Raw genomic sequence first — 57,671 nt, 5'->3', positions numbered from 1 at the left:
GAAGACCCGCCGCATCTACGGCATCCTCGAGAAGCAGTTCCGCAACTACTACGAGGAAGCCAACCGCAAGACCGGTAAGACCGGCGAGAACCTGCTCCAGATCCTGGAGAGCCGTCTCGACAACGTCGTCTTCCGCGCCGGCCTCGCCGTCTCGCGCGACGCCGCCCGCCAGCAGGTCCGTCACGGACATATCCTGGTGAACGGTAAGAAGGTCGACATCCCGTCCTACCGCGTGCGTGAGCACGACATCATCGAGGTCCGCGAGAAGTCCCGTAACCTCATGCCGTACGAGGTGGCCCGCGCCACCGTCGGCGACAGGACCGTCCCGGCCTGGCTCGGCGTCGTGCCGGACAAGCTGCGCGTCCTCGTGCACCAGCTCCCGGTCCGCCAGCAGATCGACACGCAGGTCCAGGAGCAGCTGATCGTCGAGCTCTACTCCAAGTAAGAGCTCGCAGGCCGTCCGAAGGGCGTGTCTCCTCCGATCCGGAGGTGGCACGCCCTGGGTGGTCGGAAGAACCGTCGCGGTGGTCAAATAGCGGGCCCCGCGGAACCAGGGGAGAACCCATATGCTGATCGCACAGCGTCCCTCCCTCCTCGAAGAGTCCATCGAGGAGACCAGGTCGCGGTTCGTCATCGAGCCGCTGGAGCCGGGCTTCGGCTACACCATCGGCAACTCGCTGCGGCGCACGCTGCTGTCCTCCATCCCGGGGGCGGCGGTCACGAGCATCCGCATCGAGGGCGTGCTGCACGAGTTCTCGACCGTGCCCGGGGTCAAGGAAGACGTCACCGACATCATCCTCAACCTCAAGGCGCTGGTCGTCTCCTCGGAGCACGACGAGCCGGTCGTGATGTACCTGCGCAAGCAGGGCCCCGGCGAGGTCACCGCCGCCGACATCGCGCCGCCCGCCGGTGTCGAGGTGCACAACCCCGACCTGCACATCGCCACGCTGAACGGCAAGGCGAAGCTGGAGATGGAGCTGACCGTCGAGCGCGGTCGCGGCTACGTCTCCGCCGCCCAGAACAAGCAGCCCGGCCAGGAGATCGGCCGCGTTCCCGTCGACTCCATCTACTCGCCGGTCCTCAAGGTCACCTACAAGGTCGAGGCCACCCGAGTCGAGCAGCGCACCGACTTCGACCGCCTCATCCTCGACGTCGAGACCAAGCCGTCGATGAAGCCCCGCGACGCGGTGGCCTCCGCCGGCAAGACGCTGGTCGAGCTGTTCGGCCTGGCGCGCGAGCTCAACGTCGAGGCCGAGGGCATCGACATCGGCCCGTCGCCGACGGACGCGGCGCTCGCCGCCGACCTGGCGCTGCCGATCGAGGAGCTGAACCTCACGGTCCGCTCCTACAACTGCCTCAAGCGCGAGGGCATCCACACCGTGGGCGAGCTCGTCGCCCGCAGCGAGCAGGACCTTCTCGACATCCGGAACTTCGGTGCCAAGTCGATCGAAGAGGTCAAGCAGAAGCTGCACGAGATGACGCTGGCCCTCAAGGACTCCCCGCCCGGGTTCGACCCGACGGCCGTCGCCGGCGGCGACTACGACGACGACGACGCCCGTTACGTCGAGACCGAGCAGTACTGAGCCTTCGGGCGCCCGGCTTCATCGCGTACCCGAAGCCTCGAAGTTCCACGTCAGCGGGAGCCCCGGAGCACCGACTCCGAGGCTCCCTGCCCGACTCCGGTACCTGGCACGGCCGGAGCGGGGCATCCGAGAACGGGAGTCCTGGGGGACCGCCTCCAAGACTCCCGGCCCGACCCCGGTACCTCGTACGGCCGGAGCGGGTGATCCCAAAGGAGATAGACCATGCCCAAGCCTCCCAAGGGCGCACGTCTCGGCGGCAGCCCGGCCCACGAGCGGCTGATCCTGGCGAACCTCGCCACCCAGCTGTTCCAGCACGGCCGCATCCGCACCACCGAGACCAAGGCCAAGCGCCTCCGGCCGCTGGCCGAGCGTCTGATCACCAAGGCCAAGAAGGGCGACATCCACAACCGCCGCCAGGTCCTGACCGTGGTGAAGGACAAGGGCGTCGTCCACCACCTGTTCACCGAGATCGCTCCGACCTTCGCCGAGCGTCCCGGTGGCTACACCCGCATCACCAAGCTCGGCGCCCGCAAGGGCGACAACGCCCCCATGGCGCTGATCGAGCTGGTGAGCGAGCCGCTGAACGCCGCCACGGTCACCACTCGTACGGCTCCCGCCGCCGCTGCGCCCGCCGAGGAGATCGTCGAGCTTCCCGAGAACGACGTCCCCGCCGACGCCTCCTCTGAGGCTCCGGCCGACGCCGCGCCCGCGGACGAGACCCCCGCCGCGGACGAGAAGACCGAGTCCAAGAAGGACGAGGCCTGATCGGGCAGTGGTGATGCCGGGGTCTTCGGTCCCGGCCGATGATCGATCGCGACACGGGCCCAGCGCACTCGACCGGTGCGCTGGGCCCGTGTCGTTCCCAGGCTCTCCGCCGTTTCCAGACCCTCCGCCGTTCGCCGATCCTTCCGAGAGGAGGAACCGTGACTTCCGGAACCCCTGACGACGCCCCCGAGGCTGCGGCGACGTCCCTGCCGGCGTCGTCCACGTCATCCATGTCCGCTCCGGCCAGGTCGGAGATCGCCTCCGAGACGACCGCGCCCGAGCCCGGCACCGTATCCGAGAGCATGCCCGAGCCGGTGTCCGACCTCGCGCCCGTGCCGGGGACGGTGGCCGGGCTCGCGCCGGGGACAGGGGCGGACGCGGGGGAGCCGACCGTCCGCCTGCGGCTCGATCTGGGCTACGAGGGGACGGACTTCTCGGGATGGGCCCGGCAGCCAGGGCTGCGCACCGTCCAGGGGGAGCTGGAGCAGGCGCTCGGCCGCATCCTCCGCCTGGACCCGCCTCCCTCCCTGACCGTCGCCGGCCGTACGGACGCCGGCGTGCACGCCCGGGGACAGGTGACCCACGTCGACATCCCCGTCGCCTCGCTCAGGGCCACCGAGGGACGCCGGAGCGACCCCGTGGCGCCCATGACCATGGCTGAGCGGCTCGCTGCGCTCCTGCGGCGCCTCGCGGGCGCTCTGCCCCTGGACGTCCGGGTGAACGCCGTCACAGAGGCTCCTGAGGGCTTCGACGCCCGGTTCTCCGCCCTGTCCCGCCGGTACGCGTACCGCGTGTGCGACGCGCCCGGGGGCGTGGACCCGCTGCGCAGGGCCGAGGTCCTCTGGTACCCGCGCCCCCTCGACCTCGGCGGTATGAACGCCGCCGCCGCCCGGCTCATCGGCGAGCACGACTTCGCCGCGTTCTGCAAGCGCCGCGACGGTGCCACGACCATCCGGGAGCTCCAGCGGCTGGAATGGGAGCGCGAGGGGGACGGGCTGCTCGTCGCCACCGTGGTCGCCGACGCGTTCTGCCATTCCATGGTCCGCGCGCTCGTCGGCTCGCTGCTCGCCGTCGGCGAGGGCAACCGGCCGGTCGAATGGCCGGGAACCGTCCTCATCAACGCCGTACGCGACTCCGGGGTCAACGTGGCCCCCGCCCATGGCCTGTGCCTGGAAGAGGTCCGTTACCCCGGCCCCGAGGAACTGATCAGCCGCGCCCGGCAGACCCGCCGCGTCCGTACGCTGAGCCGCTGATCCGTCCTCGGCCTATTCGACGGTCGGCGTGCGAGGCGGCGTCCGGCGCGGGCCGACGCTCGCACGTCCGTACCAGGGGCCGGACCGCAGGCCGCGCTGGGGGCCGGACCGGAGGCACTCTGGCGAGGGGACCCACGGCACTTCCGGGTCGTCCCCTCGGCTCCCGGTCGGGGCCGGGGCCGAGGGGTGGGTCGTCCGCCGATTGCTTAGGACATTTCGGACCGGTCAGCCTATGACGCGTTTTTGTATGACCTGGGCGGTGTAGTCCCGGAACGCGCCGCTGACCGGGCCGAGATCCTTCTCCTGGGCCGTCGGAGTGTGCCCGTCGCTGTAGGTGGCGAAGCTGAAGATGATGTACCGGCCCCACACCAGCCCGGACGCGTAGCCGCCCGAGATGTCGACCTTGTCCGCGCCGCTCCCCGCCGCTCCGGCAAGCCCCCGGAACCACAGGGTCTTCGCCAGATCCTTCTTCTTGTCCACCGCGACGGCGGCCTCCTTGGTCGGGAACACCGCGATGCCCGTGGTGACGGCGTACCGCCGCTTCCCGTCCACGTACGTCGCCCGGAGGATCCGGCTGCACCCGGCCTTCTTCAGCGCCTTGGCGAACGCCCCCACGGCGGCCTTCTCCCACTGGGCGGTGATGTTCACCTTCGTCCGGACGAACGTGCGCCCGCCGACCGTCACCTTCTGCCGGGCGAACGCCTCCTTCAGGGTCAGCTTCCTCGGATCGGTCTTCTCCGAGTTGAGGACCGTCGTGATGGCCGGGGACGGCTCGGCCGACGGCAGATCCGTGGGCTCGGGGATCACGACGTCCACGGACGGGATCGGGTCGGGCATGGTCACCGGCGTGCCGCCGCCCCGGTTGAAGGCCTGGTACCCGAAGACGGCGGCGGTGCCGATCGCGGCGACCGCCACCACGGCCCCACCGACCAGCAGGAGCCGCTTCCGCGAGGACGACGCGGGCGGCGTGGAACTCGGCCCTGCCGGAAGCTCCGGAACCGCACCCGGAGGGACGAACGGCGGGCGTTCGACCACAGGCCCGGACGACGGCCGGTCGGCCCCCAGCCCGAAGCCGGTCGCGGACGAGCCCGCGAGGGACCGCGCCGGGACGATCTCCTTGCTCGTGGACAGAGGCGAGGCAGGGGGCGCCGAGGCGGAGGTGACCGCGGGCGAGGTGCTCGACAGACCACCCGACGCGGGGAAGGCCGCGGCGGGGGGCGTGGCCGCCACCCCCAGGGCGGACGGCGTGCCCAAAGTCTCCGGAGGCGTGCCCGCCGGGCGCCCGGGCGACCTGAGGGGGAGGGCGTCGCTGGTCAGCGGTGCGGGAGGGAGCGGTGTCCCCGGCACGGGCGGGCCTGCCGCGAGACCGCCCCCACGGGACGCCGCCGTGCCCGGCGCCGGCGAGTCGGGCGTGGGCGAAGCGGCCGGGGACGGCCACGGAGGCAGCGACACCGGCGCCGGGGGGAGCGGCGTACCCGGGCGGCGTCCGGGAGGAGCCGCGGGCTTCGGCGGTGGGCCTGCCTGCGAACGGGGAAAGGGCATACCCCTCCGGCCCGTGGAAGGCTCGCCACCAGGGGACTCCTGCGCCGGAGGAGGCGGCGTCTCGGGAGACGGAACCGATGCGGGCGCGGCGGGCCGTGGCGCAGGGATGGTCGGCGCCGGCGCAGGGGTCGGCGGGGCAGGCGGGGGAGAGGGCGCGGGCACCGTCGGCGCCGGTACGGGTCCGGGGGACGGGATCGGCGGCGCGGGCTTGGGACCGGGGCCGGGCGTCAGGGGCGCGGGCCCCTCCGTACCGGTGGCCTCCGATGTCGGGCCGGGCGCGTCCTGAGCGGGTGTGGGCGCGTCGGCGGGCGGCGTCTGGGGCGCGGTGACCGAACTCGGCGCGCCCAGCGTGCCCGCGGCGACGGCCGGAGAGTCCAGAAGGTCCCCGGTGGCAGCGGAGCCACCACCGGCCGGACTCGTTGAGCCCGGACTGGGTGAGCCCGGACTGGGTGAGCCCGGACTGGGTGAGGCCGGCGAAGTCATGCCGCCGAGCGGCGTCCCACCAGACGACGAAGGCGCACCCCCGGCGCTCGCGTCACCGGAGGGCTGAGCGGTGACGCCAGGGCTCCCGTAACCAGCGGCCGGACCCGTGGCCCCCGGATTCGTGTCGCCCAGGGTGGGAGCGGTGCTGCTTGGGGTTGTCCCGCTAAGGGGCGGCGTGGTGCCGCCGGGAGTTGTGTCACTGAAGCTCGGAGTGGCGCCGCCGAAGGCTGGAGCACCGAGGGTGGGAGCGGTGCCGGGAGTTGCGCCGCTGAGGGTCGGAGCGGTGCCGCCGAGGGTTGGGGTACCGAGGGGGGCACTGGCGTCGCTGGGGGTTGGGTGAACGGCTGGCGGAGCGGCGTCGGCGGCGGGGGCGTCCGCCGGTGACGGAGTGATGCCGCCCGGGTTCGCACCCGCGGGGGACGGGGAGGCGCCGGCTGCGTTGTCCGGCTGTGTCCCCGTGGCGGGGGATGGCGTCCTCGGGACGCGGATGGTGGACTCTCCTGGGAGGAGCGGCGCCTGGCCTCCGGCCGGGATGGTGGTCTCGCCCACCAGGGCGCCGCCTTCCGCCGCCAGTGCTCCGGAACGCTCCCCTTGACCGGGCAAGGGGGTCAGCGGCCATACGGGTACGTCTCCCGGCTCACCCGGGCGTACGGACCCCGTCCGCTCGGCCGGCGACGCGCCGGGGACGCCGGGCGTGCCGGACACTCCCGAGACGATCTGGCCGGCGGCGGCCTGCGGAGCGGACGAGCCGGGCATGGACCCGACGTCCTGCGGCGCCGACGCCGGGCGCGCGCTGGGTGCTCCCAGAACCGGCGGCACGGTTCCCGGCGGCGTCCAGGGCGCGTCCTGCGGCACGCTCGTGGCCTCGGTGCCCCTCCGGGCTGCGTCCTGCGGGAAGCTTGCCGGCCCCGCCCACGCGCCCGGAGACGCGGGCGGGTCGGCCGGAGGCGCATCGGCGGGCAGCAGCACGGGGGCCGGCCACATCGGTACTTCACCTGCCCGTGCGTGCCCCGAACCGGCGGGACCCTGCGCGGACGAACCACCGGGCAGGGCGGAGGACGAGGTCTGCCAGGTCGTCGGGTCGGACGGGCCTGTGGTGGCGTGCGGGGGAGCGGGCGGGTCCGCCGGGAGGGCTGAAGTGGGGGGCTGCCAGTTGGAGGGGGTTGGGTTGGGGCTTCCTGGCCAGGGTTCCATGACCGGCTCGGCGCGTCGCGTGTCCGATCCCGCCGCGTCGTTGGGGGGCGTGGGGGAACCCGGGGTGGTCGAGGGCATGGGGTGGCCGGGCTGGGTGGATGGCCACGGGGGTGTGTTGGGAGTGCGGGACGTGGGGGCGGGCTGGAGCGGCTGGCCGAACCAGTCGTACTCGGTGGGGAAGCGTTCCTCGGCGGGCCAGGGCTGGGCATCGTTGCGGCCCCACGACTCGGGCCTGCCCCAGGAGCCCGGGGCACTGGAGGTCGTCGTACCGCCTGGGCCCGTCGTTCCGCCTGGGCCCGCCGGGCTGCTCGGGCTCGTCGTACCGCCTGGGCTCATCGGGCCGCCAGGGACGCCTGGGTTCCCCAGAACGCCCGTGCCGCCGGGAGCGCCGGGGCCGGTGGGAGGGGGCGGGGGTGGTGTAGTGCCAGGTCCGCTCGGAGCTGGGGGGTACGGCGAGGGGGTGGCCGAGCGGGACTGGGGGTGGTCAGGAGGCAGAAGGTGAGGGGGCGCCAGAGGGCTTGGGGTGTGTTCGGGCATGGGCACGGCGGGGAAAGCCTGGCCGAAGCTGGGGGGTGGCATTGCCGGAGCCCCCGAACTCTCGGTCTCTCGCTCGTGCTCGGGTCCGGAATCCTGGCCACGCATACGCGGAAGCGTATCCACAGTCGGAGATCGGCATACCGTTATGGGCGTTTCCGGGTCTAGCTCGCGGCCCAATATGTGTGCTTATCTCCCCCTCTAGGGGAATCCGACCCGCTTCCGTGAGGCTCCACGTCCGCTCCTGACGAGTTCCGGGGTCAGTTTCGTGCTCCTGTGAGCGCCCGGGTGTCCAGCGCCGCGAAGACGGTCGCCTCGGTGATGTCGATGGCCGCCCGGTTGAGACGCTTCATCTCCGCCTTCGACGGCTTGTGCCCGTCCTTGTACTGGAACCACAACATGACCAGGTAGTGCCCCTGGGGCCACGCCGTCGCGAAGGACTCCCCGGGGCCGCCGAGCAGCTTGGTCGCGGTGTCCTTGCCCGGCAGCGGCGTGACGTAGTCCGCGAGCTGGTCGCCCGAGCCCGGCTTCGCGGCCTTCTTCGACGCCGCCGCGTTCTTCAGGTTCGCGATTCCGACCGTCCCGATGAGGTTGCCCGGCTTGTCGCGGAAGCTGGCGCGCAGGAACTGGGTGCAGCCCGCGGCCGTCAGCAACTTCTGGATCTTCGTCCCGTGCACGGCGTCCTTGCACTTCTTGTCGGTTCGCCGGACCGTCATGGTGTACGACCGGCCGTGCGCGCTCACCGTCTTGTGGCCGAAGATCTCGTTGAGCGTGAGCGGCTGCGGGTCCGTCTTGCGGGAGGCCGCGAAGCCGTACTTGCCGGCGTTGTCCGCCGCGAGGGGCACCTGCGCGGTGGGACCCGTGGTCGGGGCGGCGGTCGGCGGCGGGGCGTCGTCGAGGTTGTTCAGGAACAGGATGCCCCCGACCACCGCGGCGATCAGCACGACGACGCCGCCCACGACGAACAGCGGGCCCTTGGAGCGGCCTCCAGGGTCCGGCTCGCTCCTGCGCGTCTCCTTCGGCGGACGGGGCGACTTCCCGCCGTTCTCGGCCGCGCCGACGTCGTCCGTACGTCCGAAAGCCCCGCCGGCCTGGCGGGAGAACGCCTCGAACGGACGCTCCTCGGCGCGGGCCCCCTCGGACGTGCCGCCCGGCGGCTGCGACGGCTCGAAAGGACTCACGGGCGTGCGGCCGGTCCCGAACGGGTCCGCCTCGGGGCGCGACGGCTCGAACGGGTGGCTCGGAGCGCGGGGCGGCTCGAACGGGTTGCCGCCTGGCTGGTCGGCGAAGGGACGGGAGGCGGGCTGGCGCGTCTCGAACGGATTGCGGGCCTCCTGCGGCCCGGGTTGCTCGAAGGGACGCGACTCGGGCTTCTCGAAGGCACGCTGGAAGGGCTGGTCGAAGGGGTGACCGGCAGAGGGATCGGACGGCCGGCCGAAGGGATTCGGGCCCTCGGGGTCCTGGAAGACGCTTCCGCGTCCCCGGGGCGACTCGAAGGCGCTGCCCCCGCCGACCCCTCCGAACGCGGATCCGAATCCATGCGCGGAGTCGCCTCTCGCGCCTGGATCCCCGAACGCCGAGCCGGCGCCGTTGGCCGCGCCTGGATCCCCGAAGCCCGAGCCGGAGCCGGTGGCGGTGCCTGGTTGTCCGAGGCCCGAGCCGGAGCCGTTGGCGGCGCCTGGTTGTCCGAAGCCGTTCGACGTGTGGGGGTTCGCGCCGAAGTCGAAGCCGGGCGCCGACGGGTTCGCCGACGCGCCGCCGAAGTTCGCGCCGCTCGGGCTACCCGGATTCGCGCCGAAGTTCGTCCCGGACGGGGGAGTCTGATCGCCTCCGAAGCCCGCGCCGGGCAGAGAGGGCGGGGAGGGCCGGGAGGGCGGGGTCCCGCCGAAGCCGGGGGCGGCGGAGGGCGACGGGGCCGCGCCGAAAGAGGGGGCGCCGGGCAGGCCACCTGGTCCGCCCAGGCCCGGGTCCGTGCGGAGGGCCGGGTTGTCGACGGACCCCCGGTCGTGACCGGCGGGACCCAGGCTCAGCCCGGGGTCGGTCGTGGGCTCGGATCTCGTCCCGTACCCGGACGCCGGATCCATGCCGTATGTGGACGTGGACTCCGTGCCGTACGGAGAGCCGGTGCCGAACGCGGACGCGGGCCCCGTGCCGAACGTCGAGGTGGACCCGGTGCCGTACGTGGACGTGGACTCCGTGCCATACGTGGAGGTGCCGAAGAGCGAGCCACCCGGAGGGCTCTGCTCGCGCGAGTCGCCGGAGTCGCCGAGGTCGAGGGGGCCGAACAAGGGGTCGCCGACCGGGCCCTCGGCGCGCCTGCGGCGTTCCTCCACGCGCGACATCGGGTGACGCGCGGGCTCGCGCTCCTCCTCCGGGGGCAGTGTGGGCCACGCCGCGGACTCCCTGGCCCGCTCGTCCGTTCGCTCCTCCGGCCTGGGCGAACCGGTCGGCGCGGGCGGCTCGTACGGACGGTAAGGCTGACGGCGTGGTGGCTGGTCCCCGGGGTAACCCATGCGCCGAGAGTAGCCCGGCGACGCGACATAACAGGTCAGGAATAGCCGAAGTCCTGGGTCCACCAGATGTCGCCCGAGCCGTAGGCGACTCCGACGCCAACGGTCTTGATCTGGCAGTTCAGGATGTTGCGGCGGTGTCCGCTGTTGGCCATCCAGCTGCGGACGGTCTCCTCCGCGGTCTCGTAGCCGCGGGCGATGTTCTCCGCCGCGCTGTTGCTGTAGCCGGCGCGGGCCATGCGGTCCCAGGGGCTCGTGCCGTCGGGCGAGGTGTGGCCGAAGTAGTCGCCCCTGGCCATGTCCCGGCTGTGGGCGCGGGCGGCTCGGGCCAGGCGCGGGTCGAGCCGCAGCGGCGCGCATCCCTTGCGCGTGCGCTCCTCGTTGGTGAGCGTGACGGCGTTTGCTTCGAGCTGGGAGACGGGCGTGGCGTCGTCGGGGGGCGCGGTCAGGCCGTTGCCGCTGGCGGTGCCCACGTTGGCGTTGCCGCCGGGGGTCTGGGACCCGCTCCCGTCGATCGCGTTGTCGTTCTTGGTGGTGGTGGCGGTGGGGCTCGGGACGGCGCGCGGCTCGGCGGTGGGACGGCGGGCGCTCGGGCGGGCGACACGGCCGAGGGGCGGCATGTGCGTGGTGGCGACCTCGGGGGCGGCGAGGACGCGCCCGGGGGTGGCCGTGGGCACGCCGGTCTGCAGGTAGACCTCGTCCAGGGCGGTCTTGGGAGGGTCGAGCCGGGAGACGACGATGCCGGCGACCAGGGCGGCGGTCAGGCATGCCAACAGACCCACGTGGGTCCGCCTAGGGGGGAACCTCCGGGGAGCTCTGGGGGTGAGGCGCTGACTCATGCCGCTGCCAAATATAGAGAGGTCGGCTCATGTTACAGAAGAGACGCGGTGGACGGGTTTTTGTTCCGGAAAGGTGTCCGAATCTCGGTTCGCAGGACAGGTTTCGGACGGCCAGGCCGGGTGGTGCGCCGAATCCGGGGTTTTCCGCGGTCGTCCGTGCTCGTGTCCCCCGGAGTGCGCGGCCGTGACCGGTAGACTGTACGGCGCGGACCCGGTGTGACACCTCTGCGTCGGTCCTCTCGTTTTGACCCATGCTCGTCGCAGCCGGTAGTCTGCTAGTTCGTTGTGTGTGGATCGGTCTGTCGTGACCGATGCGCGGCGCGTCCGGCGTCATCTCCCTGTTCGTGGAGACGGAAGGTCTGGGCCGTGTCGTGCGCCCGCCCATGACCTACTCCAGAGATGCCCACCCGACAGAAGGCTTACCACCGTGCGCACGTTCACCCCTAAGGCCACCGACGTACAGCGTCAGTGGTACGTCATCGACGCCACCGACGTCGTGCTGGGTCGGCTGGCTGCCCAGGTCGCGACGCTGCTCCGCGGTAAGCACAAGCCGATCTTCGCGCCGCACGTCGACACCGGTGACTTCGTCATCATCATCAACGCCGACAAGGTGGCCCTGACCGGCAACAAGCTGGAGCAGAAGAAGGCGTACCGCCACTCCGGCTACCCGGGCGGTCTGCGCTCGGTGTCCTACAGCGAGCTGCTGGAGAAGCGGCCGGACCGCGCCATCGAGAAGGCCGTGAAGGGCATGCTTCCCAAGAACTCCCTCGGCCGGAAGATGGTCAAGAAGCTCAAGGTGTACGCCGGCGGCGAGCACCCGCACCAGGCGCAGCAGCCGGTCCCCTACGAGCTCACCCAGATCGCCCAGTAGTCGCACACCGTTGGCCGACGGCTGACGCCAAGATCGAAAGTTAGAGGAGAACCGTGGCCGAGCCCACCGGTGTCGAAACGCCCTACGAAGGCGAGCCGGACTTTGCGGACCCCTCCGGCGAGGAGTTCCCGTCCGAGTACACCAGCGAGTCCGCTCCGAGCAGCGACGTCGCCGCGCGTAAGCCCATCACGACGGGCAACTCGTACGGCACCGGCCGTCGCAAGGAAGCGATCGCCCGGGTGCGCATCGCGCCGGGCACCGGCAAGTGGACCATCAACGGTCGCTCGCTGGACAACTACTTCCCGAACAAGGTGCATCAGCAGATCGTCAACGAGCCGTTCGTGACGCTCGGCGCCGAAGAGCAGTTCGACGTCTTCGTCCGCATCGACGGCGGCGGCGTGACCGGCCAGGCCGGCGCTCTGCGCATGGGCCTCGCCCGCGCCCTGACCGCGCTGGACACCGAGACCAACCGCCCGCCGCTGAAGAAGGCCGGCTTCCTCACCCGTGACGCGCGGGAGAAGGAGCGCAAGAAGTACGGCCTCAAGAAGGCCCGTAAGGCTCCTCAGTACAGCAAGCGTTGACGGGCCGGTTGTTCGGCACCGACGGAGTCCGTGGGGTCGCGGGCCGCGACCTCACGGCGGAGCTCGCCATGGACCTGTCGGTCGCGGCGGCTCATGTCCTCGGCGACGCCGGAGCGTTCGAGTCGAGCGTCGGGCGGCGCGGCCGCCCGGTCGCCGTCGTGGGCCGGGATCCTCGCGCTTCGGGGGAGTTCCTCGAAGCCGCGGTGGTCGCCGGCCTCGCGTCGTCCGGTGTGGACGTGCTGCGCCTCGGCGTGCTGCCCACCCCGGCCGTCGCCTACCTGACCTCGGCCCTCGGGGCCGATCTCGGGGTCATGCTGTCCGCCTCGCACAACCCGGCGCCGGACAACGGCATAAAGTTCTTCGCCCGGGGCGGCTTCAAGCTGCCGGACGCGGTCGAGAACGACATCGAGCGGCGGCTCGGCGAGAAGTGGAACCGCCCGGTGGGCGCCGCCGTCGGCCGGGTGCGCGACGCGTACGGCGAGGCCGACCGGTACGTCTCGCACGTCCTGACGACGGTCGACGGCCGTCTCGAGGGCCTGCGGCTGGTGGTCGACTGCGCGCACGGCGCGGCGCACATGGTGGCCCCGGAGGCGCTGCTGCGCGCGGGCGCGACCGTCGAGACGATCGGCGCATCGCCGGACGGTCTCAACATCAACGAGGGCGTCGGGTCCACGCACCTGGACACGCTGCGCGAGGCCGTCGCCGAGCGCGGCGCGGACGCGGGCATCGCCTATGACGGCGACGCCGACCGCTGCCTGGCCGTGACGGCCACGGGCGAGGTGGTGGACGGCGACCAGATCATGGCGATCCTGGCGCTGGCCATGCACGAGGCGGGCACCCTGGCGAAGGACACCGTCGTCGCGACGATCATGTCCAACCTCGGCTTCAAGATCGCCTTGCGGAAGGCCGGCCTGACCATGGTGGAGACCGCGGTCGGCGACCGGTACGTCCTGGAGGCGATGAAGGCCGGGGGGTACAACTTCGGCGGCGAACAGTCGGGTCACGTCGTGATGCTCGACCACGCCACGACCGGGGACGGGCTCCTGACGTCGCTTCACCTGCTCGCGGAGGTCTCCCGGTCGGGCCGGTCGCTGGAGGAGCTGGCGTCGGTCATGACGCGGCTGCCCCAGGTGCTGGTGAACGTCCGGGACGTCTCCAAGGCCAAGGCCGCGACGTCCAAGGAGCTCGCCTCGGCGGTGGCAGAGGCCGAGAGCTCGCTCGGGGACACCGGCCGGGTGGTCATCCGGCCGAGCGGCACCGAGCCGATGGTCCGGGTGATGGTGGAGGCCGAGTCGCAGGACGAGGCCGAGCTCATCGCCGGGAAGCTGGCCGAGGTCGTGCGCACCACCTGCGCCTGATCCCAGGCGCGTAGAGCGGTACCGAAAGGCGGGGTCCTCCTGGAGAGGGCCCCGCCTTTCGTGGTCCAGGACTCGTGGCGCCTCAGGCCTGGGTGCGCAGGGCCTCGATCAGCCACTCGAACGCCGGGACGCCGGTCGGGAAGGGCTGCCGGTCGTTGAGGACGCCGGTCAGCTCCCAGAACCGCTCCACCCGCCGGTCGGTGAAGGTCTCCACCTGGTCGGCCAGGCGGCGGCGCTCCTCGGCGGGGGTGTCCTCCGGGACGATCCTGCCGAGGACCTCCCGCCCCTCGGGCGAGCCGGGGGCGATGCCCGCCGCCACCGCGGCGCCCGCGTGCTCAAGGACCGGCTGCGAATCGAACGGCTGCTCCTGGCCGGCCTGGGCGCCGTTGACCGCCATCTGGCGCACGCGCTGCCGGAACGCGGGGTCGGCGACCAGCGTCGCCAGCTCGTCCCAGGCCTGGGCCTTGGCGGCGTCCAGCTCGTCTGGGGCGTCGGCGGGCAGCTGCCGCATGCCCTCGGCGATGCGCGCGCCGGGCGCGCCGGGGTCGACGCCGGCGAACGCCTCGCTCACGAACGCGTCGATGATCTGCTGTCGCTCTCGCGCGGTCGGCCGATCCGCCATGATGGTCATCTCCTCATATATCCGTACTCGGTGCTTACCGCGGCACTACGGATGTGCCTTCGAGGAACAACCTTCCAGTCTCCAGCAGGTGGAGACTCAAGCCGGATTACGGGACGGTTCCCGGCGCGGACGGGCCGGCCGCGCGACGGCACGCGGCTGCATTGTCATTTAGGGTGATTGTTCGTGGTCAATCGGTACAGGTATCAGATGATCGCCGTCGTCTCGTTCCTCGCGGGGGCGATCGTCACCTGGATCCTCGCCTCGACCGGCACCGACGGCTACTTCTTCCGCTCCTTGCTGTACCCGTGGACGTACGCCGTGGTGCTGATCGGCGGGCTGGTCCTCGGCGTGACCGTGACGGTCAAGAGCGCGGTGGCGACGCTGGTGCCCTTCGCGGTGCCGCAACCGCTGGCGGCCCTGTGGCAGGGCATCGGCCCACGCCCGGAGACCGGCGGCCTGTGGGTCGTGGGCTTCGTCTCCTCGACGCTCCTGCTGGTCTTCGCGGTCGGCTGCATCGCCATCGGCGTCTGCGTCCGCCTGATGTTCCGCCGCTGACGGCGAAACCCAGACATCAGCGTCACAGGAGCGACGAGCATCCTCATCGTTTCTGACGCGGCACCGGCGCGCGCCCGCTTCTGACGTCAAACGGCCGTATCAGGCGGCTCTACGCAGGCGACACCGAAGAGGCTCCCTGTCGCAGGTCAAGTCAGCCCCACAGGGTGGCAACTTTACATACGCAGTTGCTTTTTTTTTACAGCTTATGATCAAATCCGTCCGTCAGCAGCTGCGGACGCCGGTCCCGCGAAGAATCAACGCCCGCAGCGCATCAACGATGCACGAGGAGGATACACCTCAATGAGCCTCACGTCGGGTTTTAAGCGAGCCGGAATAGGCCTCGCTCTGGGCTCAATCCTGGTGGCAGGTGGTGTGGCGGGACTCTCGTCCGCCGCAAGTGCCGCTGGCACGTCCCCCGCCACCAACGGTTGCTATGCGCAGTGGTGGAACACCGCCTTCGCTGGTAAGTGTTCGTCCGCCACCAAGGCCATGTGGCCTGTCTACGTCTATGGCGACTGCTCGGCCGAACTGGACTGGGAGGACGGGCCTTTCTCGATTAGCAAGGGGTACTCGGGAACGTTTCACAGCAACGAGTGCACGTTCTCTGTAAACAAGGCCTACCTGCTGTTCAGCTGACGTAGCCTTCATGCGGGTTCGCCAGTGAACGAAAGCCGCCCGCCAGTCAGCGGACGACCATAAGAACTACACGGCCAGCGGGTGCCCACGGGAGTGGGCACCCGCGTTGATGAGTGAGGTGGGAGAGGTTGGAGCCGGTCGTGGAACTGCGCGGCGTCGGGCAGGGCTACGGCGCCCGGGAGGTGATCAGCGGACTGGACCTCGACGTGCGGCCCGGTGTGCTTGGGCTGCTGGGGCCGAACGGCGCGGGCAAGACGACCCTGCTGAGGACGCTGGCAACGGTCGCCCCGCCCACTCGAGGCGCCATCAGCGTCTGCGGAACACCGGTGGTCTCGCAGCGGGCGGCCCGGCGGGTACGGCGGCACATCGGCTACCTCCCTCAGCACTTCGGTTTCTATCCAGGCTTCACCGTTTATGACTTCGTCCGGTACTGCGCGTGGCTGCGCGGGGTTCCGGCGGCCACCATCGATGCCTCCACCCGTGAGGCCATCGACTTCGTGGACCTGTCGCAACGGTCAGGGGCCAAGCTCAGGTCGCTGTCCGGGGGGATGATCCGCCGATGTGGCATCGCCTCGGCGATCGTGGGCCGGCCGAGGCTCGTGCTGCTGGACGAACCCACGGTGGGTCTCGACCCGGCGCAGCGGCTGGAATTCCGCGCGGTGCTGCGCAGGCTGCGCGCCGCGAACGTGGCGGTCATGCTCAGCACCCACCTCGTGGAGGACGTGGCGGCTGTCTGCGACGACGTGGTGGTGATGAGAGACGGGCGGTTGATCTGGCGTGGAGATCCGGAAAGCCTGGCGGCCGCGGCTCTTCCGTCGGCGGAGGGCGACACTCCGCTGGAACGCGGCTACATGAGCCTTCTCGGAGGACAGAGGGCCATCGCGTGACGGCGGTCATGCTCTGGACGGAGGTGCGTCGCTCCCCGTTGCGCTGGTGGTTGCCGGTGCTGATCGCACTGGACGTCGCCATGCTGTTCGGTCGCAACACCTGGTGGATCGGGGTGTGGCCGGAGGCGAGCGCGGCCGCCCAGCTTCCCGCCTACTTCTTCGGCATGGTGCTGGGAGGCGGAGCGGCTTGGACGGCGGGGCGGGTTCACCGGGCCGGGATCGCCGAGCAACTCGCGGCGGCGGCCCGGCCCCGGTGGCCGGCGGAACTCCTGCTCCTGAGCAGCACGTTGATCTACGGGCTGGTCGCCTATGCGCCCGGGGTCGTGATCGCCGCCGTGGTGAGCGCGCCGCATGCCGGGCCCGGATTCCTGTGGCTGTCCTATCTAGGGATCGGCGTCTGCCTCGTCGTCCTCAGTGCCTCGGCGGGGCATCTGGCTGGCAAACTCTGGTCGTCCAGGTTCGTTCCCCCCATCGCGGTCGCGATCTGCCTGTTCGGCCAGACCGTGCTGCGGCCGGTCAGGTTCTATGTGCTCTCGGGGCACGTCCAGGTCGAGATCTCGGCCACGGCGTTCGCCACGCGATTCGCCTTCGCCCTCGTGATGGCGGTGCTCGCGGTGACGATTCCGGCTCGCGCCGTCCACCGCGACACGCGTGGAACTCCCGCAGGTGTTCTCCGGCCGTTGGCAGCGGTCACGGTGATGGCCGGTCTCGTGATGATCGCCATGGCCGGCCCGTTGCAGGTGACGCGTGCGGCTCCGTCCCAGCCTCTGTGCTCGGCCGCGAAGCCCCGTGTGTGCCTGTGGCCGGAGGAGGGCAGGTACGTCGGCCTGGTCGGTGCGATGGCGGCTCGTCTGGCCGCGCTGCCCGGTGGGGGGCTCAAGCTACCGGAGACGTTCTATGAGGCAGGGCTGCGCGATCCGGCCGTCCCCGACGCCGCGGCCGACTTCCGCCTCCTGGAGGGCGGCGTGTCGGTGCCCTCATTCCTGTCCTCGGCGGTGCTCAATCGCACCCTGCCTGTCTGTGACGTGCCTGCGGCGAACAGCGAGAAGTTCACCCACGAGGCGTTTCGCCTCGACGCCTACCTTCAAGTACGGAGTTACGGCACCGCGGAGGCCCTGGGGAGCGGAGGCGGTCCGCCCGGGATCGACATGCGGGAGATCGCCGATGTCGCCCACCGTCCCGAGCGGGTACAGGCCAAGTGGGTGAGCGATCGCCTGGCGGCGATCCGCAGGGCCGGAGAAAATTGCCGTGACAGGTGACCGCGCTGATCTCTGGCGTTACGCCCGCGCCCACCACCTGGTGCAACTGCTGGCCGGGTACGGGGTCGCGACGGTCGTCGCCTGGTGGACGGGCGGGGGTGAGTTCGTCCTGCCTGCCGCCAACAGCCGGGGGTGGTCGCAGATGGCGAGCACTTCATTGACGCCCATCCCGTTCGCCGTCCTGGCCGCGGGGAGCCTGCACAGTTCCATGGCGTCGCTCGAACGGGCCGCCGGCGCTCGGCTGATCCGGGCGGAACTGCTCCATCTGGCGACGGCACTGGTCGTCGCAGCCGGTCTGGTGGGCGGCGCGACCGCGGCGAGCGGATCTGTGACGGCCAGCGCCGAGGCGGTACGGAATCTGGTGCTGTACGCGGGTCTGGCATTGGTGTCGGGGCGGGTGTTCGGGAGGCCGCTGTCCTGGATCCTGCCACTCGCCGGGTTCGTCGTCGCGGCGTTCTGGGGGGCGGACGGGAGTGGCCCGCACTGGTGGGCTTGGCCATACCAGTCCTATGACGTCGGGGGTTCATGGGGCGGTGCGGTGGTCTTGCTGCTGCTGGGACTCGCCGCGGTCGTGATGCCGCCACGGCTTCTCAAGGGCTCGCGCTCTGTGGCGGCGTGAAGGTGCCCTTGACGCGATCCTGCGCGGTGAGGGTGAGGTCGAGGCACCGATGCAGGAACCCCCGACCGCGGCGATCGGTCGCGGCCGGGAGATGTCACTCCTCGCCGGTGAGGGAGATGGAACGCAGACGCTGGCCGGCCCACACCACCGAGCCGATCGTCACGATGAGCACGGCCGGGACGGCGAAGCCCATGCTGACCGAGGTCTTGAAGAAGCCGGAGGTGATGATCTGCCCTGCGAAGGTCTGCGCCCACTGCTGGATCGAGAAGTTGCCCGCGCCGGGCACGTACTGGCCGACCAGGCCCTCCCACACCACGGCGTAGATGATGCCGACCGTCACCGCGTGCCGGGTGACGACGCCGAGGAACAGGAAGACCCCGGCGTAGGCGATGCCGCCGATCAGCGCGCCGAGCGCGAACCCGGAGGCGATGCCCGCCTCGTTCCCGAGGACGATGTAGCCGGCGAGGTACGTCGGGACGGCCGCGAACAGCGCGAGCAGCGAGGCGGCCACGGCGAACTTCGTGACGGCGATCGACGGCCGGGAGATCGGCTTGGACAGCAGGTGGATGATCGTGCCGTCGTCGATCTCCGGGGCGATCGTGCCCGTGCCCGCGATCAGGCCGAGCAGTGGCAGCATCATGCCGATCGCGTAGACCTGCATGAGCCTGATCGTGGCGTTCTCGTCCGTGCTGCCGATGGCCCGCAGCAGCACCGCGAGGCCGATCAGCAACAGCGGCAGCAGGATCAGCAGCAGCACCCTGCGCCGCCCGAGCACGGCCCGGTAGGTGATTCCGGCGACGACGGAGTTCATCGGGAGCTCCCGGAGATCAGGTAGGAGAAGACGCTTTCGAGGTCCTCGTCGGCGGGGGAGACCTGCCAGACGGAGACGCCGGCGTCGCGGGCGAGCCGCGGGAGCAGCCAGGTGAACCTGCGGAAGTCCACCGCCTGGACCTCCAGGCCCGCCTCGCCCAGGGAGACCGCGCCCGAGGAGGCGTCGGCGATCAGGGCGGACGCCAGCCGCCGGTCGTCGCTGGAGCGGACGCGGAAGAGGTGGGGGCGGTCGGTCATGCGGCGGCGGATCTCGCGGAAGTCGCCCGAGGCGGCGTGGCGGCCCGCGACCAGCACCTCGATCTGCTGGGCGACCCGCTCGACCTCCTCCAGGATGTGGGAGCTGAACAGGATGGTGCGCCCGGCGGCGCCGAGCTCCCTGACCAGGTCCATCAGGTGGAGGCGCTGGCGCGGGTCCATGCCGTTGAACGGCTCGTCAAGCAGCAGCACCTGCGGGTCGTGGACGAGCGCGGCGGCGACCTTGACACGCTGGCGCATGCCCTTGGAGTAGGTCTCGACGCGCCGGTCCTTCGCGCCCTCCATGTCGACCATCGCCAGCGCCTTGGAGGCGGCGTCCTCGGGGGACGGCAGGCGGTGCAGGCGGGCGCTGGACAGCACGAACTGCCAGCCGGTGAGGAAGCCGTACACGGCCTCGCGCTCGGGCACGAGGCCGATGGAGCGGTAGATCTGGTGGTTGTGCCAGATCGGCCGGCCGTCGAGGGTGGCCGTGCCGGTGGAGGGGGCGAGGAACCCGGCCATCATGTGCAGCAGCGTCGACTTGCCGGCGCCGTTCGGGCCGAGCAGGCCGGTGACGCCGGGCCCGACGGTCATCGTGACGTCGTTGACGGCGACCACGTTGCCGTACCAGCGGGAGACCTGGGCGAGTTCGATGTTCACGATGAGGCAGCCTTGCGGTAGCGGAGGGCGAGGGCGGTCACGCTCAGGGCGATCACCACCAGGATGGCGGCCAGCGCGACGGGGCCGCCCGCGCTCGGATACCCGCCGTCGTTGTTCGGGGTGGTGCCGAACAGCCACACCTGCACGGCGTCGACGAGGAAGAACGGGTTGACCAGCCACGCCCAGGCGGCCTCGCTGTCGCGGCTCACCGACATCAGCACGCCGACCAGCACGAGGGACACCGCGGAGGTCAGCAGGTAGACCGCGATGACGGCCGCGACGCCGAGCCCGCGCCGCGGGGTGAAGGACGCGATGGCCACCCCGACGGAGGCCAGCAGGACCGCGAAGATGACGCTGGTGGCCAGCGCCGCGAAGTACTCCTTGCTCCGCGGCGGGCCGTCCAGGTCGACGAGCAGCTCGCCGGCGTACATGACGGTCAGCGGCACGGCGATGAGCAGGAACATCGCCAGGGCCATGGCCGCGAGCTTGGCGGTGATGTAGTCGGCGGTCTTCACCGGGCGCGACATGTACAGCGGCAGCACCCGGAACCGCAGGTCGGGGGCCACGAGGTAGGGAGACTGGGCGGCCAGGAACACGGCGAGCACGGTCTGCATGATCACCGCGTACGCCGGATAGCTCACCGACACCTCGACGCGCTTGACCACGGCCAGGAGCGCGATGGACACCGCGGCGGGCAGCATCATGATGCCGCCCAGCAGGAACGGCATGATCTTGGCGCGGGCGGTGCGGCCGAGGCCGAAGACGCCGCGGAGGCTCTGGACGGTGAGTGCGGCCAGCGCGGCGCCGCGGCCGAGCCGCGGGCCCTCGTAGTGGCGGTAGCCGATGTCGTGGATGACGCCGGTCGGCGCGGCGGGGGCGGCCTGCGCGGTCGCGGGGGACGGCTCAGACATTGGCGGCCTCCTCCCTGAAGACGTCCTCGATGCGGTGGCGGCCCTGCTCCAGCCGGACCAGGCACAGGTCCAGGTCGACGACGGCGTCGCGGACGACGTCGAACGTCGCCGAGGAGCCGGCCTCGACGCTCAGCAGGCGGCCGTGCGTGGTCACCGTCTGCCCGAGGGCGGTCAGCCGGTCGGCCAGGGCCGGCAGGCCCTCCTCGACCTCGACGGTGATCGTCCGGGTGGCCTGGGTGAACTCGCCGATGGCCGAGGACCGCAGCAGGCGGCCCCCGTCGATGACGATGACGTGGTCGCAGACGCGTTCGAGCTCGCCCAGCAGGTGGGAGGTCACCACCACGCTGATGCCGAACTCGGTGCCGATGCGCCGGATCAGCGCGAGCATGTCGTCGCGGCCCTGCGGGTCCAGGCCGTTGGTCGGCTCGTCCAGGAAGACCAGCTTGGGGTCGTGGACGAGCGCCTGGGCCAGCTTCACCCGCTGGCGCATGCCGGTCGAGTACCCGCCGATGGGCCGGTAGCGCTCCTCGTACAGCCCGACGTGGCGCAGGGTGTCGGCGGCGCGCTCGCGGGCGGCGCTGCGCGGCAGGCCGGACATCTGGGCCATGTGAACGGTGAACTCGGTCGCGGACACGTCGGGCGGGAGGCAGTCGTGCTCGGGCATGTAGCCGACGGATCTGCGGATGTCGAGGGCGCGCGTGGCCGGGTCGAGGCCGAGCACCGTCGCGGTGCCCTCGGTGGGCGGGAGCAGCCCCAGCAGGATCTTGATGAGCGTGGACTTCCCCGCGCCGTTCGCGCCGACCAGGCCGGTGACGCCGGACCCCGCGCTGACGGTGAGGCGGTCGAGCGCCGTCACCCGGGGGAAGCGTTTGGTGAGTCCCTCGGTGGCGAGGATGGTCATGCCCGGGACACTATCCAACGCGCGTCCGGTGTGGCCTCCCTCACACGGAGGAGTTCCTCCTCATCCGCCGGGCGGGCGGCGCGATGCGCGGGCCGTACGCCGGGAGACGTCAGGTGCGGCGCAGGCGGACGCGGCGGATGGAGTGGTCGGGGCCCTTGTGCAGGACGAGGCCGGCGCGGCCGCGGGTGGGGAGGATGTTCTCGACCAGGTTCAGCTCGTTGACGTCCCGCCAGACGTTCTTGGCGAACCGGGTCGCCTCCTCCTCCGACATGTCGGAGATGTAGGAGAAGTACGACTTCGGGTCGGCGAAGGCCGTGCGGCGCAGCTTGTGGAAGCGGTCGATGTACCAGGCGCGGATGTCCTCCACCTTGGCGTCCACGTAGATCGAGAAGTCGAAGTAGTCGTTCACCGCCAGCGCGGCCGGGGGAGCCGGCTGCAGCACGTTCAGTCCCTCGACGAGGAGGATGTCCGGCCGGCGCACGGTCTGCACCGCCCCGGGCACGATGTCGTACTCCAGGTGGCTGTAGACGGGCGCGTGGACCTCCGGGACCCCGGCCTTCACCTCGGCGACGAAGCGGACCAGCGCCCGGCGGTCGTAGCTCTCGGGGAAGCCCTTACGGTGGGGGATGCCGCGCTCCTCCAGCACCGCGTTCGGGTAGAGGAAGGAGTCGGTGGTGATCAGGTCGACCTGGGAGTGTTCCGGCCAGCGGGCCAGCAGCGTGTGCAGCAGCCGCGCCGTGGTCGACTTGCCGACCGCGACGCTGCCGGCGATGCCGAGGATGTACGGCGGCGGGGCGTGGTCGTCGCCGAGGAAGGTGTTCACCGCCGCACTGCGCTGCCGCGCCCCGGTGAAGTGCAGGTTGAGCAGCCGGGTGAGCGGCAGGTAGATGTCGGTGACCTCGGCGAGGTCGATCGGGTCGTCGACGCCGCGCAGCTCTTCGAGCTCCTCGGCCGTCAAGGTGAGAGGCGTGTTCAGGCGCAGATCCCGCCACTGCGCGCGGCTCAGCTCGACGTACGGGGTGGGTGCCTCCATGGCCGCAAACTCTACTGAGGGCCGCGCGCCCGGCCGCTCGGGGGCCTCGATGCGGCGGGCGCGGTCTCCCAGGGGGTGAAAAGGGGGAGTGGATCTTCGAAACCCCGACACAGGGGTGTCGTCGTAGGGGTAGGGGTGGGGCGATACCGGGGGGCCCTGCAAGGAGACCTGAGATGCTGGAGTGGGGCAAGATTGGACCGTGACGCAATGGCCGCCACCTGCCGCTCCGGTGCGCCCGAGCGTCGGGCCCCCCGCCTGTGCGCGGGTGCCGCACGGAGTCCCCCTGCCTGTCAAGGCCGGGCGGCACGCTTCGCCACCCCTAATGCGCTCCTGGGCGCAGGGGAGGGCGGGCCGGTGATCATCGGCATCGGCGTCGACATCGTCGAGATCGCCCGCCTCGACGTCGCTTTGGAACGTACCCCCAAGCTGCGCGAGCGCCTGTTCACCGAGGCCGAGATCGGGCTGCCCATCGCCTCCCTCGCCGCGCGGTTCGCCGCCAAGGAGGCCGCGGCCAAGGCGCTCGGCGCGCCGCCCGGTCTCGCCCACCGCGACGCCGAGATCACGACGGCCGCCCTCGGCCGGCCCGTGCTCCGGCTGACCGGGCGGGTGAACGACCTCGCCCGCGAGCTGGGCGTGCGCCGATGGCACGTCTCCCTCAGCCACGACGGCGGTTTCGCCATCGCGTACGTGATCGCCGAGGGCTGAGCGGCGGGTGGCCTTCGCCCCGATGATCGGGGAGGGCTAGATTCGGTGGAATGCTGACCGCGTACACCTCCGACGAGATCAGGGCGGCCGAGCGCGAGCTGATGAGCCGCCTGCCCGAGGGCACGCTCATGCGCCGCGCCGCCACCGGGCTCGCCGCGGCCTGCGCCGGTCTGCTGCCCCGCGTGTACGGCGCGCGCGTCATGCTGCTGATCGGCGCCGGGGACAACGGCGGCGACGCCCTGTACGCCGGGGCGGACCTGGCCCGCAGGGGCGCGCGCGTGGACGCCGTGCTGGCCGGCAGGTCGGCGCACGAGGGCGGCCTCGGAGCCCTGCGCCGCGCGGGCGGCAGGACGCTGGACCTGCGGGAGGCCGGGGAGAAGGCCGAAGACGCCGCCCGGCTGATCGACCGCGCCGACGTGATCCTGGACGGGCTGGTCGGCATCGGCGGCTCCGGCGCGCTGCGCGAGCCGTATGCCACGCTGGCGCGGCTCAGCGCGCGCGCCTCCGGCATCGTCGTCGCCGTGGACGTGCCGAGCGGGGTGGACGCGAGCACCGGCGAGGTCGGGGGCGACGCGGTGCGCGCGCACGTCACCGTGACCTTCGGGGCCGTGAAGGCGGGGCTGCTGATCGACCCTGGGGCGAGCCATGTGGGCGCGCTGATCCCGGTCGACATCGGCCTCGGCCCCTGGCTGCCCGAGCCGGGCGTGACGGCTCTCACCGGCCCCGACGTCGCCGATCTGCTCCCGAGGCCCGCGGCGGAGTCGAACAAGTACCGGCGCGGGGTGGTGGGCGTCGTCGCCGGTGGTGACCGCTTCACCGGCGCGGGCGTGCTCACCGTCGGCGGCGCCGTGCGTGCGGGCGCCGGGCTGGTGCGTTTCGCGAGCGCCGCCGAGCCTGTCCGGTACGTCAGGGCCAAGTGGCCGGAGGCGATCACCACGATCCTCGGCCCGGGCGAGGGGGTGGAGCAGGTCGGGCGGGTGCAGGCGTGGGTGCTCGGGCCCGGCATGGGAACCGGCGACGACGCCCATGCTTTGGCCGCGTCCGTCCTGCGCTCCGATGTGCCGGTGCTCGTGGACGCCGACGGGCTGACGCTGGCCGCCCGGGACCGCTCGCTGCTGCGGCGCGACGCTCCCACGCTCATCACGCCCCACACCGGCGAACTCGGCCGCCTGCTCGGCGTGCCGTCCGGCGAGATCGAGGCCCGCAGGCTCCACTACGTGCGGCGCGCGGCCGAGGAACTCGGCGTGACGGTTTTGCTCAAAGGGTCGACTACCCTGGTCGCGGAGGAGGGCCGGCCGGTCCGTGTGAACCTCACGGGCACTCCCTGGCTCGCCACCGGCGGCACGGGCGACGTGCTCGCCGGCATCGCGGGCGCCCTCCTCGCCGGGGGGTTGAGCTGTTATGACGCGGCTTCGTGCGCGGCCCATGCGCACGGCCTGGCCGCCCGCGCCGCCGCGGGTGATCCGCGCATGGGCGAGGCGCCCATCGTGGCGCTGGACGTCGCGCTGGAGCTGCCCGGCGCGATCCGCGCTCTCACCGCGGGCACCTGACCGGCCCACCGGTGGGCAGGCTACGCCTGTGCTCCGGACAGGCGGTCACCACGCGAACCCGCACGGCCACGGGCGCGATCCTGCGAGACTGAAAGGGTGAGTTTCCCCATCCGCGGTTCCCTCGTCACACCTGCCGAGGCCCGGGTCGATCTCTCGGCTATCAGGCACAACGTGGCCCTCCTGCGCGAGCACTCCCGTGCCCCCGAGATGATGGTCGCCGTCAAGGCCGACGGCTACGGGCACGGCATGGTGCCCTGCGCGCGCGCCGCCCTGGAGGGCGGAGCCACCCGCCTCGGCACCGCCTACCTGCGTGAGGCTCTCGAGCTGCGCGCGGCCGGCGTCACGGCGCCCGTCCTGTCCTGGATCCTCACGCCGGGCGAGCCCCTCGACGAGGCGCTCACGGCCGGCGTCGAGCTGTCGGCGGGAGCCCCCTGGCTGGTCGGTGAGATCGCCGGGGCCGCCCGGAGCACCGGCCGCGTGGCACGCGTCCACCTCAAGATCGACACAGGTATCACGCGCGGCGGCGCGACCTCCCGCGAGTGGCCCGCGCTGCTCGACCGCGCGCTCGCCGCCCAGGCCGAGGGCACGATCGAGATCGCCGGCCTGTGGTCCCACTTCGCCTGCGCCGACATCCCCGGCCACCCCTCGATCGCCCGTCAGATCGCCGAGTTCGACGACGCGGTGGGCCTCGCCGAGAAGGCCGGGGTCAACGGGTCGCACGTCCTGCGCCACCTCGCCAACTCGGCCGCCACGGTGTCGCTGCCCGGCACCCACTACGACATGGTCCGCCCCGGCATCGCGGTGTACGGCCTCAGCCCCATCCCCGAGCTCGGCGACTTCGGCCTGCGCCCGGCGATGACGCTCACCGCACGCGTCGCCCTGGCCAAGCGCGTGCCGCCCGGCACGGGGGTGTCGTACGGGCACCTTTACACGACCGAGCGCGAGACCACCATCGCCCTGGTCCCCCTCGGGTACGCCGACGGCGTGCTGCGCGGCGCCGGCAACCGCGCCGAGGTGCTCGCGGCCGGGCGCCGCCGCCGGGTCGCGGGGCGGGTCTGCATGGACCAGTTCATGATCGACGTCGGGGACGACCCGATCGCGGAAGGAGACGAGGTCGTGCTGTTCGGGCCGGGTACGGACGGGGAGCCGACCGCGCAGGAATGGGCGGATTCCCTTGGCACGATCACTCATGAGATCGTGACCAGGATTGGTTCACGCGTTCCGCGCGTTTACCGTTAAGAGGAGGTCGGGATGCCCACACGCCGCAGGGTCGGCATCGCGGGGGCGATCGTCGGAACCGCGTCAGCGGGCGTGGCGGCCGCCGCCCTGGCCAAAAGGTACGCCGTGGGGCGCATCCGCCTCAGGCCCGACCTGGAGGCGAGTGAGCCCTTCGGTGAGCTGCGCGGCCGTCCGGTCATGGTCAAGACCTCCGACGGGGTCGAGCTGTACGCCGAGGTCGACGGGCCCGAGGACGCGCCGCTGACGGTCGTCTTCTGCCACGGCTACACGCTCAACCTCGACTCCTGGCACTACCAGCGCCGTGACCTGCGCCGCACCCACCGCGTGGTGCTCTGGGACCAGCGCTGCCACGGCCGCTCCACCCGCACCCCCGCCGAGGACTGCACGATCGACCGCCTGGGCGCCGACCTCGCCGAGGTGCTCAAGACGCTGGTCCCGGGGCCGTGCGTGCTCGTGGGCCACTCCATGGGCGGCATGACGGTGATGGCCCTGGCCGACAGCCAGCCGGAGCTGTTCGGCGACAAGGTGCGCGGCGTCGCGCTGATCTCCACCTCCGCGGGCAAGCTCGCGGAGATCACCCTCGGGCTTCCCGCCCTGTTCTCCAAGGCCGTCCACCGGGCGGTGGCGCCCGCCGTCTCCGTGCTGGGCCGCCGCGCCGCGCTGATCGACAAGGGCAGGCAGGCGGGCAACGACGTGTCCTTCCTGGCGCTGCGCTACCTGGCGTTCGGCGATCCGTCCTCGATCAGCCCGACGGTGGTCGACTTCGCCGAGTCGATGATCCGCTCCACGCCCACCGACGTCATCGCCGACTTCTACCCGGCCCTGATGTCCCACGACAAGCTGGCCGCGCTCGGCGTGCTCGACAAGGTGCCCACCGAGATCATCGTGGGCGCGGGCGACTGGCTGACGCCGCCGGACCACAGCAGGGCGATCAGCGCGGGCCTGCCCGGCGCCCGGCTGACCGTCATCGACGGCGCCTCCCACCTGGTGCTCCTGGAGAGCCCCGACGTCGTGAACCAGTCCCTCACCGAACTGATCAAGCGCGCCGAGGACGCGGGCGGCCGTTCCGCGAGGGAGGGGAAGGAGGCCGTATGAGCCTTTCACGGCACGTGCCCACGACCGACGACATGCGCGCCCTGGGCGAGGAGCTCGCCCGGCTGCTCCGCCCCGGCGACCTGATGGTGCTGTCGGGGCCGCTCGGCGCCGGCAAGACCACCCTCGTGCAGGGCCTCGCCGAGGGCCTGAAGGTCCGCGGCCCGATCACCTCGCCGACGTTCGTGATCGCCCGGGTCCATCCCCCGCTGGCCGACGGCCCCGCGCTGGTCCACGCCGACGCCTACCGCATCGGCGGCGCGCTGGAGGTCGACGACCTGGACCTGGACGCCTCCCTGGAGGACTCGGTGACCGTCGTCGAGTGGGGTGAGGGCCTGGTCGAAGGGCTGGCGGACGACCGGCTGGAGGTGTCGATCCGGCGCGGCGAGACCGGCGAGGAGCGGTTCGTCGAGGTCCGGCGGGTCGGGGCGCGGTGGAACGATGCCGGCGCCTCCCCGGATGGCCCGCGTCCGCCGATCTAGACCGGTAATCTTGCCTGTATTGACGCACTCCTGAGTTGTTGCGGATCATCGGTAATGAAGATCGAGCCGATGGATTGGCCTGTCATTTCTGGGTATGCAGGTTAGGTAAAGCCCAGGTGCGGTCGTATCGGGCGGGGTCGGATCGTACGGCGAAGTGGAGTGCGACGGTGCACAGGGTCGGGCGGGTCGCGGTGTCGGGTGCATTCCTTCTCTTAGGCGGCGTCGCGTGCACCGCCGAAGCCCAGACCGGCGCGAGTTCGGCGCCGAGTCCAACGGTCAGCAGGCAGGACATTCGCGTCCAGCTCGTCCCGGACAAGGTGCGGAGCGGGGCCTCGCGGTCGGTCCGCGTCCTGGCGTTCTGCCCGGTGCCCCAGGGCGGCACCGACTACCGCGCGACGGCGCGGTCCAACTCCTTCACCGGCGTCGTCACCCTCACCCAGCCTCCGCCGTCCACCCCCGCCGCGTCGTCCACCCCGGTCACCTCGGCGCCTTCGCCCGAGGTGCACGGCTTCGCGCTCGTCGACGAGGACGCCCGGCCCGGCAGCTACCAGGTCGACGTCAAGTGCGACGGCACCAACGACACCGGCAAGACCACGCTCACCCTCACCGCCCGCGCGGAGCCGGGGCCCACCCGGACGCGCGTCGTGCCCAGCCACGCGCCCCGGGCCGGAGGCGGCGGCACGGCGGCGGGCGCCGCGTCCGTGGACGAGCCGTCCGGCATCCCGACGGCCGTGACCGTCGTGGCGCTGCTCGCGGCTCTCGGCGGCGGCGTCGCCCTGGCACGGCACAACTCCAGGTCGCGCTGAGCCCCGAACACGTCTCCCGCCGATGGCCGACACCCCCAAGTGGTTGAAGATCCTGGTGACGGGCTTCGTCGTGGGCACGGTGATGTACGCCCTCACCGGCGGGCCCCGTAAGGCGGCCGAGACGCCCCGTGTCACGGCCGCCGTCCCAAAACGGCTCGACATCCCCTCGCTCGGCCTGAAGGCCCCGCTGATGAAGCTCGGGCTCGCCGACGACGGGGAGGTCGAGCTGCCGCCGTTCGAGAAGCCCTCGACGGCGGGCTGGTTCGACCAGAGCGTCGTCCCCGGCGACGAGGGGCCCTCGGTGATCATCGGCCACGTCGACACCAAGACCGCCCCCGCCGTCTTCTACCACCTCCGTGAGGTCAAGAAGGGCGCCGTCATCAAGGTCCTGCGCAGCGACGGCAAGACCGCCCAGTACCGCGTCGAGTCGGTGGAACAGATCTCCAAGGACCGCTTCCCGTCCGAACGCGTCTACGTGGACGACGGCCTCCGCCTGGTCACCTGCGGCGGCGTCTTCGACCGCAAGACCCACGAATACCTGGACAACGTGATCGTCTACGCGGCGCTGGTGGGGCCCGTCTCCGATCCGCGGGTGTGAGGGCGACCGAGCCGCCCAGGCGGGGTCCGGTAGCCACTACGCTTGAGGTTTGTGCTGGTCTTGGCTTTCGATACTGCGACTCCCGCCGTCACCGCCGCGCTTCACGACGGCGAGCGTGTGCTGGCCGAGGTCACGACGATTGACGCTCGGCGGCACGGTGAGCTGCTGATTCCGTCCGTGCGCGAGGTGCTGCGGGAGGCGGGGGCGGCGCTCGCGGACGTCACGGCGATCGTGGCCGGGTCGGGGCCGGGTCCGTACACCGGGTTGCGGGTCGGGCTGATGACCGCCCAGGCCCTGGCGACCACGACGGGCGTCACGGCGTACGGCCTGTGCTCGCTGGACGTCCTCGCCTACGCGAGCGGGCTGTCCGAGTCGTTCCTCGTCGCGACGGACGCGCGGCGAAAAGAGGTGTTCTGGGCCGAGTACGCGGACATGCGCACGCGGGTCTCGGGGCCGTCCGTGGACCGCCCCGCCGACGTGCCCGGCGGCCCGCCCCTGGTCGGCGCGGGCGCGCGCCTGCACGCGGACGTGCTCGGCGAGGCGCGCCTAGTGGCGGGCGCTCCCGAGTATCCGAGCGCGGGGGCCCTGGCCGCGCTGGCCGCCGAACGCCTGACGCTCACGGCCGGCGGCCACGCCGATCAGGTCTCCGGGCCCGCCCCCCACGACGCCGTGCTGACCCTGCCGCACCCGATCTACCTGCGCCGTCCGGACGCCCACGTGCCCGGCCCGCCGAAGAAGGTCACGGCGTGACCCCGGCGGAGGGCCGCAGCCTGAGCGCGGCGACGCTGCGGCAGATGACCGAGGCCGACCTGCCCGCCGTCCTCGCCATCGAGCGCTCGACGTTCCCGTTGGACGCGTGGAGCGAGGGCATGCTGCGGGGCGAGCTGGCCGACCAGCCGCGCAGCCGCCACTACATCGTGGCCGTGGCAGGCGACGAGATCGTCGGGTACGCGGGCCTCGCGGCGGCGGCCGACCAGGCGGACGTGCAGACGATCGCGGTGCTGGCGAGCCGCCAGCGGTCCGGCATCGGCAGCGCGATGCTGACCGAGCTTCTCGCCGAGGCCGCGCGCCGGGGCGTGACGGCGGTGTTCCTGGAGGTCCGCGCGGACAATCCGCCCGCGCAGGCGATGTACAAGCGCTTCGGGTTCGAGCGCATCGGCCTGCGCCGTAACTACTACGACGACGGAACCGACGCGATCATGATGATGAGGTCGCTGAACGGCCAGGGGGATGATCGAGATGGCTGACGAGCCCTTGGTGCTGGGCATCGAGACCTCGTGCGACGAGACGGGGGTCGGCATCGTGCGCGGGCAGACCCTGCTCGCCAACGCCGTCGCCTCCAGCGTGGAGGAGCACGCCCGGTTCGGCGGCGTCGTACCCGAGGTGGCCTCGCGCGCCCACCTGGAGGCGATGACGCCGACGGTCGAGCGCGCCCTCGAACAGGCGGGCGTGCGCTTCTCCGACATCGACGCCGTGGCCGTGACGGCGGGCCCCGGGCTCGCGGGCGCGCTGCTGGTGGGCGTCGCCGCCGCCAAGGCGTACGCGATGGGCCTCGGGGTGCCGCTGTACGGAGTGAACCACCTCGCCGCCCACGTCGCCGTGGACCAGCTCGAACACGGCCCGCTTCCCAAGCCGTCGATCGCGCTGCTGGTCTCGGGAGGCCACTCCTCGCTGCTGCTCGTGCCCGACGTCGCCAAGGACGTGATCTCGCTCGGCTCGACGGTGGACGATGCCGCGGGCGAGGCGTTCGACAAGGTCGCCCGGGTGCTCGGCCTGCCCTTCCCGGGCGGGCCTCACATCGACCGCGCCGCCGCGCGGGGGTCGGGGGCGGCGGTCGCCTTCCCGAGGGGCAAGTACGACGACGGCACGCTGGACTTCTCGTTCTCCGGCCTGAAGACCGCGGTCGCCCGCTGGGTCGAGGCCAAGGAGCGCGCAGGGGAGGCCGTGCCGGTCGCGGACGTCGCCGCGTCCTTCCAGGAGGCCGTCGTGGACGTGCTGACCCGCAAGGCGCTGCAGGCGTGTCAGCGGTACGACGTGAAGGACCTGCTGATCGGCGGCGGCGTCGCGGCCAACTCCCGGCTGCGGGCGCTGGCGCAGGAGCGGTGCGACGCCGCCGGGGTGCGGCTGCGCGTGCCGCGCCCGGGGCTGTGCACGGACAACGGCGCGATGATCGCCGCGCTCGGCTCCGAGCTGGTCGCCGCGGGCATCGGCCCCTCGCCCCTGGACATCCCGGCCGACTCCTCACTGCCGATCACCACCGTCCACATGTGATCGTGCTGTGTCGATTGCGCGCTTCGCTCTGATCCTGTTCGGGGCGCGGCGGTGTTCTGGAGTCCTCGGGCGCGAGAGTGGGGGACGATCCCGTGCGTCCGAGGGCGGAAGAACGCCGCCTAAAACGCCGCCTGAATGGGCGCCCCGAACCGCCGTGCCGGAGGCGCGGCAATGGGTACAGCATCAGTCCTTGACGGGGCGGGCCGGGCGCAGCAGGGCTTCCGCGAGGGCGAGCATCGTCTCCTCCAGGGCGCCGAGCCTGCGGGTGAGGTCGGTGTGGGCGGGCTGGACGACCTCGTCCACGGTCTTCGAGAGCTGGTCGCGGTCGGGGCGGGCCCGCACCAGCTCGATCAGCTCCCCCAGCGGGGGCAGGGACGCGACGGTCTCGGCGAGCTTCTCGTCGATGCGGTCGAACCGCCGGCCCTGGTCGTCGCCCTTGGCGTCGAGGAGCTCGCCGACGCGCTTGTGCACCTCGCCGACCTCCAGCAGCGCGGGGAGCCGGCCGACGCGCTGGTTGACGGCCTCCACGCGGTCGTCGACCATCTCCAGCCGCTCGTTGACGTCCTCGAAGTTCGCGTCGATCGTGCCGAAGCGCTCGTCGTGGCGCGACAGGGCGCCGTCGATGCCGGTGAACCGCTGGTCGAACGCGGTGAGGCGGCCGTCCACGTCGGTGAGCCGCCGGTCGAGGCCGGTCAGCCCGGTGCCGACGCCGGTGAGCCGCTCGCCCAGGTCGTCCAGCACGGCGAGGCGGGCGCCCTCGGCCTCGACGCGCTCGTCCAGGCCGCGCAGCCGGGCGTCCACCGTGTCGAAGCGGCCGCGCACGGCGCCCAGGTGGCTGTCGACGTCGTCGAAGCGCCCGGGGAGGGCCGCGAGCGCGCCGTCCATGCCGGCCAGGCGGGTCTCGACGCCGGCCACGCGCCCGTCCACCGCGTCGAGGCGCTCGCTCAGGCGCGTCTCGGTGGCCTCCAGCCTGGTGCTCACGCCGTCCAGCTTGCCGGCCAGCCGTTCGACGGTGCTCGTGAGGCGGTCGATCGCCGAGGGCAGGGTCTCCTCCAGGCCCTCGGTGAGGTCGAGGACGCCGCCCTCCAGCCGCTCCGTGCGCTGGGCGAGGTCGGTCAGCGCCTTGTCCAGGCGGGTGAACCGGCCGCCCGCGGCCTCCATGCTGGAGGTGAGACGGTCCAGGCGGCGCCCGAACTCGCCGAGGCGCTCGGGGATCGCCTGGCCCCCGTCCAGCACGGCCTGGAGGCGCTTGAGGGCCTCGGCGACGCCTTCGCGGACCGTGGCGAGGTCGGTCCACAGGCCGGACAGGTCGGCGATCGGCTTGACGCGGTCGCTCACGACCTCGATGCGGTCGCCGAGCCCCGCGAGGCGGTTGCCCACGCCGTCCACCCGGTCGCGCACGGCCTCGACATGCTGGGCCAGGCCCTCGGCCCACACGGGCGGCCGGGTGGTGAGCTCGCCGAGCCGCCCGCTGACCCCCTCCAGCGCGCCGCTGAGGCCGCCGAGCTCGCGCTCGCGGACCTCGCGAAGGAGCCACTCCATGCCTTCGAGCCGTTGCCGGATCTCGTCGAGAACGGCCCCCTGGGTGCGCTGTTCGTAGACGTGGTCCTGGGCCGCCCGGGCGAGGAGCTCGCGCATCCTGTCGGAGATGGCGGTCTGGTCGCCCGCCTGGAGGAGGGTGTGGTTGGAGTGATCCACCGGAAGCTCCTTCACTCGCGGGCGCTCGGCCGCACGGCGGTGGGGTCGGTCTCTGGTCGTCGTGGCACGACGAATTGGTCGACGTTCTTGACGAAAGAGGCGGGTCGGCGATCGATCGGGCCAAAATCCCGCGCTGGCCAACTGTAGTGGCTCGGCGGAAGACTTTCGGGGCCGACTTTAAAACTTCGTGATTATGGCGGGTTCGGCGGGATATGAGCCATTGGCGCAGGTCAGCGCGGTGGTGCGTGAATATCACGCACGTCCGGCGGTCGAGTTCACGCGGGCCGGCAGATGAAAGCGAAAGGACGCGCGCCGATGCGGGTCAGGGCGACGACGCACGATTTATCGCCAGAAAGACGGAGATCTTTTCGCAGGCGCTCCAGGTCCAGCGCGGAGCCGCGCTTCTTCAGCGTCACCGTGCCGATCTCGCGCTCGCGCAGCGCCGCGCGCAGGCGCTTCAGCGAGAAGGGCAGCGTCTCCAGCACCTCGTACCGCGCCGCCCACGGCGTGCTCACGGGCGCGTCGCCGGTGATGTAGGCGATCTGCGGATCGATCAGGTGGCCGTCCACCAGGGCGGCGACCTCGGCCACCAGGTGCGCGCGGATCGCGGCGCCGTCCGGTTCGTACAGGTATCGCGCCACGGGGCCGTGCCCGGCGGGCCCGAGCGAGGGGTCGGCGGTGAGCGTCTCGCCGGACGGCAGCATCGTCGCCCTGCTGCCGGGGCCGCCGCCGGGGCGCGCGGCGAGGTCGCCGGTCCACAGGACGGCCTCCTTGACCTCGCCCCGGTAGGACACCCACTCGGCCTCGGCGCCCTCGGGGATCAGCTCGTACGGGATGCCGGGCGCGACCTTCAGGCAGGCCGCGCGCGCCCGCGCCACGAGGCCGAGCACGACCGGCCAGGGCGGGGAGTAGGCCATCGGGTCGAAGACGCGCCTGCCGGTCGAGCGGCGCGCGGGGTCGGCGAACAGCACGTCGTAGGCTTCGGGCTCGATCTCGGACGCCTCACCCACGCGGACGGTGACGCGGCCGGCGAGGCCCAGCGCGGCGGCGTTGGCCCGGGCGACCTCCACGGTGAGCGGGTCCAGGTCCACGGCGTCCACCTGGCAGCCGGCGCGGGCCAGGGCGATCAGGTCCCCGCCGACGCCGCAGCAGGCGTCCGCCACCCGCGTGCCCGGCGCGAACCGGCGGGCGCGGTGGGCGGCGACCTCCGCGCGGGTCGCCTGCTCCAGGCCGTCGGGGGTGAAGTACATGCGCGCGGCGTCCTCGCCGAACTTCACGGCGCCGCGCGCCCGTAGCCGCGCCTGCGTGAGCGCGGCGCCGGTGAGGGGCGCGTCGTAGCTCTTCCTGAGCCGGCTCGCGGCCGGCAGCGGATCGGCGTCCCCCGCGACCGCAGCCACGGCCTCACCGAGCGCCTCCTGTCCACGCGGCGTCAGCAACTCACGGAAGGCCTCAAGCTCCATGCCTCCCGACGCTAGCGTCCGCGGGACGGCTCCGGCGGCGGCGGGCGGCCCGATCAGTGCCGACGGGGCACTAGCCTTCGGTCAATACGGACATTCCGGGCGAGTCGTATGGTGTGTTCGCGCGGGGGAGAAAGCGTTCTGAGCTGGGACGGCCTGTCCGTGTTGACTGCGTCGGCGGGCTTGCATACTGTTCAGTGTTGGCACTCGCCCATGGAGAGTGCCAAGACGAAAATGCGACGAGGCAGGTCTGACACCCGCGACGGCAGGCCGCTGGTCGCCTCTTCAGCTCATCACCACAAATCTGAAGGGGAGGTCCGATCGTGACGACCGCCACCAAGGTTCCCGTTAAGCCGCTCGGCGACCGCATCGTGGTTCAGCCGCTTGAGGCCGAGCAGACGACCGCTTCCGGTCTGGTCATCCCGGACACCGCCAAGGAGAAGCCGCAAGAGGGCAAGGTCCTCGCGGTGGGCCCCGGCAACTGGGACGAGGACGGCGAGAAGCGTATTCCGCTCGACGTCAAGGAAGGGGACGTCGTCCTCTACAGCAAGTACGGCGGTACCGAGGTCAAGTACGGCGGCGAGGAGTACCTCGTGCTCTCCGCCCGTGACGTTCTCGCGATCATCGAGAAGTAAAGCCCGGAACGCGCCGGCGACTAGCCAGTCCGGAGCCTTACAAAATACGCGTGTCATGCCCCGGGGTCCTGTGACTGAGGCCCCGGGGCCTCTGACGCTGAGAGGACCTTAAATGCCCAAGATCCTGGAGTTCGACGAGGACGCGCGGCGCGCTCTCGAGCGTGGTGTGAACGCCCTCGCGGACGCGGTCAAGGTGACCCTCGGGCCGCGCGGCCGTAACGTCGTCATCGACAAGAAGTTCGGCGCCCCCACGATCACGAACGACGGCGTGACGATCGCCCGTGAGGTCGAGCTCGACAAGCCTTACGAGAACCTCGGCGCCCAGCTCGCCAAGGAAGTGGCGACCAAGACCAACGACGTCGCGGGTGACGGCACCACCACCGCCACCGTCCTGGCCCAGGCCATGGTGCGCGAGGGCCTGCGCAACGTCGCCGCCGGCGCCTCCCCGCTGTCGCTGAAGCGCGGCATCGACCTGGCCGCCCGCGCCGTCAGCGACCGCCTCCTCGAGCGCTCCCGCCCGGTCGAGGACAAGAAGGAGATCGCCAACGTCGCCACGATCTCCGCGCAGGACGCCAAGATCGGCGAGCTCATCGCCGAGGCCTTCGACAAGGTCGGCAAGGACGGTGTGATCACCGTCGAAGAGTCCAACACCATGGGCCTGGAGCTGGAGTTCACCGAAGGTCTCCAGTTCGACAAGGGCTACCTGTCGCCCTACATGGTGACGGACCCCGAGCGCATGGAGGCCGTGCTCGAGGACGCCTACGTGCTGCTGACCAGCGGCAAGATCGCCTCGATCGCCGAGTTCCTGCCGCTGCTGGAGAAGGTCGCCCAGACCAAGAAGCCGCTGTTCGTGGTCGCCGAGGACGTCGAGGGCGAGGCCCTTGCCGTCCTGGTCACCAACAAGATCCGCGGCACGTTCACCTCCGTCGCGGTCAAGGCCCCCGGCTTCGGCGACCGCCGCAAGGCCATGCTGCAGGACATCGCGATCCTCACCGGCGGCCAGGTGGTCTCCGAGGAGCTCGGCCTCAAGCTGGACAACGTCGGCACCGAGGTGCTCGGCACCGCCCGCCGCATCGTGGTCACCAAGGACAACTCGACCATCGTCGACGGCGCCGGCGACCCGCAGGCGATCGCCGACCGCGTCCGCGAGATCCAGTACGCCATCGAGCAGACCGACTCCGACTGGGACCGCGAGAAGCTCCAGGAGCGCCTCGCCAAGCTGTCCGGGGGCATCTGCATCCTCCGCGTCGGCGCGGCCACCGAGGTCGAGCTCAAGGAGAAGAAGCACCGTCTCGAGGACGCGATCTCCGCGACCCGCGCCGCGATCGAGGAGGGCATCGTCTCCGGCGGTGGCTCCGCGCTCGTGCACCTGTCCAAGGACCTCGACGACCTCGGCCTGACCGGGGACGAGGCCACCGGCGTCTCCATCGTCCGCCGGGCGCTCGTCGAGCCCGCCCGCTGGATCGCCGAGAACGCCGGCCAGGAGGGCTACGTCGTCACCTCGAAGATCAGCGAGCTGCCGGTCGGCCACGGCCTCAACGCCGCGACCGGCGAGTACGGCGACCTGGTCGCCCAGGGCGTCATCGACCCGGTGAAGGTCACCCGCTCGGCCGTGCAGAACGCCGCGTCCATCGCCGGCATGCTGCTCACGACCGAGGCCCTCGTGGTCGACAAGCCCGAGGAGGAGTCCTCGGCCGCCGCAGGCCAGGGTCACGGCCACGGTCACGGCCACTGAGCCTGGGCTCCGCCCCGGTACGGCTTCGAGCACGGCCCGCGTCCCCACGGACGCGGGCCGTGCTTTTTGTTGAATCGATTTCGCGGTCGCGGATTTGACGCCGGGGTAAACCGATCGGCGGCCCCGGGCGTCAGCCGAGCCCCCCGGCGAGCAGGCGAGACATCTGACGAATATCCCGCGAATTCGGTGGCACGCGTGAAATGCGCAAACACGACTGTGTGCGATTGATTACCCTGCGTTATCGTCGCGTCAATGTGACCAATCCGTATCCGTTCACTATGACGACATGCGCGATCGTGGCGGGCATCATGCCTAACGTGACCGAGGGATGCGTCGCCGACGCCAAGACTGGGGTAAGGCTTGCGACGAGATCGGACGAGTCCGACCTCAGGGATCTGACGAGCCTTGCCGTCCAGGGGGATCGCACCGCGATCGAATCATTGCTGGGGCAGTTGCGCCCGATGGTGGTGCGCTATTGCCGTGCTCGATTGGGCCGGGTGTCCGGTCATTACCACATAGCCGACGACGTGGCCCAGGAGGTCTGCATCGCGGTGCTGGCGGCCCTGCCGCGCTACCGCGACATGGGCCGCCCGTTCGCCTCCTTCGTCTTCGGCATCGCCTCCCACAAGGTCGCGGACGCCCTGCGCAGCTCGGTCCGCTCGGCCGTGCCGACGCAGGACCTTCCGGACGGGCCGGACCAGGGGCCGGGGCCGGAGGAGACCGTCGTCCGGTACATCGAGGCGGCGCACGCCCGGGAGCTGCTCTCGCGCCTTCCCGAGAACCAGCGCGAACTGATCATTTTGCGTGTGGTCTCGGGACTGTCGGCCGAGGAGACGGGTAACGTACTCGGTATGTCACCAGGTGCGGTTCGGGTCGCCCAGCATCGGGCACTGGCAAGGCTTCGGGCGATGGCCGACATGGAGTCGATAGCTTGACCGCTGTCCATCCGGCGCGTTCGCTCCGAAAACGCGGGGCCGAGACCGACCCCCAGGTGCTCAGGACGGACGCGATCATCGACGCGCTCGCGCGGCGCGAGGCGCCCGGCGAGCAGGAGGATGCCGTGGTGAGCCTGCTGCGCGCCCTCACCGAGGACGTCGATCAGCGGCTCTCTTCGGTGTCGATCACCCCGTCGACGTAACCCCGGGCGTACTCCCAGGTGACGTAGTCGGAGGGGTCGGGCTCGAACGCGGGCTCGTGCACCTGCGGGCGCCCGTGGTCGATCATCTGCCGCAGGTTGCCGCGCAGCAGATCCCAGTCGAAGTAATGCTGCTCGCCGCACTCCGGGCAGTCGAGCACCAGCCCGAGCACGCCCTGCGGCTCCAGCAGGGAGCGGAAGACCTCCACGTCGGCGAGGTCGGTGAGCGCCTCGTCGCGCTCGGCCGACGTCAGGGGCTCGGAGTCGTCGAGCTCGCCCAGCGCCGCGGCGGGGTCGTTGGGGTCGTCCGCGAAGGGATCGCGGGGGACTTCTTCCAGCACGCATTCCACCTTATGACCCCCACCTACCCTGATGAGGGCAAGTGGTGGGGAACCGGTAAACCGACCTACCCTGTCGTGGGCCGCCCGTGGGCGACCGGTGACCGAGCGGTCGCCGTCAGGTTATCCACAGGTCCGCAGTGGCTGTGACCAGCGGGACACTAAACTGACTGCGGGGGCGGGCGCCTGACCCCATCAGTATCTTCAGCGCGCCATGGCAGGAGGGTCGTAGATGGCCAAGTTCACCGAACCCGGGCTCACGTTCGACGACGTGCTCCTGGTGCCCGCGTATTCCGACCTGCAGCCGGGTGAGGCCGACACCACCACCCGCCTGTCCAGGTCGATCACCTTGCGCATCCCGCTGGTGTCCGCCGCGATGGACACCGTCACCGAGGCGCGCATGGCCGTGGCGATGGCGCGGCAGGGCGGGCTCGGCGTGCTCCACCGCAACCTGTCCATCGCCGACCAGGCCCAGCAGGCCGACCTGGTCAAGCGTTCCGAGGCCGGCATGGTCACCAACCCCGTGACCTGCGCGCCCGGCGACACCCTCGCCGACGTCGAGGCCCTGTGCGCCGAGTACCGCATCTCCGGCGTCCCGGTCACCGACGAGCACGGCGTCCTGGTGGGCATCGTGACCAACCGCGACATGCGCTTCGAGAGCGACCTCAAGCGCCCGGTCCACGAGGTCATGACCTCGATGCCCCTGGTCACGGCACCGGTCGGCGTGTCTCGCGACGAGGCTTTCCGCCTGCTGCGCCACAACAAGGTGGAGAAGCTCCCGATCGTCGACCCGGACGGCAGGCTGCGCGGCCTCATCACCGTCAAAGACTTCACCAAGAGCGAGCAATATCCTCTCGCGACCAAGGACGCCGACGGCCGCCTGGTCGTCGGGGCGGCCGTCGGGGTCGCGGGCGACGCCGAGCACCGCGCGATGGCCCTGATCGAGGCGGGTGTGGACGTCATCGTCGTCGACACCGCCCACGGTCACTCGCGCGGCGTGTGCGACATGATCGCCAAGATCAAGGCGAACGGCCGGGTCGACGTCATCGGCGGCAACGTCGCCACGCGGGCGGGCGCGCAGGCGCTGATCGAGGCGGGCGCCGACGCCGTCAAGGTCGGGGTGGGCCCCGGCTCCATCTGCACCACCCGCGTCGTGGCGGGCGTCGGCGCGCCCCAGGTCACCGCGATCCACGAGGCGTCCCTGGCCTGTGGCCCGGCCGGCGTGCCGGTGATCGGCGACGGCGGCCTCCAGTACTCCGGCGACATCGCCAAGGCCCTCGCCGCCGGCGCCAACACCGTGATGCTGGGCTCGCTGCTGGCCGGGTGCGAGGAGTCGCCCGGCGAGCTGATCTTCATCAATGGCAAGCAGTTCAAGTCCTACCGGGGCATGGGCTCGCTCGGCGCGGTGCGCAACCGCGAGCGCGGCGGCTCCTTCAGCAAGGACCGCTACGCCCAGGAGGCCGTCTCCGGCGACGACAAGTTCATCCCCGAGGGCATCGAGGGCCAGGTCCCCTACCGCGGACCGGTCGCGGCCGTCGCCCACCAGCTCGTCGGCGGCCTGCGTCAGGGCATGTGGTACACCGGCGCCCGCACCATCGAAGAGCTCCACGAGAACGCCATGCTCATGCCGATCACGGCGGCCGGCCTCACGGAGAGCCACCCCCACGACATCCAGATGACCGTGGAGGCGCCCAACTACCACAGGCGCTGACTCCCGCCCGCCCGGAGCCCGCACGGCGGGGGGCGGCGCGGGCCGGCAGGCGTCGGTCGGGGCATAGTCACCACGAGTACACCGGTTTTCCAGACGACGGGAACGACGAAAAGCATGACTCAGGTAGAAATCGGGCGCGGCAAGAGCGGGCGCCGGGGCTACGCCCTGGACGAGATCGGCATCGTGCCCTCGCGGCGCACCCGCGACCCCGAGGAGGTCTCGATCTCCTGGCAGATCGACGCCTACCGCTTCGACCTGCCCGTCGTGGTGAGCCCGATGGACAGCGTGGTCTCGCCGAAGACGGCCATCGAGATCGGGCGGCTCGGCGGGCTCGCCGTGCTCGACCTGGAAGGGCTCTGGACCCGCTACGAGGACCCCTCGTCGCTGCTGTCGGAGGTCGCCGAGTTGCGCGGTGAGGCCGCGACCAAGCGCCTCCAGGAGATCTACGCCGCGCCGATCAGCGACGAGCTCATCGGCCGCCGCATCGAAGAGATCAGGTCCGCCGGCGTGACCACCGCCGCGCGGCTGTCGCCGCAGCGCACCGCGCAGCACTACAAGGCCGTGATCGACGCCGGGGCCGACATCTTCGTCATCCGCGGCACCACGGTCTCGGCCGAGCACGTCTCCGGCCGGGCCGAGCCGTTGAACCTCAAGCAGTTCATCTACGAGCTGGACGTCCCGGTGATCGTCGGCGGCTGCGCCACCTACACCGCCGCCCTCCACCTCATGCGCACCGGCGCCGCGGGCGTGCTCGTGGGCTTCGGCGGTGGCTCGGGCCACACCACCCGCACGGTGCTGGGCGTGGCCGTCCCGATGGCCACCGCGATCGGCGACGTCGCCGCCGCCCGCCGCGACTACCTCGACGAGTCGGGCGGCCGGTACGTCCACGTCATCGCCGACGGCGGCATGACCAGCTCCGGCGACATCGCCAAGGCGATCGCCTGCGGGTCCGACGCGGTGATGGTCGGCTCGCCGCTCGCCCGGGCGGCGGAGGCCCCGGGCCGGGGTCACCACTGGGGGTCGGAGGCCCACCACGGCGAGCTGCCGCGCGGCGCCCGCGTGGAGGTCGGCACCATCGGCACGATGGCGCAGATCCTGCACGGCCCGTCCAGCGTCGCCGACGGCTCGATGAACCTGATGGGCGCCCTGCGCCGCACGATGGCCACGGCCGGCTACTCCGACCTGAAGGAGTTCCAGCGCGTCGAGGTCGTCGTCGCCCCGCACACCCACTGACGACGAAGGCCGTCTCGCCGCCCGTGCCTTGGGCGCGCACGGAGTGGACCGGACGTCCGCTCCGGGCGCGCCGGAGGGCCGGTCAGGTCAGCCAGGCGCCTTGGCGCATCACGGAGTGGACGGTCAGGTCGTCGTTGAGGACGACCAGGTCGGCGTCCTTGCCCACGGCGATGGAGCCGACGCGGTCGTCCACGCCGAGGACGCGCGCCGGGGTCAGGGACGCCATGACCGACGCCTCGGCGATCGGCAGCCCGACCTGTTCGACGGTGCGCCGGAAGGCGACGTCCATGGTCAGCGTGCTGCCCGCGATGGCCCCGCCCTCCACCAGCCGCGCGGTGCCGCCGGAGACCTCGACCTCCATGGAGCCGAGCCGGTAGACGCCGTCGCCCATGCCGGTGGCCCCCATCGCGTCGGTGATGAGCGCGGTGCGGGCGGTGCCCGCGACGCCGTGCGCGAGACCGACCATGGCCGGGTGCACGTGGACCCCGTCGTTGATCAGCTCGACCGTGACGCGCTCGTCCTGGAGCAGCGCCGCCATCGGCCCGGGGTCGCGGTGGTGCAGCGGCGGCAGCGCGTTGTAGAGGTGGGTGGCGACGGTGCAGCCGGCGTCGATGGCCTCGCGGGCCTGGTCGTAGGTCGAGTCGCTGTGCCCCAGCGCGGCGATCACGCCCTCGGACACGGCAGCGCGGACGGTGTCGAGCCCGCGGGGAAGCTCGGGGGCGATGGTGAGCATGCGCACGTGGCCGCGCCCGGCCTTGAGCAGGTCCGCCAGCTCCGCCGTGGAGGGGTCGCGCAGCAGCGCGGGGTCGTGCGCGCCGCACCGGGACCGCGCGATGTAGGGCCCCTCGAAGTGGATGCCGGCCAGCAGCCCGTCGTCGCACAGGTCGGCCAGGGCGGCGGTCGCGCGGGCGAGGTCGGACGGCGCGGCGGTCACCAGGCTGGCCATGATGGTCGTGGTGCCGTGCCGGGCGTGGAAGGCGGCGATGCGCCGCGCCTCCTCCTGGTCGCCCGAGGGGAAGGAGCCCCCGGCGCCGCCGTGGGAGTGGATGTCGACGAAGCCGGGGACGACGTGCCGCCCGGCGAGGCTGTGCCCGTCGCGGGGGGCCTGCCCTCGCCCGATGTGGGTGAAGCGGCCGTCCTCGATGGTGATCCAGCCCTCGTGCACGCCGCCGGGAGTGACGACGCGGGCGTCGGCGAGTGTGATGCTCATGAGGACAGGATCACAGATCGGGTGAGGTGCAGTGGCTGGTCGGGGTCCATTCCGCGGGCGTGCGCGCGGGCCACGGCGACCCGCTGGGCGCGCACCAGTTCGGCCATCGGGTCGGCCTCGCTCGTGACGAAGACGCCGCCCGCCCGGCGCACGTCGCCGGCCAGGCCCCCAGGGGGGGCCGAGCATCCAGGTGACGCGCCCGGGGCCGGCGATGCTGATCGGGCCGTGGCGGTACTCCATCGCCGGGTAGGCCTCGGTCCAGGCGCGGGCGGCCTCGCGCATCTTGAGCGCTGCCTCCTGCGCGAGGCCGTAGGCCCATCCGGCGCCGAGGACCGAGGATCCACCGGCGCGTCAGAGACGGCGTTCTTGTGCCACGCTTTGGAGTCATGAGCCGGTATGAACGCTGGAACGCCCTTCTGGAGCTTCTCGCTCAGCAGGGGCGGCTGACGGTCGAGGAGGCCGCCGAGACGCTCGACGTGTCCACGGCGACGATCCGGCGCGACTTCGACGAGCTGGCCCAGCAGCAGATGCTCATGCGCACCCGCGGCGGCGCCGTCGCGCAGAGCGTCAGCTACGACCTCCCGCTGCGCTACAAGACGGCCCGGCACGCCGGGGAGAAACAGCGCATCGCCGAGGCGGCGGCCGAGATGGTGCCGCCCGGCGTCGTCGTCGGCCTGAACGGCGGCACCACGACCTCCGAGGTCGCGCGGACGCTGGCCGCGCGCGCCGACCCCGGCGCGCGGCTCACCGTGGTGACCAACGCCCTGAACATCGCGGCAGAGCTGACCGTGCGGCAGAACGTCAAGCTCGTCGTGACGGGCGGGGTGGCGAGGCCGCAATCGTACGAGCTGATCGGCCCGCTGTCGTCGGGGGTGCTGGAGCAGGTGACGCTGGACATCGCGTTCCTCGGTGTCGACGCCATCGACGCCGAGGCCGGCGCCTTCGCCCATCACGAGGGCGAGGCCAGCGTGAACAACCTGCTGATCGGCCGGGCGGCGCGCGTCGTGGCCGTCGCCGACACCTCCAAGATCGGACGCCGCGCCTTCGCCCGCATCTGCGGCATCGACCGCATCCATACGCTGATCACGGACTCGGGGCTGTCGGACGCCGCGGCGGGTGCCTTCACCGAGGCCGGCGTCCAGGTGCTGAGGGTCTGAACCGGCCTGAACCGGCCTGACCGAGTCTCGATCAGAAGGGCAGCGTGGCGACCGGGTCGTCGCCGGCGTTCTGGCAGTTGCCGCACCCGGTGCACGCTCATGATGACGTCCCCGTGGTCATGGTGCCCCTCTCGGCCCGGGCGGACGGATCGACCTCCATCCAGCTTTCTCGAGGGGGAGAGTCGGCAGGAAGTGGTCATTTCCTGCCGCCCTGACGCTCCGGCGGAACCGGCCAGGAGCGGGCCGCGACCGGCTCGCCGTTCGCCCCGGGCCGGCCGCCGGAGGCAGCGCGATCCGGCGGGCGGGCCCAAAGATCTACCCGTCGTGCCATGTCGGCCGGGAGCCCCTGAGACCACGATGTGAGAGCAGGTCACCCGCGGTGTGCCGACGTGGCGGTGTCATGATCGACGCTGGCCCTTCAGTGGCATGTGGGTATCCGCTGTCGGGTAGAAATAGGACGCAACGCGACGAGCCGTACCCCAGGGGGATCGCGATGAACAGCCAGGACGGTGCGAGGGAACAAGCGGCGCAGGAGGGTGGGATCGGCGTGGAGGCCGGGCGAGGCGGCATTGAGGACAGGCGCGTCGGCGCCCGGTCCCGGGTCGGGGAGGGCGGCGGCACGCATTCCGCCCGGCTCGGCCCCGAAGAGAGATCGGCCGCCCTGGACTACTTGGCCGATCCCGCGCACGAGCTCGACGTCATCGTCGTCGGCGGCGGCGTGGTCGGCTCCGGCGTCGCGCTGGACGCCGTCACCCGCGGGCTGTCGGTGGGCCTGGTCGAGGCGCGCGACTTCGCGTCCGGCACGTCCTCGCGCTCGTCGAAGCTGATCCACGGCGGGCTGCGCTACCTCGAACAGCTCAACTTCGATCTCGTGCGCGAGGCGCTGCAGGAGCGGGCGCTGCTGCTCCAGCGGATCGCCCCCCACCTGGTGCGCCCGGTGCCGTTCCTGTTCCCGCTCACCCACCACGTATGGGAGCGGCCGTACGTCGGCGCGGGCCTCACGCTGTACGACACGCTCGGCTTCTCGACCGGCCTGACCCGGGGCATGCCCGGCCACCGCCACCTGTCGCGCCGCCGCGCCCGGCGGCTGGCCCCGGTGCTGCGCAAGTCCGCGCTGACCGGCGCGGTGCAGTACTGGGACGCCCAGGTGGACGACGCGCGCTACGTGACGACGATGCTGCGCACGGCGGCCGCGTACGGGGCGTACGTCGCGTCCCGCACCCAGGTCTGCGGGTTCCTGCGGGAGGGCGAGCGGGTCACGGGCGTGCGGGTGCGTGATCTGGAGAGCACCGCCGAGTTCGACGTGCGCGCCCGGCAGGTGGTCAACGCCACCGGGGTGTGGACCGACGAGATCCAGGAGATGGTGGGCGGGCGCGGGCAGATCCACGTGCGCGCGTCCAAGGGCGTCCACCTGGTGGTGCCCCGTGACCGCATCCAGTCGCTCACCGGAATCATCCTTCGCACCGAGAAATCGGTGCTTTTCGTGATTCCGTGGGGCCGGCACTGGATCGTCGGCACCACCGACACCCACTGGTCGCTGGACAAGGCCCACCCGGCCGCCTCCCGCCAGGACATCGACTACGTGCTCGACCACGTCAACGCCGTGCTCTCGGTGCCGCTCACCCGCGACGACGTCGAGGGCGTGTACGCGGGCCTGCGCCCCCTGCTCGCCGGGGAGTCGGAGGAGACCTCCAAGCTGTCGCGCGAGCACGTCGTCACCCACCCGGTGCCCGGCCTCGTCATGATCGCCGGCGGCAAGTACACGACGTACCGCGTCATGGCCAAGGACGCGGTGGACGCGGTCGCGCACGGCCTCGACCAGCGCGTGCCCCCGTCCTGCACGGACAAGGTCCCGCTGGTGGGCGGCGAGGGCTACCAGGCGCTGTGGAACCAGCGGCACCGGCTCGCGCGCTCCTCCCGGCTGCACGTCGCCCGCATCGAGCACCTGCTGCAGCGGTACGGGTCGCTGATCGACGAGGTGCTCGCCCTGATCGAGCGGGACCCGTCGCTGGCCCGCCCGCTGGCCGGGGCCGACGACTACCTCAGGGCCGAGGTCGTCTACGCGGCCACCCACGAGGGCGCCCGCCACCTCAACGACGTGCTCACCCGTCGCACGCGCATCTCGATCGAGACCTTCCACCGCGGCACCGCCGTGGCGCAGGAGGCCGCCGAGTTGATGGCCGGGCCGCTCGGGTGGGACGACGAGCAGGTCAAGCGCGAGGTCGAGTACTACACCAAGCGCGTCGAGGCCGAGCGGCTGTCCCAGGAACAGGACACCGACCAGGAGGCCGACGCGATCCGCCTCGGCGCGCCGGAGATCGTCCCGGTGGGCGAGCCGGCGACCAAGGAGGTCTGATCCGGGGGTCTGCCTTCCGGCCGCACGGAGGGATCCCGTCACCGGGAACCCATGCCGTGCGGCCGGGGCACTCCGGGCCGTACTGCGCGATACGGCCCGGAAGCGTGCGAGGCGGTGTCACGCCTCGAAGGGGATCCAGCCCTCGCCGGCCAGCGTGGTGGCGCTGCTGGCCTTCATGCCCGTGTCGGAGACGGTCCACAGCGTGTCCCCGATGATCAGGCAACGGTGGATCGCCGTGTCGAACTGGATCGGCTCGTCGGTCCGCGCCTGCTTCGGGTGCGTGACGAGCCCGGCCCGCGTGATGGACCCGTCGCCGACCTTCAGCACCATAGCGGCCATCTGGGCCGTGGAGGGATCGGGACCGCCCCAGCTGTTGACCGGCACGACCGCCAGCCCGGACTCCGGCCAGTACAGGAAGGCGTGCGGGTCCCATTCGGCCTCGGACCCGGAGTCCTTCTGGTGGAATTGCGCCAGGCGCGCCGGTTTGGCCGGGTCGCTGACGTCGAACAGCGAGACCTGCATGCCGAGCGTCCTGCCCTGCTCACTGGCCTCCTGGCCGATGCCGAGGAGCCGTCCCTCGCCCGCCGGGTGCAGGTAGGCCGAGTAGCCGGTGATCTTCAGCTCGCCGGTGACCTTGGGGTTCGCGGGGTCACGCAGGTCGAGCGTGTACAGGGGGTCGACCTGGCGGAACGTCACGACGTAGCCCACGGGGCCGATGAAGCGGACCGAGTAGATCCGCTCGCCCTTGCCGAGGCCGGTGACCTCGCCCACCTTGGCCAGCGTGTCGGCCTTCAGAACGTACACGCCGCTGGAGCCGCGCGACGGGTTCGCCCCGGCGGCGGCGTCGTCGGAGGTGGTGGCGACCCGCAGGTTCCCCTCGAAGTCCGACAGGGAGTACTGGTTGAGCAGGCGTCCGGGCACCACGCCGGAGGCGACGTACCGGGGCGCGCCGGCGCCGCCGATGTCGAACCGGTGGATCTCGGTCTGCTCGGGCGGCGCCGCCTCGGCCGTCGGGGACCCGGTGGGCTCTGTGGGGGAGGCCGGGACGGGGGTCGTGGGGGCGGGGCCGGACGGGGACGCCGTCGGCTCGGGGAGCATCGACGGCATCGACGGGTCGTTGCTCGGCTCGATCTTCTCCGCGGGCGTCGTGGTGGCCGGGTCGCGCGGGGCGACGGCCGTCGGCGCCGTCTCGGGGGCCGCCGCCGCGCCGGGGACCGCCGCCGCGCTCGGCGTGGTCGCCGGGGCGGGGGAGACGTCCCCGCTCGGTGCGTTCTCGACGGGGGCGGGCGGGGTGTCGTCGATCATCATGCGGGGGAACCACCAGCGCGGGTTGCTGGTGACGTACAGGCTGGTGGGCGTCGCGTACACCGTGTCGCCGTCGGCGGCCACCGCGATCGGGTCGTCGGAGGTGAGCCCGGCCTCCAGGTCGATGGTGTGGACGGTCAGCATGGAGGTGCCGGTGTACTCGGCCGGGTGGCTGATCGCCTCGCACTTCAGCTTCTCAGTGCGGGTGGCCTCACCGGGGGTGTCCACCTCGTAGGTCGGCAGCCACGCCTCGATGGGCGCGTTGCGCACGCCGTTCTGGTTGCGCCGGGTCCGCTCGTCCTCCTTCTCGTCCGGGCGGCCCTCGGCGAAGGTGATGGCCGGCTGCGACCTGACCACGAGGCGGACGGTCGAGCCGACCATCCGGGCGTCCACGTGCATGCCCTGCGGGGTGATCGACCCGAGGACCTTCAGCTCCTTCAGGTCGACCAGCGTGTACTTGGGGCCGGCGGTGGCGGGCCGCTTCGCGACGGCGCCGACCGGGATCGCCTCCCCACCGCTGAACATCACCAGCGCGCGGTCGCCGTGGACGAGCAGGTCCCCGGGCGCCCAGGCCTGCTCCTTCGGCACGAGCCGCAGCGTGCCGGTCACCTTCTTGGACGCGGCGTCGATCACGCGCAGCACGCCGCCCGCGTAGCTGATGATCCGCCGGCCGTCCGTCTTGACCATGTCGGGCTCGTCGACGCCCGCCTCGTGGACGTTGGTGGTGGAGTACGAGGGCGCGACCGCCTTCGCGTCCGTCCTCGCCGCGCCGTCGGCCGCGTAGAAGATCATGTTGCCGCCGAAGCCCCACGGGCCGACGTTCTTCGCCGCGGCCTCGCGCAGGCCGTCGAGCATGTCGTCGCATCCGGTGTACGCGACGAGCTTGATGTTCCCCAGGGCCACGGGCTCATCGGCCGCGGGTTTGACGGGCCCGCCGCCGCTCGTGCAGGCCGTCACCGCCAGGCCGCAGGCCAGCGCCACGGCCGCCGCCGTACCGATCGAAGTCCTCATGCCCCTACGACGCATTCTGTGGTGACCCGGTTCAGCGGCCGGTACGGGACCGTAGATCACCGGCAGCGTTCGCATCGGCCGCCGTCGCTAGACTGTGAGGACCGCGGTGTCTTTTGGGAGGTCTTTTCGGTGTCTGAGTTCGACACGGTCCTTGTCGTCGACTTCGGCGCGCAGTACGCGCAGCTGATCGCGCGGCGGGTCCGTGAGTGCCACGTGTACTCCGAGATCGTCCCCTCGACGATGCCGGTGGACGAGATGCTCGCCAAGAACCCGAAGGCGATCATCCTGTCCGGCGGCCCCGCGTCGGTGTACGCCGAGGGCGCCCCCGCCGCGCCGCAGGGCCTGTTCGACACCGGGGTGCCGACCTTCGGCATCTGCTACGGCTTCCAGGAGATGGCCCGGGTCCTCGGCGGCCAGGTCGCCCAGACCGGCATCGCCGAGTACGGCGGCACGCCGCTCACCGTCGTCGGCGAGGGCGTGCTGTTCGCCGGCCTGCCCGTGGCCCAGTCGGTGTGGATGTCCCACGGCGACAGCGTCGTCGCGGCCCCGGAGGGCTTCGAGGTCACCGCGTGGACGCCCGACACGCCCGTCGCCGCCATGGAGCACCGCGCCAAGGGCCTGTACGGCGTGCAGTTCCACCCGGAGGTGCTGCACTCCGAGCACGGCCAGGCCGTCATGAAGCACTTCCTGGACGCCGCCGGCTGCCGGCCGTCGTGGACGATGCTCAACATCGTCGAGGACGCCATCGAGGCCGTCCGCGCGCAGATCGGCCCCGAGGGGCGCGCGATCTGCGGCCTGTCGGGCGGGGTCGACTCCGCCGTGGCCGCCGCGATCGTCCAGCGCGCCATCGGCGACCGGCTGACCTGCGTGTTCGTCGACCATGGGCTGCTGCGCAAGGGCGAGGCCGAGCAGGTCGAGCGCGACTTCGTCGCCGCCACCGGGGTCAAGCTGCGCGTCGTGGACGCCCAGGAGCGGTTCCTCAAGGCGCTGTCCGGGGTCTGCGACCCGGAGGAGAAGCGCAAGATCATCGGGCGCGAGTTCATCCGCGTCTTCGAGGACGAGCAGCGGGCGATCCTCGCCGACGGCCCCGTCGACTTCCTGGTGCAGGGCACGCTCTACCCCGACGTGGTCGAGTCGGGCGGCGGCACGGGCACGGCCAACATCAAGTCCCACCACAACGTGGGCGGTCTGCCGGACGACCTGAAGTTCTCGCTGGTCGAGCCGCTGCGCACGCTGTTCAAGGACGAGGTGCGCCACGCGGGCGAGGAACTCGGCCTGCCGTCCGCCATGGTGTGGCGCCAGCCGTTCCCCGGCCCCGGGCTCGCCATCCGCATCGTCGGCGAGGTCACCCACGACCGCCTCGCCATCCTGCGCGAGGCCGACGCGATCGCTCGTGAGGAGCTGTCCCGCGCCGGCCTCGACCGCGAGATCTGGCAGTGTCCGGTCGTGCTCCTGGCCGACGTCCGCTCGGTCGGCGTCCAGGGCGACGGCCGCACGTACGGCCACCCGGTCGTCCTGCGGCCGGTGACCAGCGAGGACGCGATGACGGCCGACTGGTCCCGCGTCCCCTACGACGTGCTCGCCCGCATCTCGACCCGCATCACCAACGAGGTCCGCGAGATCAACCGCGTGGTCCTGGACGTGACGAGCAAGCCCCCGGGCACCATCGAGTGGGAGTGAGCGGGCTCCGTCGTTTCTTTGTTTTCTTTTCCCCGTCACCTTCCGGTGAGCTCCGTTCTACGGAATGGCACGGTGTCGTTTCATGTCGCCGACGGGCGGACAATATTCGCATCGACAAGCGTTCTTGTCACGATTTAACGGAGCCCTTTCGTGGTGATCTTACTCACACCGTAAGAGAGGACCCGTAGGTCTGGTAACGGCTGATCTTGCCGTTTATTGACAGATCGCCTGGTGGCTTCCACAGCCCCTTGTCAGATCTCCGGGAGTTGTCGTGCATTTACTCAGGGTGCCCGTTACCAACTCATTCCGCCCGTTGACGCAGAGTCGATTTCTGTGTTATGGCGCCGTTCTGGGCGTCTTGGCGATGGTGTTGTCGCTGCTCGCGAATGTTTCCCCTGCGGCGGCCACATCTACTCAGCGGAAATCGTCGGCAAAGACCGTGCCGGTTTCCGTGCGCCCGGACAGGGTGTCCGCCTTACTGACGGCGCGGCTGCAGAAATCGCGTGTCCTGATTGGCTCGGAAACCACCGAGTCAACCCTCACTTACGCCAACCCCGACCAGACCATCACACTTGAGGCGGCGGCCGACGTGACCCGCGTCCGTAAGGACGGCACGTGGGCGCCGGTCGACACCACGCTCGTCGAAAAGGACGGGGTGTTGAAGCCCAAGTCCGCGATGGAGCAGGCTGGCGTCGAGTTCTCTGCGGGCGGTGAAGGGTATCCGCTGGCGAAGATGAACCGGGGGGACGGCAAGACGTTCGCCCTGGAGTGGCCGACGGCGCTGCCAAAGCCTGTAGTCCAGGGGAACGTCGCGACCTATCATGACGCGGCGGGGCCACCTGGGGCCGACCTGGTCGTGACCGCGCTGCCGTCCGGGTTTCGCCACGACGTGGTGCTGCGCGAGCGGCCCTCGGGCCCGCTGGAGATCCGCATCCCGGTGCGCACCCGGGGGCTGCGGCTCGGGATGACCAAGACCGGCGGACTCAGGCTGACCGGCGGCGAGGGAGAGACCGTCGCGGAGGCCCCCGCACCCGTCATGTACGACTCGGGGAACGCTCAGGGGGCGGATATCGTCAGGCAGGGCGAGATCGCGACCGACGTCGTCTCCGGCGACGGTGGGCAGACGTTGGTGCTCAGGCCCGCCCCGGCGTTCCTCGCCGACCCGCATACCACTTATCCGGTGACGATCGACCCTACCGTCACCCTGCCGGTGAACAAGAACACGAGCGTCTACTCCGGGCCGGGAACGTTCTATCCCTACAACCGGCTGGACGTGGGCAACCACGACGTCTACACCTCCAGCGGTAGCCGCGTCCGCGCCTTCTCGCGTGCACTGCTGGGGTTCGACACCTCAAGCCTCACCGGCAAGAAGATCATCGATGCCAGTCTGGAGCTGTGGAGCCCGGCCGGTGAGAAACGCTCCACCGCGTATCCGCCGTCTCCTCCGACGACGGTGGTGAACTGCCAGTACGCCGCCTGGTCGCGGGGGCGGTACTTCCCGGGCGACCGCGTCTCTTACAACGACAAGCATTGGGAGGCGCTCAAGGACATCTTCCCCGACAGTACGGCCGCGCCCGGAACCGATCTCGGGGTCCTGTGGAAGAACTTGGGAGCCTGCCCGACGTCCACGACCACGCCCGAGACGCCTCCCACGATGATCGGCAACTACGGTTGCCTCCCGCAGATCGGGATCAAGGTTCAGCGGATCACCACCGCCTGGACACAGAGCGTGGGGTGGAGCAACCAGCCGGGGTCGACCTCCGCGGGCGAGCAGACCATCACCGACCCGACCGCCTGCTCGACGGGAACGGCTCCGCCGGTGGGCGGCCGATGGGTCTGGCCGGTGACCGGCATCGCCCAGGCGTGGGCCGACGGCGCACCGGGTCACGGAGTGGTCCTGCAATTGGGGGCCGAGGTGAACTACCTCGATGACAAGCCCTTCGAGCGGGTCTTCCACTCCTCGGGGGTCACCGGCGCGACCGCGCGGCCCCCGATGCTCTCGGTGACCTACGCGCTGCCGCCGGAGATGGGCTCCCTAGTGTCCTGGCCCTCGGTCACCCTGTCCGACGGCAGGGTGGTGGTCACCTCGGTAACCCCGGAATTGCAGGCGCGGCTGACCGACGGCGCGACGCTGCCCCAGCGGGTCGAGTTCGAGGTGGAGCACGACCCGGCCGCGCCGGCACAAGGCACCGGGCCGATCTGGTCGGGACAGGTCGACAATGTGCCGGCCAACGCGCCGGCCATCGTGCGGGTCCCGCAGGGCCTGTTGAAGGACGGATGGAAGGTGCGGTGGCGGGCCCGGGCGTCGAACGGCGCGGTCTACTCGGCCTGGTCCGGGTGGCGGGCGTTTGCGCTGGACGGCAGCGTCGCGGCTCCCTCGGTCACCTGCGCGGACTATCCGGCAGGGCAGTGGTCGGCCAGGACGTCGGGCGCGGCGGTGTGCATTCTGGACAACGGCACCGGCGGCCCTCTGCCGCACTCGTGGGGGCTGGACGACCCAGCCGCGCCCACGCAGGGGAATAACTACGCTACCGGCGGCGTCTCCGCCATATCGATCAACCCCGATGAAGGCTGGCACACTCTGTACGTGAAGGTGGGCAACAACTCGGTCTTCACTTATGACTTCGGTGTCGGGCAGGGAGGGCTCACGCTGCCGGAAGCGGCCACGCGGACGGGGCGTGCCGTCGCGTTGGAGGCCCGGGCCGCGGCGACCTGGACGGGTGTGCGTTACGAGTACCGTACGGATCTGACGGCATCAGGCCCCTGGACTGCCGTCCCTCCCCAGCACGTGTCCCGGCCGGGTGACACGACCCCGGTCCCGGCATGGCCGATCACACGGACGGACACGGCGAAGCCGTTCGCCGAACTGAGTTGGAACCTCGCGGCGACTTTGCGGGCCGCCGGCCGTGGCGACGGCCCCATCCAGGTGCGGCCGTGTTTCGTCAGCGGGACGACGGTGTCGTGTGCGACACCGCGCCTTGTCGTGTACGGAAGCACCGGCTTCTCGGCGTCCCACGCCGTGGCGGACGTCGGCCCGGGCACGGTTTCCCTGCTGACCGGCGACTTCGTGGTGTCTGCCCGGGACGGCTCGGTCGCGGGATTCGACATTGGCCGCACGCACGCCACGCTGGTGCCCTACGCGGAGCAGGGGCCGGTCGGCGTGTTCGGGCCGGGCTGGTCCGCCTCGTTCGCCTCGGGCGGCGGGATGTCGGCCTACGCCCTGGAAGACCACAGCACCGAAGGCTACGTCCTGCTGGTGGGGCCGGGCCGGATCACGCTGGTCTACATCATCCAGGCTGACGGTTCCTACCTCGGCGTCGGGGACGCCACGGACGGTTCGAAGATCCTCAAAAGTCGGCGACCGAGTTCCAGCAGATCACGCGCGACGACGTGATCACGAAGTGGACGCAGAACGCGCAGGGACGCTGGACCGTCAAGGCCGTTACGCCTTCCGCACAGGAGGCGGAGGTCGCCTATGTCCGGGACGCTCAGGGACGCTACACGCGGCTGCTCGCCCCCGTCCCGTCCGGGGTGACCTGCGACACTTCCTTGATCAAGGGATGCAAGGCCCTCGACATCTCCTACGCCACCACGACCACCGCTTCCGGCGTCGCTTCCGGCTGGGGCGACTTCGCCGGCCAGGTCAAGCAGCTCAGCTATGTGGCGTACGACGTCGGCACCAATGCGATGAAGACCACCGTCGTCACGACGTACGCGTACGACTCGACCGGCCACCTGCGCAGCGTGACCGACGCGCGGCGCGGCCTGACCACCGTCTACTACTACAACGCGCAGGGACGTCTTTCACAGATCACCCCGCCGGGAGTGGAAGCCTGGCGGCTCGACTACGACTCCGCCGGTCGCGTCGCGCACGCGGCCCGCACCACTCCACAGGGAGAGACCGTCTTCCCGGTTGTGTACGACGTGCCGGTCAGCGGTACGGGCGCGCCGGTGAACCTCTCGGCCGCGGAGACCGCGACATGGGGCCAGACCACCGACCTGCCCTGGATCGGCGCCGCGTTGTTCCCCGCCTCTCACGTGCCGGCGCGCGGTGGAGACGGTGCATACGCTCCGGGCGCCGCCGACTGGCCGTACGGGTCCCTCAGCTACCTGGACGTGTCCGGACGGACGGTCAACACTGCAGAGTTCGGTGGGGGCGGCTGGCAGATCTCCACCACTCGGTACGACGACAAGGGTGTGGTGACCTGGTCGCTGACCCCCGAGAACCGCCGCAGGGCCCTCGCCCCCGACTGGACGACAGCGCCTTTCGTCGCCGCGCAGCAGGACTCCTCCGCGCGGGCGAACCTGCTGGCCAACATCCGCACCTATGACGAGAAGGGCGACCTGCGGATCACGACCGGCCCAGTGCACGAGGTCACGCTGTCGGACGGCCGCCGGGTACCGGCGCGCGGCCGTACGACCTACACCTACGACGAAGGTAAGCCGACCTCCGGGGTAGACGAGTTCGGTACCCTCTATCGCGACAAGTCGTGGCATCTCGTCACGAGCGTGCGTACCGAGCCACTGGTGATGGACGGGGACACCTCGGTGCCGGCCGGTGACGTGAGCGTGACGAAGACCGGTTATGACCCTGTCGAATTGGGAGACGAGTCCGGGTGGAAGCTCGGCACACCCACGACCGAGAGCGTGGTCGTCGGCAACGGGAACCCGGACAGTGTCAAGCGCATGCGCTACGACTCGGCCGGCAGGCTGGTCGAGTCACGTGCCCCCGCTGGAAACGGGGCCGGCGATGCGGTCGTGACCACCTACTACACGGCTGCGGCGAACGTGGCCTACCCTCAGTGCGGAAACAAGAGTGAGTGGGCGGGCATGGTCTGCCGCCAGGCTCCCAAACAACAGCCGCCGGGCACGCCTCTTCCGGTGGATGAGAACACCGCCTACGACTACTACGGCGCCATCCTGAGCAAGAAGCGGACCGTCGGCTCGGTGGTCAGGACGAGCAGCACCACCTATGACGGGGCGGGGCGAGTGAGCGGCATGAACGTGATGGTGACTCCCGCGGCTGCGGGGGGCGCGCCGGTCGCCGAGCGTACGGTCGACTACGACCCGGCCACCGGACTGCCCACGTCGATGACCGCCGATGGCAAGACGTTGACCTCCACGTACGACTCGCTCGGTCGGGAGGTCACCTCAACTGACGCCACCGGCAACGTCGCCGTCACGACCTACGACATCGACGGGCGCGTCGTGTCGGTCGGCGACGGTAAGGGGGTCAACTCCTACGTCTACGACGGCGTCGACGCGCGAGGGCAGCAGGAGCGCCGTGGCCTTCTCACGGCCATCCAGACCAGTGCAGGGACGTTCCAGGCGGCCTATTCGGCCGACAGGAAAGCGGATCTCCAGGTCTACCCGAACGGCCTCTGGGCGGCGGGGACCTACGACAGCAGTGGTCGGCAGACAGGTTTCAGCTACGGCATGGATCGGACAACATGGCAGCCGTGGCTGAAGTGGGAGGATCAGGCGGACTACGCGGGAAACTCCACCCAGACGGTCTCCCCGCAGAGCGTCAACCGCTACACCTACGACCGCCTCGGACGGCTCAGCAAGGTCGAGGACGTCTTCGATTCCACGCACTGCACCACGCGGGTCTACGCATTCGACGATCACTTCAACCGCACCCGTCGCGACGCATACGGGCCCGCCCAGGACGGTTCCTGCAGCACCGCGGCGACGCCCGTGACCGACTCCTACAGCTACGACGACGCCCGCCGCATCATCAACACGGGCTACGTATATGACACGTTCGGCAGGACCACCACCGTCCCCGGCGCTCACGTCGATGGTGGCGAAGATCTGACGGTCGGCTACTACGCCGACGACGAGGTCGCCCAGATCACCCAGGGCGCCGAGGCGAAGGTGTTCACGCTGGATCCGGCGGGCCGGGTGCTGTCGGAGACCAAGACCGGGGGCGACGACCCGGGAACGTTCGTCCACCACTACGCCGGCTCGGGTGGCTCACCCGCCTGGATCTCCAAGGCGGACGGCTCGTGGACGCGCTATGTCACTGGGTTTGGAGGCATGGCCATGGTACAGACAAGCACGAACCAGACGAAGTTCTATCTCACCAACCCGCACGGCGACGTTGTGGCCACAGTGCAGAACAGTCCCTCACCCACAGGAGTCGATTACTACACCGAGTACACGGAATACGGCAGTGCCCGAGTGGCGAACGCCGGTGACGACCGGTACGGCTGGCTCGGCGGCGCACAGCGTCCGACCGAGACGATCGGAGGCCTCACGCGCATGGGAGATCGCCTCTACAACCCCGTGACCGGCCGTTTCCTGCAGCCCGACGACTTCCTCACAGGTGTGGTCTGCAATTCGTACGGATACGTCTGCGGTGACCCGGTGAACTCGGCGGACTCGGGAAAGGCGGCTCTCCCGGGGCCGGTCAGGTGCCAGGTGTGTATCGACGAGTACAAGAACATCAAGCCGAAGGACAAGGAGGGCATAGCCTGTGTCTGGTCCTTCGGATACGACAAGTGCAAGTGGGGCAAGCAACTCGCCGATGCCGCCGCGCAGTTCGCCAGAAAGAAGGTCGGAGAGAAAGAGACCCCGCTGCGCAGCGCGATCAGGCATTTCATCTGGCAGGTTCTGGAGACGATAGCGTTCGGCACCGAGTTCGCGAAGGAGATCGCCGACAACCATGAGAAGTACCACGCGAATAGCAAGAAGGAAAGCGACTTCGACCAGGAGATCAACCGGATCGCGCGCGACTACGCCAGAATTCATGAGAAGGAACTGCGAAAGATGTGGAAGGAGAAGGGGCTCGATGCTCTCATGGAGTACCTGTTCGACGAGGCGATGTTCCTCTTCTGCAATGCGGTGATCGGTGGATTCAAAATCGACTGCCACCAGGTAAGCGGGGTCGCCAGAGCCCCAGAGGGCACCCATACGAGATTCTTCTGACCCGAGGGGCCAGCGGTCCAGGTCGATGTAACGCATAGAATGGACGGAACGTAGTGCGGAGTTCTGCGTGGGGCGGTGTCCTCCTTGTCTTCGCGATCGCGGGGACCGGCTGCATCCCAGTGGGAGATACCGCGTCAGACCGTTGTTACCAGATCGCCGAACGCCAGATCGGAGTTCTCAGGAATGAGGCGTTGAAGCTTATTCCCACGGAGCGGGTGGCCTCGGCGGAGGAATTCGTCGGCTGCGACTCGGCGGACAACGGAGCGTCCCTGGATGTCCAGGTCTCCGGCGACGTCCCCCCAGAGGAGATGCTCCGTCCGTTCTACGAGAAGGGATGGAAGCCTCTCCCCCGGGATGAGTCCGCGCTCGTCCCCGACAAGAGAATGTGCAGGGGGTGCGTCGCGGGCGTGATGCGCGACATGCGGGGGAAAGTGATCTACGTCGCTGTGGGGGAGCGTGAAAACGGCTCAGGGAACCGGCATGTGCTGATCGACTACCAAGGGCTAGGCCTGTTCGAGAAGTAACGCCATAAGCAAATCGCCCCTGAGAGGCGGGGGGGGGGGGGGGCCCCCCCCCCCCCCCCCCCCCAGCCCGGCGGGGCCCCCCCCCCCCCCGGGGGGGGGGGGGGGGGGAGGCGGGTGGGGGGGGGGGTGCGGGGGCCGCGGTGAAGGAGGGG

The 57,671-nt window shown here is 71.1% G+C and carries 49 protein-coding genes (1 of these 49 running past the window's edge); 34 read left to right on the top strand and 15 right to left on the bottom strand.

Annotated features, from left to right (window positions below):
• The 4 genes from rpsD to truA form a co-directional block, all read left to right on the top strand.
• Positions 1–445, top strand: partial view of a 30S ribosomal protein S4 gene (rpsD, locus tag AB0M95_RS31510; RefSeq protein WP_114032754.1) — the 3' portion only. Its footprint begins 182 nt before the window's first position; only the last 445 of its 627 coding nucleotides appear in the window; the start codon falls outside the window, past its left edge; it ends in the stop codon at positions 443–445.
• Positions 446–566: 121 nt separating this feature from the next.
• Entirely contained in the window at positions 567–1,583 is a 1,017-nt protein-coding gene (locus AB0M95_RS31505) for a DNA-directed RNA polymerase subunit alpha (protein WP_114032755.1), read from the top strand.
• 222 nt (positions 1,584–1,805) lie between these two features.
• The gene (gene rplQ / locus AB0M95_RS31500) at positions 1,806–2,348 is read left to right on the top strand and encodes a 50S ribosomal protein L17 (RefSeq protein WP_358524470.1); all 543 of its coding nucleotides are present in this window, start codon (positions 1,806–1,808) and stop codon (positions 2,346–2,348) included.
• Between the two features lie 158 nt (positions 2,349–2,506).
• A complete protein-coding gene (truA, locus tag AB0M95_RS31495; protein ID WP_363772396.1) occupies positions 2,507–3,601 on the top strand; it encodes a tRNA pseudouridine(38-40) synthase TruA in 1,095 nt (364 codons plus the stop codon).
• 225 nt (positions 3,602–3,826) lie between these two features.
• Here the strand turns inward: truA and AB0M95_RS31490 are convergent, their stop codons facing one another.
• The 3 genes from AB0M95_RS31490 to AB0M95_RS31480 form a co-directional block, all read right to left on the bottom strand.
• Positions 3,827–4,948, bottom strand: coding sequence for a hypothetical protein (locus AB0M95_RS31490; RefSeq protein WP_363772393.1), 1,122 nt, complete (start codon positions 4,946–4,948; stop codon positions 3,827–3,829).
• Positions 4,949–7,614: 2,666 nt separating this feature from the next.
• Positions 7,615–9,867 (bottom strand): hypothetical protein, encoded by a 2,253-nt coding sequence (locus AB0M95_RS31485; RefSeq protein WP_363772390.1) that lies wholly within the window; start codon positions 9,865–9,867, stop codon positions 7,615–7,617.
• A gap of 35 nt (positions 9,868–9,902) precedes the next feature.
• Positions 9,903–10,646, bottom strand: a complete 744-nt coding sequence (locus tag AB0M95_RS31480; RefSeq protein WP_363772387.1) for a CAP domain-containing protein — start codon at positions 10,644–10,646, stop codon at positions 9,903–9,905.
• Positions 10,647–11,130: 484 nt separating this feature from the next.
• On the opposite strand from AB0M95_RS31480, the gene rplM reads away from it, so the two are divergent.
• From rplM to glmM, 3 genes are read left to right on the top strand one after another with little or no spacing between them, the layout of a single operon-like run.
• Positions 11,131–11,574, top strand: a complete 444-nt coding sequence (rplM, locus tag AB0M95_RS31475; RefSeq protein WP_358524459.1) for a 50S ribosomal protein L13 — start codon at positions 11,131–11,133, stop codon at positions 11,572–11,574.
• A 53-nt stretch (positions 11,575–11,627) separates the two neighbouring features.
• Positions 11,628–12,155 carry a 30S ribosomal protein S9 gene (gene rpsI / locus AB0M95_RS31470; RefSeq protein ID WP_363772384.1) on the top strand — a complete coding sequence of 176 codons (528 nt, stop codon included), beginning with the start codon at positions 11,628–11,630 and terminating at the stop codon, positions 12,153–12,155.
• Positions 12,152–13,513 carry a phosphoglucosamine mutase gene (glmM, locus tag AB0M95_RS31465; protein WP_363772381.1) on the top strand — a complete coding sequence of 454 codons (1,362 nt, stop codon included), beginning with the start codon at positions 12,152–12,154 and terminating at the stop codon, positions 13,511–13,513. The genes rpsI and glmM overlap by 4 nt, the downstream gene beginning before the upstream one ends.
• Positions 13,514–13,595: 82 nt before the next feature.
• Here the strand turns inward: glmM and AB0M95_RS31460 are convergent, their stop codons facing one another.
• Entirely contained in the window at positions 13,596–14,135 is a 540-nt protein-coding gene (locus AB0M95_RS31460; protein WP_363772378.1) for a hypothetical protein, read from the bottom strand.
• 183 nt (positions 14,136–14,318) lie between these two features.
• Between AB0M95_RS31460 and AB0M95_RS31455 the strand changes: the two genes are divergently transcribed.
• From AB0M95_RS31455 to AB0M95_RS31435, 5 genes are all read left to right on the top strand, one after another.
• Positions 14,319–14,690 carry a hypothetical protein gene (locus AB0M95_RS31455; RefSeq protein ID WP_363772375.1) on the top strand — a complete coding sequence of 124 codons (372 nt, stop codon included), beginning with the start codon at positions 14,319–14,321 and terminating at the stop codon, positions 14,688–14,690.
• A gap of 300 nt (positions 14,691–14,990) precedes the next feature.
• The gene (locus AB0M95_RS31450; protein ID WP_363772372.1) at positions 14,991–15,326 is read left to right on the top strand and encodes a hypothetical protein; all 336 of its coding nucleotides are present in this window, start codon (positions 14,991–14,993) and stop codon (positions 15,324–15,326) included.
• Between the two features lie 128 nt (positions 15,327–15,454).
• Entirely contained in the window at positions 15,455–16,213 is a 759-nt protein-coding gene (locus AB0M95_RS31445; protein ID WP_363772369.1) for an ATP-binding cassette domain-containing protein, read from the top strand.
• A complete protein-coding gene (locus AB0M95_RS31440; protein WP_363772366.1) occupies positions 16,210–17,472 on the top strand; it encodes a hypothetical protein in 1,263 nt (420 codons plus the stop codon). Before AB0M95_RS31445 ends, AB0M95_RS31440 begins: the two co-directional genes overlap by 4 nt.
• Positions 17,462–18,091, top strand: coding sequence for a hypothetical protein (locus AB0M95_RS31435; protein WP_363772364.1), 630 nt, complete (start codon positions 17,462–17,464; stop codon positions 18,089–18,091). Before AB0M95_RS31440 ends, AB0M95_RS31435 begins: the two co-directional genes overlap by 11 nt.
• A gap of 94 nt (positions 18,092–18,185) precedes the next feature.
• Here the strand turns inward: AB0M95_RS31435 and AB0M95_RS31430 are convergent, their stop codons facing one another.
• The 5 genes from AB0M95_RS31430 to coaA all read right to left on the bottom strand — a co-directional run bounded on the left by AB0M95_RS31430 (position 18,186) and on the right by coaA (position 22,661).
• Positions 18,186–18,902: an ABC transporter permease subunit gene (locus AB0M95_RS31430; protein ID WP_363772361.1), complete on the bottom strand. Its 717-nt coding sequence runs from the start codon at positions 18,900–18,902 to the stop codon at positions 18,186–18,188.
• Positions 18,899–19,816 (bottom strand): ABC transporter ATP-binding protein, encoded by a 918-nt coding sequence (locus AB0M95_RS31425; protein ID WP_358524432.1) that lies wholly within the window; start codon positions 19,814–19,816, stop codon positions 18,899–18,901. The genes AB0M95_RS31430 and AB0M95_RS31425 overlap by 4 nt, the downstream gene beginning before the upstream one ends.
• Positions 19,813–20,727, bottom strand: a complete 915-nt coding sequence (locus AB0M95_RS31420) for an ABC transporter permease subunit (protein ID WP_363772358.1) — start codon at positions 20,725–20,727, stop codon at positions 19,813–19,815. The genes AB0M95_RS31425 and AB0M95_RS31420 overlap by 4 nt, the downstream gene beginning before the upstream one ends.
• Entirely contained in the window at positions 20,720–21,628 is a 909-nt protein-coding gene (locus AB0M95_RS31415) for an ABC transporter ATP-binding protein (RefSeq protein ID WP_363772355.1), read from the bottom strand. Before AB0M95_RS31415 ends, AB0M95_RS31420 begins: the two co-directional genes overlap by 8 nt.
• A gap of 109 nt (positions 21,629–21,737) precedes the next feature.
• A complete protein-coding gene (coaA, locus tag AB0M95_RS31410) occupies positions 21,738–22,661 on the bottom strand; it encodes a type I pantothenate kinase (RefSeq protein ID WP_363772352.1) in 924 nt (307 codons plus the stop codon).
• 354 nt (positions 22,662–23,015) lie between these two features.
• Here coaA and AB0M95_RS31405 point away from each other — a divergent pair, with 354 nt between their 5' ends.
• The 10 genes from AB0M95_RS31405 to tsaD all read left to right on the top strand — a co-directional run bounded on the left by AB0M95_RS31405 (position 23,016) and on the right by tsaD (position 31,404).
• Positions 23,016–23,366, top strand: a complete 351-nt coding sequence (locus AB0M95_RS31405; protein WP_363772349.1) for a holo-ACP synthase — start codon at positions 23,016–23,018, stop codon at positions 23,364–23,366.
• Between the two features lie 50 nt (positions 23,367–23,416).
• Positions 23,417–24,916 carry an NAD(P)H-hydrate dehydratase gene (locus tag AB0M95_RS31400; RefSeq protein ID WP_363772347.1) on the top strand — a complete coding sequence of 500 codons (1,500 nt, stop codon included), beginning with the start codon at positions 23,417–23,419 and terminating at the stop codon, positions 24,914–24,916.
• Between the two features lie 96 nt (positions 24,917–25,012).
• Complete coding sequence (gene alr / locus AB0M95_RS31395; RefSeq protein WP_358524418.1) at positions 25,013–26,155, top strand: alanine racemase; 1,143 nt, start codon at positions 25,013–25,015, stop codon at positions 26,153–26,155.
• A gap of 12 nt (positions 26,156–26,167) precedes the next feature.
• Positions 26,168–27,250, top strand: coding sequence for an alpha/beta hydrolase (locus tag AB0M95_RS31390; RefSeq protein WP_363772344.1), 1,083 nt, complete (start codon positions 26,168–26,170; stop codon positions 27,248–27,250).
• Positions 27,247–27,729: a tRNA (adenosine(37)-N6)-threonylcarbamoyltransferase complex ATPase subunit type 1 TsaE gene (tsaE, locus tag AB0M95_RS31385; RefSeq protein WP_363772342.1), complete on the top strand. Its 483-nt coding sequence runs from the start codon at positions 27,247–27,249 to the stop codon at positions 27,727–27,729. The genes AB0M95_RS31390 and tsaE overlap by 4 nt, the downstream gene beginning before the upstream one ends.
• A 167-nt stretch (positions 27,730–27,896) precedes the next feature.
• Complete coding sequence (locus AB0M95_RS31380) at positions 27,897–28,535, top strand: hypothetical protein (protein WP_363772339.1); 639 nt, start codon at positions 27,897–27,899, stop codon at positions 28,533–28,535.
• A gap of 22 nt (positions 28,536–28,557) precedes the next feature.
• Positions 28,558–29,133 carry a class F sortase gene (locus AB0M95_RS31375; RefSeq protein WP_363772336.1) on the top strand — a complete coding sequence of 192 codons (576 nt, stop codon included), beginning with the start codon at positions 28,558–28,560 and terminating at the stop codon, positions 29,131–29,133.
• A 51-nt stretch (positions 29,134–29,184) separates the two neighbouring features.
• Complete coding sequence (gene tsaB, locus AB0M95_RS31370; RefSeq protein WP_363772333.1) at positions 29,185–29,883, top strand: tRNA (adenosine(37)-N6)-threonylcarbamoyltransferase complex dimerization subunit type 1 TsaB; 699 nt, start codon at positions 29,185–29,187, stop codon at positions 29,881–29,883.
• A 44-nt stretch (positions 29,884–29,927) separates the two neighbouring features.
• Positions 29,928–30,380, top strand: a complete 453-nt coding sequence (rimI, locus tag AB0M95_RS31365) for a ribosomal protein S18-alanine N-acetyltransferase (protein ID WP_358524595.1) — start codon at positions 29,928–29,930, stop codon at positions 30,378–30,380.
• Complete coding sequence (gene tsaD / locus AB0M95_RS31360; protein WP_358524403.1) at positions 30,373–31,404, top strand: tRNA (adenosine(37)-N6)-threonylcarbamoyltransferase complex transferase subunit TsaD; 1,032 nt, start codon at positions 30,373–30,375, stop codon at positions 31,402–31,404. Before rimI ends, tsaD begins: the two co-directional genes overlap by 8 nt.
• 183 nt (positions 31,405–31,587) lie before the next feature.
• Here tsaD and AB0M95_RS31355 read toward each other — a convergent pair whose 3' ends face one another.
• Positions 31,588–33,102, bottom strand: coding sequence for a hypothetical protein (locus tag AB0M95_RS31355; RefSeq protein WP_363772331.1), 1,515 nt, complete (start codon positions 33,100–33,102; stop codon positions 31,588–31,590).
• A 275-nt stretch (positions 33,103–33,377) separates the two neighbouring features.
• Positions 33,378–34,562 carry a class I SAM-dependent methyltransferase gene (locus AB0M95_RS31350; protein ID WP_363772328.1) on the bottom strand — a complete coding sequence of 395 codons (1,185 nt, stop codon included), beginning with the start codon at positions 34,560–34,562 and terminating at the stop codon, positions 33,378–33,380.
• 317 nt (positions 34,563–34,879) lie between these two features.
• Here AB0M95_RS31350 and groES point away from each other — a divergent pair, with 317 nt between their 5' ends.
• From groES to AB0M95_RS31330, 4 genes are all read left to right on the top strand, one after another.
• The gene (gene groES, locus AB0M95_RS31345; RefSeq protein ID WP_082776538.1) at positions 34,880–35,194 is read left to right on the top strand and encodes a co-chaperone GroES; all 315 of its coding nucleotides are present in this window, start codon (positions 34,880–34,882) and stop codon (positions 35,192–35,194) included.
• Positions 35,195–35,306: 112 nt separating this feature from the next.
• On the top strand, positions 35,307–36,929 hold the full coding sequence (gene groL / locus AB0M95_RS31340; RefSeq protein ID WP_363772325.1) for a chaperonin GroEL: 1,623 nt from the start codon (positions 35,307–35,309) through the stop codon (positions 36,927–36,929).
• Positions 36,930–37,237: 308 nt separating this feature from the next.
• The gene (locus AB0M95_RS31335) at positions 37,238–37,864 is read left to right on the top strand and encodes a sigma-70 family RNA polymerase sigma factor (RefSeq protein WP_184615551.1); all 627 of its coding nucleotides are present in this window, start codon (positions 37,238–37,240) and stop codon (positions 37,862–37,864) included.
• Positions 37,861–38,067, top strand: a complete 207-nt coding sequence (locus tag AB0M95_RS31330; RefSeq protein WP_358524393.1) for a hypothetical protein — start codon at positions 37,861–37,863, stop codon at positions 38,065–38,067. The genes AB0M95_RS31335 and AB0M95_RS31330 overlap by 4 nt, the downstream gene beginning before the upstream one ends.
• Here the strand turns inward: AB0M95_RS31330 and AB0M95_RS31325 are convergent.
• A complete protein-coding gene (locus AB0M95_RS31325; RefSeq protein WP_358524390.1) occupies positions 38,028–38,405 on the bottom strand; it encodes a DUF5319 domain-containing protein in 378 nt (125 codons plus the stop codon). The genes AB0M95_RS31330 and AB0M95_RS31325 overlap by 40 nt on opposite strands.
• A gap of 229 nt (positions 38,406–38,634) precedes the next feature.
• Here AB0M95_RS31325 and guaB point away from each other — a divergent pair, with 229 nt between their 5' ends.
• On the top strand, positions 38,635–40,113 hold the full coding sequence (gene guaB, locus AB0M95_RS31320; protein WP_363772321.1) for an IMP dehydrogenase: 1,479 nt from the start codon (positions 38,635–38,637) through the stop codon (positions 40,111–40,113).
• 114 nt (positions 40,114–40,227) lie between these two features.
• Positions 40,228–41,346: a GuaB3 family IMP dehydrogenase-related protein gene (locus AB0M95_RS31315; RefSeq protein ID WP_363772318.1), complete on the top strand. Its 1,119-nt coding sequence runs from the start codon at positions 40,228–40,230 to the stop codon at positions 41,344–41,346.
• Between the two features lie 82 nt (positions 41,347–41,428).
• Here AB0M95_RS31315 and nagA read toward each other — a convergent pair whose 3' ends face one another.
• Both nagA and AB0M95_RS31305 read right to left on the bottom strand, forming a co-directional pair.
• The gene (gene nagA, locus AB0M95_RS31310; protein ID WP_363772315.1) at positions 41,429–42,556 is read right to left on the bottom strand and encodes an N-acetylglucosamine-6-phosphate deacetylase; all 1,128 of its coding nucleotides are present in this window, start codon (positions 42,554–42,556) and stop codon (positions 41,429–41,431) included.
• Positions 42,553–42,708, bottom strand: coding sequence for a hypothetical protein (locus AB0M95_RS31305; protein WP_363772313.1), 156 nt, complete (start codon positions 42,706–42,708; stop codon positions 42,553–42,555). Before AB0M95_RS31305 ends, nagA begins: the two co-directional genes overlap by 4 nt.
• 234 nt (positions 42,709–42,942) lie before the next feature.
• Here AB0M95_RS31305 and AB0M95_RS31300 point away from each other — a divergent pair, with 234 nt between their 5' ends.
• Positions 42,943–43,713 carry a DeoR/GlpR family DNA-binding transcription regulator gene (locus AB0M95_RS31300; RefSeq protein WP_363772310.1) on the top strand — a complete coding sequence of 257 codons (771 nt, stop codon included), beginning with the start codon at positions 42,943–42,945 and terminating at the stop codon, positions 43,711–43,713.
• 493 nt (positions 43,714–44,206) lie between these two features.
• Positions 44,207–46,069 (top strand): glycerol-3-phosphate dehydrogenase/oxidase, encoded by a 1,863-nt coding sequence (locus AB0M95_RS31295; RefSeq protein ID WP_363772307.1) that lies wholly within the window; start codon positions 44,207–44,209, stop codon positions 46,067–46,069.
• A 117-nt stretch (positions 46,070–46,186) separates the two neighbouring features.
• Here the strand turns inward: AB0M95_RS31295 and AB0M95_RS31290 are convergent, their stop codons facing one another.
• Positions 46,187–48,385, bottom strand: coding sequence for a beta-propeller domain-containing protein (locus tag AB0M95_RS31290; protein ID WP_363772304.1), 2,199 nt, complete (start codon positions 48,383–48,385; stop codon positions 46,187–46,189).
• 129 nt (positions 48,386–48,514) lie between these two features.
• On the opposite strand from AB0M95_RS31290, the gene guaA reads away from it, so the two are divergent.
• The 4 genes from guaA to AB0M95_RS31270 all read left to right on the top strand — a co-directional run bounded on the left by guaA (position 48,515) and on the right by AB0M95_RS31270 (position 57,519).
• Positions 48,515–50,065, top strand: a complete 1,551-nt coding sequence (guaA, locus tag AB0M95_RS31285) for a glutamine-hydrolyzing GMP synthase (RefSeq protein WP_363772301.1) — start codon at positions 48,515–48,517, stop codon at positions 50,063–50,065.
• Between the two features lie 589 nt (positions 50,066–50,654).
• Entirely contained in the window at positions 50,655–53,459 is a 2,805-nt protein-coding gene (locus tag AB0M95_RS31280; RefSeq protein ID WP_363772298.1) for a hypothetical protein, read from the top strand.
• Positions 53,456–56,995, top strand: a complete 3,540-nt coding sequence (locus AB0M95_RS31275) for an RHS repeat-associated core domain-containing protein (protein ID WP_363772295.1) — start codon at positions 53,456–53,458, stop codon at positions 56,993–56,995. The genes AB0M95_RS31280 and AB0M95_RS31275 overlap by 4 nt, the downstream gene beginning before the upstream one ends.
• Before the next feature lie 53 nt (positions 56,996–57,048).
• Complete coding sequence (locus AB0M95_RS31270; RefSeq protein ID WP_363772293.1) at positions 57,049–57,519, top strand: hypothetical protein; 471 nt, start codon at positions 57,049–57,051, stop codon at positions 57,517–57,519.
• Positions 57,520–57,671: the final 152 nt, after the last annotated feature.

The sequence above is a fragment of the Sphaerisporangium sp. NPDC051017 genome (genome assembly GCF_040683095.1).
Classification (GTDB): Bacteria; Actinomycetota; Actinomycetes; order Streptosporangiales; family Streptosporangiaceae; genus Sphaerisporangium.
This window is presented reverse-complemented; position numbering and strand designations above follow the sequence as displayed.

Coding starts and splice junctions, on each gene's coding strand:
- AB0M95_RS31460 (WP_363772378.1), bottom strand. CDS start 14,135: ATGGCGGATCGGCCGACCGCGCGAGAGCGACAGCAGATCATCGACGCG.
- AB0M95_RS31390 (WP_363772344.1), top strand. CDS start 26,168: ATGCCCACACGCCGCAGGGTCGGCATCGCGGGGGCGATCGTCGGAACC.
- AB0M95_RS31375 (WP_363772336.1), top strand. CDS start 28,558: ATGGCCGACACCCCCAAGTGGTTGAAGATCCTGGTGACGGGCTTCGTC.
- AB0M95_RS31350 (WP_363772328.1), bottom strand. CDS start 34,562: ATGGAGCTTGAGGCCTTCCGTGAGTTGCTGACGCCGCGTGGACAGGAG.
- AB0M95_RS31450 (WP_363772372.1), top strand. CDS start 14,991: ATGAGCCTCACGTCGGGTTTTAAGCGAGCCGGAATAGGCCTCGCTCTG.
- AB0M95_RS31430 (WP_363772361.1), bottom strand. CDS start 18,902: ATGAACTCCGTCGTCGCCGGAATCACCTACCGGGCCGTGCTCGGGCGG.
- AB0M95_RS31415 (WP_363772355.1), bottom strand. CDS start 21,628: ATGACCATCCTCGCCACCGAGGGACTCACCAAACGCTTCCCCCGGGTG.
- AB0M95_RS31420 (WP_363772358.1), bottom strand. CDS start 20,727: ATGTCTGAGCCGTCCCCCGCGACCGCGCAGGCCGCCCCCGCCGCGCCG.
- nagA (WP_363772315.1), bottom strand. CDS start 42,556: ATGAGCATCACACTCGCCGACGCCCGCGTCGTCACTCCCGGCGGCGTG.
- AB0M95_RS31335 (WP_184615551.1), top strand. CDS start 37,238: ATGCCTAACGTGACCGAGGGATGCGTCGCCGACGCCAAGACTGGGGTA.
- coaA (WP_363772352.1), bottom strand. CDS start 22,661: ATGGAGGCACCCACCCCGTACGTCGAGCTGAGCCGCGCGCAGTGGCGG.
- AB0M95_RS31315 (WP_363772318.1), top strand. CDS start 40,228: ATGACTCAGGTAGAAATCGGGCGCGGCAAGAGCGGGCGCCGGGGCTAC.
- rplQ (WP_358524470.1), top strand. CDS start 1,806: ATGCCCAAGCCTCCCAAGGGCGCACGTCTCGGCGGCAGCCCGGCCCAC.
- tsaD (WP_358524403.1), top strand. CDS start 30,373: ATGGCTGACGAGCCCTTGGTGCTGGGCATCGAGACCTCGTGCGACGAG.
- AB0M95_RS31295 (WP_363772307.1), top strand. CDS start 44,207: ATGAACAGCCAGGACGGTGCGAGGGAACAAGCGGCGCAGGAGGGTGGG.
- groL (WP_363772325.1), top strand. CDS start 35,307: ATGCCCAAGATCCTGGAGTTCGACGAGGACGCGCGGCGCGCTCTCGAG.
- rimI (WP_358524595.1), top strand. CDS start 29,928: ATGACCGAGGCCGACCTGCCCGCCGTCCTCGCCATCGAGCGCTCGACG.
- AB0M95_RS31300 (WP_363772310.1), top strand. CDS start 42,943: ATGAGCCGGTATGAACGCTGGAACGCCCTTCTGGAGCTTCTCGCTCAG.
- tsaE (WP_363772342.1), top strand. CDS start 27,247: ATGAGCCTTTCACGGCACGTGCCCACGACCGACGACATGCGCGCCCTG.
- AB0M95_RS31505 (WP_114032755.1), top strand. CDS start 567: ATGCTGATCGCACAGCGTCCCTCCCTCCTCGAAGAGTCCATCGAGGAG.
- AB0M95_RS31485 (WP_363772390.1), bottom strand. CDS start 9,867: ATGGGTTACCCCGGGGACCAGCCACCACGCCGTCAGCCTTACCGTCCG.
- AB0M95_RS31400 (WP_363772347.1), top strand. CDS start 23,417: ATGCTGACCGCGTACACCTCCGACGAGATCAGGGCGGCCGAGCGCGAG.
- AB0M95_RS31290 (WP_363772304.1), bottom strand. CDS start 48,385: ATGAGGACTTCGATCGGTACGGCGGCGGCCGTGGCGCTGGCCTGCGGC.
- guaB (WP_363772321.1), top strand. CDS start 38,635: ATGGCCAAGTTCACCGAACCCGGGCTCACGTTCGACGACGTGCTCCTG.